Below are 57,671 nucleotides of genomic sequence, written 5' to 3'. Positions count from 1 at the left end.
CAGGGCTTTGTGTGCAACCGCTTTCTCCTGACTGGAGAGGCGAACCTCGACCAGAACGTGGCCCGTGTCGGTGAACTTGATGGCGTTGCCCACCAGGTTGACCAGAATCTGGCGCAGGCGCAACGGATCCCCGGTCAGCAGCCTCGGCACCTCGGGGGAAACATCCAGCAGCAGCTCCAATCCCTTCTGGTGAGCCTTGACCGCCAGGGTCAGACAAACCTGTTCCATGACCTCCTGCAGGGAGAATTCGACATCTTCCAGCTCCAGCCGGCCCGCCTCGATCTTGGAGAGGTCCAGAATGCTGTTGATCAGGGAGAGCAGCGCCTCCGAAGCCTGTTGCACCACCAGCAGATAATGGCGTTGTTCGGCGTCCAGTTCCGAATCGAGAACCAGATCGGTCATGCCGATGATGGCGTTCATCGGAGAGCGGATTTCATGGCTCATGGTGGCCAGAAAAGCGCTTTTGGCCCGATTGGCCGCTTCCGCGAGCTCTTTCTGGTGTTGGGAATGCGCTTCCGCGAGCTGACTGGCCAGCAGGGCCTCCATTTGCTGGCTGATCTTGCGATTGGATTCGAGCAGATCCCGGCGCATGGTTTCAAGGGCGGCTCCCAGCATGCCCAGTTCATCACCGCGCTGCAGAATGATGGGTTGTTCCATCTCCCCTTGTCCCAGGCGGCCTGCCTGCCGGGTCAGGGCCAGAATGGGCCGGATCAGACTGTTGGCGGCGGTGATGGCCAGGATCATGCCCAGACTGATCAGGCCGGCAATCAGAAAAAGGGCCACCCGCACGCTGTGTTCCTCACCTTCGTGGTGGATGGCCATCATGCGGTTGCTCAGGGTCTGCACCTGTTCGTTCAGTCGCTCCAGGGTGAAATGGATGCGCACGCCGCCGATAAGCTGCCCGCCCATGAGGATCGGCATGACGATTTCCAGGTGCTGCTCTTTCCGCACGGTCGGAGCGGACGAGGTCGCCAGAGAAGTGACGGCTTCGGGAGTCAGAATCGGCTTGCCGTAATCGGGCAGGGTGCGGTTGCCGTCATGCAGGAGTTTTCCTTCCGGATCCACCACCTGAACCAGACGGACATCGGGTTGACGCAGGGCCTCTTCCAGAAGCTGACCGATAGCCTCCATGTCGAGCCGGTAGACGGGGTTGACCAACAGGTTGGCCAGCAGCCGGGTGAAGAACTCCCCTTTTTGGCGCAACTCGCTTTCGAGAAGCGGTGCGACCACCTCCCGTCCGGCGTGGGTCTCCTGTTGGACGGCGGCGCGGAACTGGTGCAGCAGCAGGCCTCCGAGGGTGGCGGAAACCAGAACGATGGCTCCCAGTATGACCAGAATGTAGCGGTTACGCAGATTCATGGCTGCCCCTGAGGGATGGGAGTTCGCTTCAGCAGGGCCCGCGCCTTCGAGAGAAGCTCTTTCTGCTCATCCGAAATGGTTGCGAAGCCGCTGGTTTGTTGATAGGCCTCCAAAGCCAGGCGTCCCTCCGGGTCGGCGGGGGCGTTCAGGAGAATCTCCCGCAAGCGGTCCCGGAGGCGGGCATCCAGTGCGGGGGATACCAGCTCCAGGGCGCGAGGCACGGGTTGGGAGACGTGGAACATTTTCAGCCGGTCCCGCAAGACGGGGGGGACGGACTGAGGCGTTTCCCAGTCCAGATTGCTGAACGCGGCCGCGTCGGCGAGACCGCGCACCACCCAGGTCGCCTGATTGAGGGGTGTGCCGGCGAAGAGGTAGCCGGTTTTGGCAGGCGGCACGGCTTGTTCCGGCTGCTGCAGGGGAAAAAGCGCCAGACCCGCTTCGACCGCCAGTGCGCTCGGCAGATGAAAGGAGGAGGTGGAATCGGTCTCGCCGAAGGCGATACGTTTCGTCCGGAGATCGGCCAGCGAAGAGAGGGGCTCCTCGGCGCGACTGACGAAGACGGTCTTGTAGAGAGAAACGCCCTGTTTATGGCGCAGCAGGAAGGGTTCGGCCAACCCGTCGGCTTCGAGGGAGAAGGCGGCGTGGATGGTGGCATTGCACCAGTCCACTTCGCCGGCGGCCAGCTTCCGGCTGAGTTCGGTCAGGTTCCGGGCCACCACCACTTCCCCCCGGCGGATGCCGAGGTCGGCCATGCGATCAGCCACGTAAGCGACCAGGGGAGCCAGTTGGGCATGGTACTTAAGGGGGTTGTTGCCGATTTGGGCCACCACCAGCCGGGCGGAACGGGGCAGGACGGTTTCCGGAATCTCGGCTTTTGCTCCGTTGGAGTGGACCAGGAGCATGAGGAGACAACAAACGAGTCGCACGGCGTGCGGCAGGACGCGAAGTCGTCGCATTTCCCTCCCCCGTTGTGGTGCATTTCCTTGCGGCGCGACACGGCAATTATGACGATTTCACCTGAAAAGTGCCAGAAGATTAGCGGGTGCTTCCCAAAAAGTCCGTAGTGAGTACCGCTTCAGGGTACCGGATACTTCTCCGCAAGATAGCCCAACCGGGAACGGGGCATGCGGAGGGGAACATTCCCTTGCAGGGACCGGTGTATTCCTCTGACGACACGATTGCGGGCATCCGGTTCTTGACGAAACGGAACACCGATGCCACTCGAAAAATGCCGCATTATGGTATATACCAAAGCTTCAAGCCGGACACGCATGGCATGGATTTGTCCCGGGACGCGCCATGGCAGGCGGATAAGCTGTTGATCGCAGGAAGCGGGGAGGAGTTTCTTGGATACTTTACTGAAAATTCTGGAAGAATATGGTTATTGGGTGCTTTTCATCGGCACCTTTCTGGAAGGAGAGACCATTCTGTTGGTAGCGGGCTATGCCGCAAGCCTCGGTTGGCTCTCTCTGCCCCTGTGCATCCTCTCCGCGTTTGGCGGCACCTTTTCCGGAGACCAGCTCTACTTTTTCCTGGGCCGTCGTTTCGGGCGCAAGCTCATGCCCAACCGCTCGCGACAATGGCGTCGTCGTATTACCTTGGTGTTGTATCTGCTCAACAAGTACGATACCTGGTTCATCCTCTCCTTTCGCTTCGTCTACGGGGTGCGCAACGTCACACCCTTCGCCGTCGGCATGAGCCGGGTGCCCACCTATCGCTTTTTCCTGCTCAATTTTCTGGCGGCGGCGGTTTGGGCCATCAGCTTCGGCACGGCGGGATACTGGTTCGGTCGCAGCATCGAACAATTCATCGGCGAAGCCGAACATGCTCAGATGTATGTACTTGGTATCTTTGTTGGTATCGGTGTTTTGATTTGGGCTATCCAGAAGTGGCGTGGATATCGTAAAGATCGTGAGGAAGAGGAGCAGGAGAAAAAACGGCCTCGTGCGCCGTCACCGCTTTGAATTTCAAGGATACGAGGGGCCGTTTCTCCTGCGCATCGTCGCATACCGGCATCCTTGACACTCGGAAAGAACCGGAGGGGTTCTCCTCCGAAGCGGCTCGAACGGGTGAAGGACATGAATGGATCGGGTGGGTCCGATCGCTCCGGATTTCAAGGGAGCGCTCCTTCCGAGGTACAATGGATTTTTTTTGCCACCAAAGCCCCCAAGCCTTCTTCGTTGCGCCGGGCGTTGCCCATGCGTCTGGCGGGGCAGGATCCGGTGGTGGTGGTCAACACGCCGTTCAGTGTTTTGAAACATCGTCGTCTTCCGGCTTTTTCCTCCCGTGTGCAGCGCTTGGAGTCGTTTCCTGCGGCTTGGCTCTATACCCCCCTCTATTTTCCCGAACGGTTGCCGGTGGCCGGGGCTTTTGCCGGCGCGTTGAACCGGCATCTGTTGTTACGGGAGCTCAATGCCTTGCTGGGACCGGTACGGGGCAGGCGGAACGTGCTTTTCGACATGCCTGTGCAGTGTTCCCTGCTCAATCGTCTGCAGGCGACCCAGCAGGCTTATCTGGCCATTGACGACCATACGGTGACGTTGGAGGGCGATGTCATTCCGGGGGAGTTGGAGCTGGAGAGGCGTCTTCTGGCGGGGGTGGATCATGTGGTCTGCGTCAGTGAGACGTTGGCGGGGCGTTTGTTGATGCGGATGAGGCAGAGCGTTCCCATTGCGGTTCTGGGCAATGGTTATGACGAGTATCTCTTTGATCCCGATCGTGACTGGCCGGAACCGGAGGAGTTGGCGGCGATTCCCCGACCGCGGATTCTTGTGGCGGGGCATCTTTCCGGGCGGTTGGATTGGGAGGGGATTCGGGCGGCGAGTTGTCTGTTACCGGAGTGGCAGTGGGTTTTTCTGGGAGGTTTGTCGCCGGATCTGGATGGAGAGGTGAAGGCGTGGTTGCAACCGGGTTCGGGAATGCCGTGGCATGTTCTGGCGCCGGTGGCGTTGCAGCGGGTTCCGGCGTTTATGCGGCATTGTCAGGCGGGGGGGGTGCCGTATCGGCTCAATGCTTTCACCATGGCCAGTGATCCCTTGAAGGGGGTGGAGTATCTGGCCATGGGTCTGCCGGTGTTGGCGACGCGGGTGCCGTCGTTGCGGCGTTTCGAGGGGCATATCGCCTGGGTGGGGGAGGGGAGTGGGGAGGATTATGTCCGGGTGTTGGCGACGATGCGGGGGGAGGGGATGCGGTTGGCGCAGGGGCGACGGGAGGTGGTGAAGGAGGAGTCCTGGAGTGCCAAGGCGTGGCGTTTGCGGAGCCTGATGGGCTGTTGAAGATATACGGGGGTCCGGGGGGGATTATCCCCCCCGGCGGGGTTCGGGGCGGAGCCCCGAGGTGTTGCCGTGTCTGTTGCCGTGTCTGCTGCCGTGTCTGCTGCCGTGCCTGCTGCCGTGTCTGCTGCCGTGTCTGCTGCCGTGTCTGTTGCCGTGTCTGTTGCCGTTGCGGTCCGCTGCAGCCAATGGAAGCACAAAAAGCCGATTCCAAATGCGATCTTGAGAAACGCAGCGGACCGCGGGGGGGCAAGGGGGGGCCTCATCCCCCCATCCGTTGCCGTTCGCCGTTGCCGTTCGCCGTGAGGCTCGATGCGGAGGGTTGGCCCTGCTTCTCGTCGTGGGGCGGGTTCAAGGAGGGGGGGATGAGGCCCCCCCTTGCCCCCCCGCGGTCCGCTGCGATAAATCCGTTGGGTGCGGGTGGGGACTTTTGGGATTTCATTGGCTGCAGCGGACCGCAACGGCAACACCTCGGGGCTCCGCCCCGAACCCCGCCGGGGGGGATAATCCCCCCCGGACCCCCGTATGACTGAAAAGATCACCCCACCCCACCCCACCTCACCTCACCTCACCTCACCTCACCCCATCCCACCTCACCTCACCTCATTCCACAGCCCGCGCAACTCCCGCCGATGCGCCCGCCATCCCGGATCCGCCCCATCCAACCACCGTTGAAACCCGGGACCATGGTTCAAATGAACCAAATGGGCCAACTCATGCAGCAGCACCGCATCCGACAATCGTCGCGGCAACTGAATCAAACGCCAGTTGAGACTGACAGTGCCCCGAGAAGAACAACTCCCCCAACGACTGCGTTGATCCCGGACCTGCACCCGCTGCGGCTCCAAACCATGCTTCCGGGCCAGAAAAAAGAGCCGCGCCGGCAAATACCGCCGTGCCCGATCCTTCAACCAGACTTCCGTGTCAGACCCGCCTTGAGGTACCGAACGCCCCAAATAAGTCAATACCGGCGGAGATCGGGTTTCCAGCTCGGGCAGCGCAGCCAACCGCCCCAAAATCCACTCGGTCTGACTGGCCAGAAAGCCTTGCGCCCGCAACAGGGAACAACGCATCGGCAGCCGCAGTTCCACCTCTCCGGCAGCAGTCACCACAACAGCCATACGCTGCCGGCGCGGATGACGACACAAGCGGTACGAAATAACGCCTCTATCCGTTTCGAGCCGATTGTCCACAGCGGAATCCCTTGGCAAAAGATACGGGGGTCCGAAGGGGATAATCCCCCCCCGAACCCCGTATTCACCGAACAGATGATCAGCCCAAGCCGAAATAGCGCCGTACCTCCCCCGTCAACTCCTCGGCCATGGGATCCTTTTCCAACCACTTCTCCGCCGCCAGGTCATAAGAAAACCAGGCATAATCCCCCGTCGCATCCTGGGATGCACCATCCACCGTGCGACGCTTCCGGGTCAACACATTGACCACCTCCAGCCCCGGCGTGTAACCCACTCCACTCTCCCCTGCCTTGCCGGGCAGTCGCGCATAACAGGCATCCCGGCGCGAAAAGGTGCTGGACGATACCATGGCCCAGGTCAACGGATCGAAAAACTCCCGCGCCCGAATCTGCTGAAACTTCATGGCAATATGCGCACACACCCGCCGCACGTCGCCCGTGGGAAAGACGGCCCGCAACGTCTTGAAATCCTCGCAGCTACAGGTCTGAGTCACCGGATTGAGTTCGTAAATAGCACCGGGCTCACCCCCCAAACTGCGAGCCTGATAAACCTTGTCGAACTTCTCCGGCAGGGCGGGCAAGGGAAACGGCTGACACGGCGGATAACGCCAACGCTTCCCGGAAGATTCCCCATTCCCCACCAGAACCGGTTCGGACGAAACCGAATGAGGCGTCACCCGGCAAGAAGGCGCTTCCACAGCTTCGTCGACAATGGTTACCGGAGTCGGGTCCGGCGCGGGACCTTCGAAACGGGTGACTGGTAATGCCACTTCCTTCAGTGTAGAACTCTCGCGGCGGGGAGCGCTGCGGGCAGGGGAGCGGCTCTTGCCCAACTCCTGCAACAACATCCAAAACATGCCTCCGATCAGGCCGATCAAGCCCAGGATTCCCATCAAATTGGTCGCGGTCATGCTTCTCCCTCGTGCTGAAGGCATACGTCCGCCCGGCCTTTGACTGGCGGTGAGGTTCACGGGATGATTATCAGGGATCCCATTCTACTTGCAGACAGGCCAGGTTTCCATATTTGATAATCTTTATAGGTTATAAAAAAATTCGATAGAAAAAATGTAAAAATTGATTGCCATTGTCCCAGCGGAAGGAAGATGATGCGAGGTTATCCTCGAACCCGCATTTGACGGTCAGTGATGAATCCATGAGCAATCGTCTAAAAAAAGTGCAAAAGACAGCCGGATTGCTCGGTGAAAAAACCCGTGCCTGTCTGGATATTGCCGCCACGCTGTTTGTGGTATTGGATTGTCGTGGGCGCATTGCTTTTCTCAACCAGCGGTTTTGTCGTTTGCTGGGCTGGCAGCGGAAGAGGCTGTCCGGGCGGGACTGGTTCGAGACGGTTGTTCCCGTTGATCAGCGCCAGGCGGCGCGACACTTTTTCGACCAATTGAACCGTGACGGTTCCGAAGAGATCGTTCAACACGAAAACACGGTGATGACTCGCGATGGCCGGGAATGTCTGATCATCTGGCACACCTCCCTGTTGAAGGATGAAGCGGGCCGATGCCTGGGTTTCCTCCACGCGGGTGAGGATGTTACGGAGCAGAGAAGATCGCAACGGGAGTTGCTGGCCCATCGGGAGAGCATGTTGCGCGCCCAGTCCCTGGCGCGGTTCGCCAACTGGGAGATGGATCTGCAGAACGGGACCATGTTCTGGTCCGACGAGATGTTCCGCATTTTCGGCCTGGATCGTTCGGCCGGGCAGGTGGTCACCACCCGCCATTTTTTACAGGCGGTGCATACCGGGGATCGTTTTCGGGTGCTGCGGGCCTTGGTGCGGGCGCGACATCGGTGTGAACCGTTTTCCCTCAACCATCGGGTTGTCCGTCCGGACGGCCAGGAACGGGTCGTCCGTCAGTGGGGGGAGGTGGTTTGCACGGAGGAGGGGGCCAAACACCTGGTGGGTGTGGTGCATGACATCACCGAGGAGTGGGTGGCGCGGGAACAGTTGCGCATTGCCACCCGCACCTTCGAGGATGCCATGACCCTGATGGACAACCAGTGGCGGGTCATTGAAAAAATTCTTGAAAGTACGCTGGAAGGGGTGATGGTGATGAATGCCGAGGGAGAGATTCTCTCGGTGAATGCTGCTTTTACCTCTATGACGGGGATGGAAAGCTCCGAAGTTATAGGATGCAAGGCGGAGGCGTTGCGGATCAGTTCGGATCATGTCGATGCTTTTCGCCTGGGCTGGAGGGGAATGCTGCAGAGCGGAGAGTGGCGTGGAGAGTTGTGGAATCGCCGGCGCAATGGGGAGATCTATCCCGAACAATATGCCATGACGGCAGTGAACAACCCCTCCGGGGAACTTTTCCGGGTGGTGGCCATTTTCCATGATCTCTCCGAGGCCAAACGCACCGAGGAGGAGTTGCGCTATCGACTCAATTACGACCCGCTCACCGGATTGCCCAATCGCCATCTCTTCAGGGAGCGTTTGCAGCATGCCATTCATCAGGCTCATCGCAGCCGGGGTCAGGTGGCGGTGGTCATGTTCGACCTGGATTTGTTCAAAAATGTCAACGACAGCTTGGGGTTGGCCAGTGGCGATCGTCTGATCCAGGAGGTGGCCCGTCGTACTCGGGACAGTTTGAGGGAAGGGGATACGGCCTGTCGTTTGGGTGGTGATGAATTTGCTATCATCCTGGAGGGTTTGCAACAGACCCGGGATGCGATGAATGTCATTCAAAAACTTTTCCAAGTTATAGAAGAACCTTTTCATTTGGGTGACCATGACCTCTATGTGACTGTCAGCATGGGGATCACCATTTTTCCCGGAGATGGCAACGACGTGGATACCCTGATCCGCAATGTGGATCTGGCCACCAACCGGGCCAAGGATGCGGGTCGCAACAACTTTCAGTTTTACACCGAAGCCATGGATCAGAAGGCCGCCCGTCGCATGCGGCTGGAGGCGGATCTGCGCAAGGGATTGGAGCGGGAGGAGTTTGTTCTCTATTACCAGCCGAAGGTCGATGTCGAGTTGGATCGTATTACCGGCATGGAGGCGTTGATTCGCTGGCGCCAGGCGGATGGCACCATGGTCTCTCCGGGAGAGTTCATTCCGGTTGCCGAAGAGACGGGATTGATCGTGCCGATGGGATTGTGGACCATCGAGACGGCGTGTCGGCAGGTCAAGGTGTGGAATGATGCCGGCTTGGGACCGTTTGTAATGGCGGTGAATCTGTCGGTGCGTCAGTTTCGCCAGAAGGATTTGGTGGAACAGGTACAGCAGGTATTGGAAAAGACCGGGTTGGAGGCCAGGTATCTGAATCTGGAGATCACCGAAAGTCTGATGATGGAGGATTTGGATCGGGCGATGGCCATTTTGGAGCAGTTGACGGCTTTGGGTTTAACGCTTTCCATGGATGATTTCGGCACGGGATATTCGTCGTTGAGTACGTTGAAGCGGTTTCCGATCAATGCGCTCAAGATTGACCAGTCGTTTGTGAGGGATTTGAGCATCGATTCCAATGATGCCTCGATTGTGGCGGCCATTATTTCCATGGCTCACAATCTGGGTCTGAAAGTGGTTGCCGAGGGGGTGGAGACGCTGGAGCATCTGAATTATCTGCGGACCCAGCTTTGTGACGAGATTCAGGGCTATTATTACAGTCGGCCCCAGCCGGCGGAGAAGCTGGAAGCGTTGTTGCGGGATCCCCGTTCCTTGGGGGAGGGGTGAAGGTGGCCTTTTCGGACCACTTCGATCCGGTTTCCGCCCATTATGCCCGGCATCGGCCCACTTATCCGGCGGAGTTGTTCACCTGGCTGGCTTCCCTGTGCCGGGAGCATCGCCAGGCCTGGGATTGCGGCGCGGGTTCCGGACAGGCTTCCCTGGCTTTGACGGCCCATTTCGAGCGGGTATTGGCCACGGATGCCAGTGCCGGCCAGATCGGAAAGGCCATGCGGCATCCGGGCATCGTCTATCGGGTGGCTCCTGCGGAAGAGAGCGGTCTGGAAACGGCGAGCTGTGATCTGGTGATTGTGGCCCAGGCGCTGCACTGGTTCGATCCGGAGCGGTTTTACGCCGAGGTTAAACGGGTGTTGAAGCCGGGTGGGGTGATTGCCGTCTGGTGTTACGGCATTCTCCGGGTGGCGGGTGAAGAGGTGGGGCGCGAGGTGGAGCGCTTTTATCACCGGGTGGTGGGGCCTTATTGGCCGCCGGAGAGACATCATGTGGAGACGGGGTATCGGGAGCTGCCGTTTCCCTTTGATCCGATCGGGGAGGTTCCCGAGTTCTGCATGGCGCAGTCGTGGTGTTTGGCGGAATTGATGGGCTATTTGCGCAGTTGGTCGGCGACCGGGGCCTGTCTCAAGGCCACGGGACAGGATCCGGTGGTGGCGCTGGAGCAGCGGTTGGCCACGATGTGGGGGGAGGGGGAACGCAGGGTGAGCTGGCCCTTGATGGTGAAGGCGGGGCTGAATACTCGAAAGTTGCCATCTGTTCAGGTAGATGGGGGTTCGGAGGGGATTATCCCCCCCGACGGATCCAGGGCAGCACCCTGGGACTCTTCCTTTTGCCGTTGAAACGAATATGCGCTGTGCAGGATCCTGAACAGCGGTAATATTTTTAAAGGGAAAGGCAAGGAAAAACCCTGAGGGGGCAGCAGAGCTCCCCCTCAGACTCCCCCAACCCTTTTTATTAATTAAAAGGATTTATTGAAAGTCAAAGGGTAACAATTCAGATATACGGGGGTTCGGGGGGGATTATCCCCCCCGACGGGTCCAGGGCAGCGCCCTGGGACTTTTCCTTTCGCCGTTGACACAATCATGCCGCACTGTTCAGGGGTCTGAATGGTTACGCCAAAGGAAATATTATAAAGTCAACGGATTGGTGTCTCACTTCCCCGCCAACACCACCCGATTCCTCCCCCCGTTCTTCGCCTCGTACAACGCCCGATCCGCCGCATCATTCAACGCCGTCGCCGTCTGCTGCCCCGGAAACGCCGCCACCCCACAGGAAAACGTCCGCGTGAAAACCGTCTCCTCGAACTGATGCTGAATCGTCGAAAACGCCTCCCGCAACGTATCCATCACCCCCAAGGCCGTTTCACCATCCGTCTCCGGAAAAATAACCGCAAACTCCTCCCCGCCATACCGCCCTACGATATCCGTGGAACGCACCCGCTGCCGCAACAATCGGGAAAGACTCCGAATCACCCGATCCCCCGTGGGATGCCCATAGGTGTCGTTAACCGACTTGAACTTGTCGATATCGACCATGGCCATCGCCAACGGCTTGCCCAACCGTTGCGCCCGCCCGACCGCCAAAGCCAACTGCTCCTTGGTGCGCGTGTGATTATAAAGACCCGTCAAACTGTCCTTGATCATGAACCCCTGCAAAATCCGCGACCGCCTGACCCGCGTCAATACCGACCGAACCAGATGATCCGGCTGAATCGGCTTGGTCAGAAAATCATCCCCTCCCGTGGCCATGGCGCTGAGTTGCTTATCCAGGTTCTTTTCACCCGACAGAAAAACGATCGGCATGCCAACAAAAACAGGCTGCTGCCGAATGACCCGCGCCAGTTCCAATCCGGTACACTGCGGCATGTAGAGATCCATCAAAGCCAGATCCGGCCGGAATTCGTGCAGATGTTCCAACACATCCAAAGGATTGTTGACCACCTTGGTCTGCATGCCCCCCTCTTCCAGAATATTGGCCAAATGCTGGGCCAAGGCCCTGGAATCGTCCACCACCAGAATGCGATAGGGCTCCTCGTGCAGCGGATGCACCAGCTCATCCAACGTGTCCACCAAACGGGTGATGTCCACCGGTTTTTCGAAAAGCGTCACCCCCCCGGCCCGAACCACGTTCAACCGGGTCTCCAGATCGCCCTGCCGGGTGATGAAAATGACTGGGGGTAGATTTTCCCGTTCTTCCCGAAAACGCCGCCAGTAAAGCGCACCATCGCCATCCGGCATGGCCACGTTGAGAATCACCACTCCCGGCGAAACCACTTCCAGACGGCGCAGCAGAATATCGAGCGTGGTGCATGTTTCCACCCGATAGCCGTAACAGGCCAACTGCTGCCCGAGTGTTTTGCTCCAAAGCGCGTCGGGCTCTGCCAGTAATATCAGCGCTGCCTCACGAGGTGGTGTTTTCTGACTCTCCTCAGCCTCCTCGACCATGATCGGTGCGGGGCCCGTCCGCAAATCCAGGGCGATCTGCTCCACCAGATGCTGTAACGCCTGGGAAACGGCGTTCCGTCCCGTCTGATCCGGAACCTCACCGCGCAAACACCAGGTGGCGATGAGATTCTCCATCACCCGGGCCTTTTCGCCTACCCTGGGGAAACCGAAGGTGGCCCCCGATCCGGCCAGGGAATGCACCATGCGATGCAGCGTGTCGAAGCGCTCCTTTTGCCAGGAGTCCGGTTGCAGCCCGGTCCAGATCTCCTGAATCTTGCGCAATCGCGCCGGTAACTCGCCCGCCCAGTTGCGACAGGCCAGGTTGAGTTTTTCCATCAGGGCCGGTGGGAGACTTTTTTCAGACATGTGTTTCACTTGTCCTGTTTCGTGCTATCTTTATCACCAGGTCGCTACTATTCCCCATGCCCTTTCGAAAGCACATGGATTCGAGCCGCCCCAAGATTCTACTGGTGGATGACAATCCGGGCAACCTTCGCATCCTCGCGGAGACCCTGCGCCACGATTATACCATCGTGGTGGCCCGGGATGGAGAAACCGCCCTGCAACTGGCCCGGGAATCCAATCCTCCGGATGTCATTCTGCTGGATGTCATGATGCCCGGCATGGATGGTTTCGAGGTTTGTCTCCGCCTTAAGTCGGATCCGATAACCTGGAGTATTCCGGTGCTGTTTGTCACGGCGTTGGCGGAAACCGAGGCGGAAGTCAGAGGATTGACCGTCGGAGCCGTCGATTTTATCACCAAACCGATTGTGCCCCGCCTGGTCAAGGCTCGTGTCCGCAGCCAGGTGGAACTCAAACGGCACAAGGACCATCTGGAAGAACTGGTCGAGCAACGCACCCGGGAAATCGCCATCACCCAGGAAGCCACCATCCACGCCCTGGCCTCCCTGGCGGAAACCCGTGATCCCGAAACCGGAGGACACATCCGTCGTACCCAGCATTATGTTCGTATCCTCGCTTCGGTCCTGCAACGACACCCCCGCTTCCGGGACACCCTGACGGACACCATGGTGGACATGCTGTTCAAATCCGCACCCCTCCACGACATGGGCAAAGTGGGCATCCCCGACCAGATTCTGCTCAAACCCGGCAAACTGACGGCGGAAGAGTTCGAGCGCATGAAGGATCATACCCTTCTGGGCTACAAAACCCTGGAAGCCGCTCAACGCAGCCTGGGATCCACCTCCTTTCTCCATCTCGCCAGCGAAATTGCCTTCACCCATCACGAAAAATGGGACGGCGCCGGCTATCCCCGAGGCCTGGCAGGAGACGCCATTCCGATCTCCGGACGCCTCATGGCTCTGGCCGATGTCTTCGACGCCCTCATCAGTTGCCGGGTCTATAAATCGGCTTTTTCCCATCCGGAGGCCGAAAGAATCATTCGAGAAAACCGCAATACCCATTTTGACCCGGATGTGGTGGACGCTTTCAATGCCCGGGTGGAGGACTTCCGGCAGACGGCGCTGGACTTCGCCGACCCGGAGACGGATCCCTCACGCTGACCTTCTTTCACCATACCTGTTCGACCGGCAGAAGAATTGCTACAATTCGCCGCAACGGGGGAAGGCTTCTTATTTACCCCGGGAAAGAGATCCTGGAACCCGGGGGGGGGATCGGGACACAAGGGCCATGGCCCAAGTCGGTTTGACGGTACATACCTATACAATGAAACGCTTTCTGTTGCATGTCGGCCTGGGACTGCTCCTGGTTACCCTGGGTGATGCCGTATTGGTGCATCTGGAGATCGATCCGTTCGCCCATTTGTCGGACCAATGGCTGCGTCAGAAGATGGATCGCCATTGGGGTAACCTCTTTCTGCTCTCCATTCTGGTGGGATTGGGCTATCTGATCTACCTGTCGGGCCACTTCCGCCGCCTTGCCATGCGTCTGGACGAACAAAGCTCCACCCTGGAGACCCTGCACCATCGCACCGAACTGATTTTGAACGCGGCGGCGGAAGGCATTTACGGAGTCGATCAGTACGGCAACACCACCTTCGTCAATCAAGCCGCCATCCGCATGACGGGTTGGACCCGGGACGATCTGATCGGGCACCATCAGCATGAAATTCTGCACCATTCCCATCGGGACGGTTCTCCCTATCCCAAGGAGGAGTGTCAGATTTATGCCTCCATTCACACCGGAAAACCGCGTCAAACGGATCGGGATTGTTTTTGGCGGAAAGATGGCAGCAGCTTTCCGGTGGATTATACCAGCTCGCCGATCATGGAAAATGGCGTGCCGACCGGAGCGGTGGTGGTTTTTCGCGACATCTCCCGCCGACGGGAGGAGGAGCGTCGGGAGCTGCGCAGTCAGGCTTCCCGGCTGGCCATCACCGCGTTGCTGGAGACGGGTCTGGAGCCATTGACCCTCAGCCGGCAGTTGGAAGTGGCGCTGGACATCGTGCTTTCCGTCTCCTGGCTGGCGGTGGAATACAAGGGATCCATCTTTCTGGTGGACCCCCAGACCGGGGATCTGGTCATCGCCAGTCAGCGGGGTCTGCACCGCCATCTGCTCACGGCCTGCGCCCGCATTCCGCCGGGATACTGTTTGTGCGGTCGGGCGGCGGAAACCCGGGAACTGGTCTTCGCCAACGCCCTGGACCATCGCCACGATGTCACCTTTCAGGGCATCAGCGAACACGGCCACTACTGCATTCCCCTGCTTTCCAACCAGCGACTGCTGGGGGTACTCAACCTGTATGTGCCCCACAATCATCAGCAAACCTCGGAGGAGGTGGCCTTTCTCTCCACCATTGCCATCACCCTGGCGGGCATCATCGAGCGGCGTCAGATGGAACAGCGCCTGCGGGAGGCGGAGGAGAAGCTGCGTTTCATGGCCCATCACGATCCCCTGACGGGTTTGCCCAATCGGGTACTCTTCCTGGAGTTGCTGGAACGCACCCTGGCCCGCGCCCAACGGGAGCAGAAAACGCTTGCGGTGTTGTTCATGGATCTGGACCGCTTCAAACAGGTCAACGACTCTCTGGGCCACGATATCGGCGATATGCTGTTGCGGGAGGTCTCCCGGCGCATTCGCAGTTGCCTGCGCGATGCCGACACCCTGGCGCGGTTGGGTGGGGACGAGTTCGTTCTGCTGCTCTCGGTGGTGACGGACGGGGACGCGGTGGCCCTGGTGGCCCGCAAGATCATCGATGCCCTCAACGAACCCTTCGAGCTGAAAGGCAATACCTGCCGCATCGGATCTTCCGTGGGGGCGGCGCTTTTTCCCAAGAGCGGCCATACGCCGGAGGAACTGGTCAAGAAGGCCGATATGGCCATGTATGCCGTCAAAAAGCGGGGTCGCAACGACTTCCAGATGTATGAAGAGGGCATGGAAGAGCGGTTGGACAACGCCTCCTGATGTTCAGGCCCGACCCCGATGGCAGTGTTACCGTAATTCTTTGACTTTCAATATGTTATCCTTCAAGTATCAAAAAAAGGCAATGTTCTGTCCTTTGACTTTATGATTTATATCTGTTCAGATATACGTAGTGGATTACTCCCCTCAGACGGGTCCAGGGCAGCACCCTGGGACTTTTCCATACGCCGTTGACACCATCATGCGGCGCAAAGTCAAAGGATAGAACATTTCCTTTTTTTGATACTTAGAGGATAACATATTGAAAGTCGAAAGATAAATTACAGGGAAGCCTGATTCGACATCCTTGCCCGGCGGGCGTGGTAGGCTTTGAGAAAGCGCAACGTCCAGACATAGCCGACCCAGCCGCTGAACAGGGCCCAGGGCAGGGAACCCACCACCATGGGAAAGCCGAAGTGATGCCAAAGCTGGGTCATCTGGTCCAGCATCACCTGCCACCAGCTTGTTTCCGCGCCACCTTCCCGAAAGACTTCCCCGAAGAGATTGCGAAAGGCCTCGAAGTCCATGTTGGGGTTGTCCCACTCGCCCAGCATGAAGCGTCCGGTGACCAGAAACAGGTAGTAGAGGGGGGCGGCGGTGGCGGGGTTGGTGATCCAGGTCCAGGCGAAGGCCAGGGGGAAGTTGAAATCCCACTCTTTGCGCAAGGTGCGGGAGATGGCCCAGATGGCGGCCACCATGGGCAGTTGGAAGCCGATGGAGGGGGTGAAGTTGACCACCAGGCCCCAGAAGGAGGCCCGGGCTTGATATTCCGGGGGGTGGGGGGAACGAACCATGGGGCGCATGATGCGTTTCCACCATTGAATGCGTGCGTAGCGCCAAGTCCAGTGCGGTTTTTCCATGGGATCCGATCGTTTTCGAGCATTCGTGGGCCGGGGGGAGCATTATCCTCCTTGAGGGTGTTTGGGGCAACGCCTCACCTGTTGGGGGAGGTGTGGCAATGCTCCTGCAGCCAAGCGGAAATATATTTTAATCATTTGACTTTCAATATGTTATCTTTTAAGTATCAATAAAAGGAAATGTTCTATCCTTTGACTTTTTATTTTTCATTCATTTATACCGTGTCCATTTTGGAATGCGTAATTTTTCTATAACTATTCAGGATCCCGCGCAGCGCGATATGACGAAGTCAACGGCGAAAGGAAAAGTCCCAGGGCGCTGCCCTGGACCCGTTGGGGGGGGGTAATCCCCTCCAAACCCCCGTATACTTGAACAGATACAGAAAAATTATGTATTCCAAAGTAGACACGGTATACGTATCCAAAAAAGGAAATGTTCTGTCCTTTGCCCCATCCGTTTCCGTCCAGCCCCCCGACCAGATGGCCCCTCGGGGGCTGGGGAGAAATAGGAGGAGTGAATGGTCACGAAAAGTCAAAGGACAGAACATTTCCTTTTTTTGATATTTAAAAGATAACATATTGAAAGTCAAAAGATTGTGGCATAAAAAAACCCGGATCTTCGCAGATCCGGGTGGTGTCGTCTCCCTCTGGGGGAGCTGGACGGGTTCCGAAGGGGACAAATGCATTCGTCGCAGTGGGCTTCCAGAGCTCGTTCGTTTAGTGTCGATTGAGTAGATCAGTTTCTTGGAGCCTGCAACCAGAGCACCGTTCCTCGGTTTGTTTATTATGTAGCAAGTGCCGGGCCAATAATTGAATATTGATTTATCCCATTGTTATCATTACAGAAACATTTTCTGCCGCGCGGTGTGTCAACCAGCCTTCGGCAAAAAGTGCCAACAAAGCCTCAATCCGTTGACGCTCCGCCACGCAGGTAGACGCCAATTTTCTGATCTTCCCGGGCGATGTGGTTGACCAGCCAGTCGAAAAGCAGCGACTGCAGGCGGAACAGCAGATAGGCCTCCCGATGATCCGATCCGGCCATTTCGTCCCGGAGACGCTGGAAGTCGACGGTGAAGGCGCGATGTTTGGCGCGATGCAGAGCCATGGCGGGATAGCCCCATTTCTCCATCAACGTCTCTTCTTCACTGAAATGGTTGAGGGTGTAATCCATCAGGAAGTTCATGGATTCGAGCAGAACCTCCCGGGTATGACGGGAATGGAGAGCCGCTTCCACCCGAGAGGCCATTTCCATGATCTGACGGTGTTGGCTATCGATATTTTCCACCCCGATGGCCAGTTCCGGGGTCCAGAGCATGGCTCGACCGGCGGATCCCCCGTTGGGAAGACGCCCTTCCTTGAGATAGGTGGCGATGCGTTCCAGATAGATCTTGGCCACCGGATCCCGTCCGCCATGGGTTTGGCAGGTCAGGAAGAGGTCGTGGGCCGCGGTCAGTTCGCCGAGATGGAAGAGGGCCACCGCCTCCTCGAACTGGGTGCGGGTGATCTGTTTCTCGTGCCGGAGGGAGTCGACATCGGTATCGAAGACTTCGTAAACCAGCACCGGCATCTGCCGTCCCCGTGGTCGGAGATAGTCGATCAGGCGCATGGAGAAGCGTTCCGGATGCTGCAGGTGGAAACGGGTTTCGTGGGTGATCAGCAGGCGTGTTTCGTACTGATTGGTCAGGCCTTCCATGCGGGAGGCGATGTTGACCACGTCGCCGATCACGGTGTTTTCCATGCGTTCCCGACCGCCGATGGTACCCAGCATCACCCGGCCGGTATTGAGACCGATGCCCATGCGCAGGGGCAGTTTCTGGTAGTGGATGCGTTCCAGATTGTATCGGTCCACCTCCTGGCACATGGCCAGGGCCGCCTGGACCGCTTCATCGGGCGAGGCAGGGAAGAGGGCCATGATGGCGTCCCCGATGAACTTGTCGATGACGCCGCCGTGTTGTTGAATCGGCGGTTCCATGCGTTTCAGGTAGCCGTTGATGAAGAGAAAGACCTCGTGAGGGGTCATCACCTCGCAAAGGGAGGTGAAGCCGCGGATATCGGAGAAGAGGACCGTCATCGAGGCTTCGATGCTGTCGCCGAGGGCCACGCCGGTGATGTCCGGCTTGCCAAGCAGTTCGATGAAGCGGTGGGGCACGAAACGGTCGGCGGCGTTGTGCAGGGCTTGCAGACGCTCCTGGGCCTCCTTGCGGGCGGTGATGTCGATGACCACGCCGGTGAAGAGCCGACCCTGGGGCAGGGGCACCTCGCTGACCGAGAGTTCGATGGGAAAGAGGGTGCCGTCCTTGCGTTTGCCCAACAGCTCCCGGCCGTTGCCCAGGATGCGCTTCACCCCGGTTTCCCGATAGCGGTCCAGGTAGCCGTCGTGGTTTTCGGCATCGGGGGAGGGCATCAACAGGTTGACGTTTTTGCCGTAAACCTCTTGTGCGCCATAGCCGAACATCTTTTCCGCCGCCAGATTGAAGGATTCGATCAATCCGGCTTCGTTGATGACGATGATGCCGTGAACGGCGGTTTCCAGAATGGAGCGGATGCGGGCTTCGCTCTGCATCAGCTTCTGTTGTTTGGCCATCACCTTTCCGGTGTTGGATTTCATCCAGGTGATCAAGGTTTTCAGCAGGTTGACGGCGGCGGTGCCGTCAAGGCGCATCAGGGACCAGAGATCCTCCTCGGTGATTTCCAGCACCCGTGAAGGTTCCACCACGATGACGAAGGCCGAGGGGCGGGAGCGTTCCAGCAGGGAGCTTTCGCCGACGGCGCCGCCGGGTTCGATGTAGCGTTCGGGGGGCTCGCGGCGGTCGAAATGGATGGCGAGGCGTCCGGAGAGCAGAACGAACAGGCGATGATTGTCGTGGTCCGGTGAGAGAAGCACCTGGCCACCGGCAAGTTCGGTGACGCGCGAACCCCGTAATCCCTTGCGGATCACTTTGAGATTCATCCCGCGAAACAATTCAACCTGTTCCAGTTCCTTATGACTGACCATGGCAGCCCACCTCCTGGGGTAAGGTTACCCTCTTCCGCAACAATAGGCAACCTGGGCTCTGTTGCGCGGCAAAACGGGTGGGATTGGTAACGACGGGGGTCCGCCGGTCCCCCGTCGTTACAAGCGATTGCCCGGCACCGAAACCGGTATTGTATCCCGACGGCAATTGCGGCACAGTATATCGACTGGAAAATAGATAAAGTTCCACTTCCAAAGAACGACGCGGGTGGATGGCATGGAGAAACTCCATAAAATTGCGGTATCCCAAGGCATCTACTGGGTGGAGGCCCCGTTGGCCGATCTGCGCATTTTGTGCGGATGTCCCGCCGACAGCGTCAAGCATCTGATCAAGCGGGGTCTCATCCTGCAGAAGGAGAAGCAGGGGGTGCCGTGCGAAAGCGGGCCCAACGCCATTCTGCTCTCCGACACCATGTTGCAGAACGGGGATTTCGCCAATTTGAGTGAGTTTCCCGTGCTGCAGATGCTCTACAAACAGGGCATGATTCTGCCGGGGCATCCCAACAATACCGGGGCCAAGCCGCTGCTCATCGGGTTGCCGCAGCAGGTCAACGCCCAGTTGCAATACATCTATCGCGGCAATTACGGGCTGGTTTCCCTGGAGGAGCTGATGCAGGCCGGGCTCTCCCGGGAGGCGGCGCAGGAGCAAATGCGTCTCAAGCTGCGTTTTGCCTTCGGGCGCATTCGTCCCTCCCAGGAGCTGCTCGACACCTGTCTGGTGGAGCAGACGGAGGTGGAAATCCGCAACGGTCTTTTCATCCGGCGCACCGCCACCAACCACTACGTCTTCCGCTTTCAGGAGGAGGAGGTGGCGGTGGATCTCAATCTCTCCCCGCGGGAGCAGTACGAAACCCCCTATCCGCTGGTGCATCAGCGTCTGGTGCGGGACTACTTCTCTATTATTCACTCCGGGGAGGGGGATGGTTGGGATGTCAATCGTCCCGCCATGTCAAGCATTCTGGTTTTTCAAGGCCGCATCTTCCTGGTGGATGCGGGTCCCAATCTGGCGCAGAATCTCACGGCGTTGGGGGTGGGGCTTGATGAAGTGGAGGGCATTTTCCACACCCATGCCCATGATGACCACTTTGCCGGCATCACCACTCTCATGCAGGCGGGTCATCGCATCCGTTATTTCGCCACGCCGCTGGTGCGGGCCTCGACGGAGAAGAAGATTGCCGCGCTCCTTTCCATGGAGGAGGAGCGTTTTCGGGATTTCTTCGACATTTGTGATTTGACCTTCGATGTGTGGAATGACATCGAAGGGGTGGAGGTCAAGCCTATCTTCTCGCCTCATCCGGTGGAGACCTCCATCTTTCTGTTTCGCACCCTGTGGGCCAATGGTTACAAGACCTATGCCCATTTTGCCGATATCGTTCCGTTGGATTTGTTGCGGGGCATGATCACGGCGGACACTTCTGTTCCGGGGGTGAGTCGGGAGTTTTACAATCGGGTGGAGGAGGCCTATCTGACGCCCGCCGATTTGAAGAAGATCGACATTGGCGGGGGGTTGATTCACGGGCAGGCCAAGGATTTCCGGCAGGATGCCTCGGGCAAGATTTTGTTGGCGCATGTGGCGCGGCCGTTGACTTCCGAGGAGAAGGAGATCGGCTCTTCGGCGCCGTATGGCACCTCCGACATTCTCATCGTGGGCAAGTCCGATTTCACGCGCCGTGGGGCTTTCGAGCATTTGCGCATCTATTTTCCGGACATGCCGGTGCATCAGGTGCGCATTCTGCTCAACAACGATCTGGAGGAGTTCAATCCGGGCAGCATCATTTTGCGGGAGGGCACTCGGGCGGGCAATGTGTTGTTGATTCTGGGTGGGGTGGTGGAGCGCATCATCTCCCGGGACAATGTGCAGAGTCGGCTGTCGGCGGGGGCGTTGATCGGGGAGAAGTCGTGTCTGCATCATCAAATCTCGCCGGCCACCTATCGGGCGGCCAGTTATGTGCAGGTGTTGCGGATTCCCGGCAGGCTTTATCTGGAGTTGGTTCGGCTGAATGGTTTGTTGCCCAAGATCGAGGCGTTATGGGAGAAGTGGTCCTTTTTCCAGACCACGACGCTGTTTGGGGAGGGGGTTTCCTATCCGGTACTCAGTCAGATATTGGATCGGGCGCGGGTCAAGCGGTTTCGTCCGGGGGAGCGCATCACCTGTCAGGATCTGACCAGTCTCAATCTGGTGCGCAGCGGGCGGTTGCGGCGTTTGGTGGGCAGTGAGTTTCTGGATATGCTGGAACGCGGGGCCTATTTCGGGGAGGAGGGGGCGTTATTCAGTCTGCCGTGTCTGTTCCGGCTGGAGGTGGAGGAGGAGACGGAGGTTTATCAGGTGGATGGGGAGTTGCTGAAGGACATTCCCGTCATTCGCTGGAAGTTGTTCGAGTCGTATACGCGGCGCACCTTGCAGATTGTGCATGCCGGCAATGATCGGGAGGTGTTGCGTTGGCGGGAGGAGTTCAGTGTGCATGTCTTGCGCATGGACACGCAGCACAAGACCTTGGTGGAGATTGCCAACGGCATTATCGAGATGCAGCGGGCGGGGGAGATGCCGCCTTTGGAGCGGGCCTTTCAGGCGTTGATGGATTATACCCGGTATCATTTCGCGGAAGAGGAGGCGTTGATGGCGCTTTATGGATATCCGGGGTTGGCGGTGCATCGGGAGCATCATCGACGGTTGGTGGAGAGGGTGGTGGGCTATTGGGCGGTCTTGAAGGGTGGGGGAGTGGCCAAGGAGGATTTCCGCAGCTTCTTTACGGATTGGTTGGTTCATCATATTTTAGAAGAGGACCGGCAGTATGCGGCGTTCTTGAACAATAAATGTATTTATTAAGCAGTTGCCGTTCAATATGTTGCCTTTAAGTATCAAAAAAAGGAAATGTTCTGTCCTTTGACGTGGCCTTGGCCTTTGGCGGGTCGAAGCCAAAAGGAGAAGTGCCCAACTCCGCACCGTCTTCCAAACCCTGTCCCATCTTCGACCCGCCGGAGGGGGCAAGGGGAGGGCTTCATCCTCCCCATCCTTTTGGGACGTGGCCATTCCGCCGCGATTTGAGTTTGATCCGAAAGTTTTGCTTGGAACAGGCTATGGCTTATTATGGGTGGTGAGTTCAAGGAGGGGGAGGGTGAGTCCCTCCCTTTGCCCCCTCCGGCGGGTCGAAGTGTTCACCAAGGTCGTGCGGGGAATCGGGTTGCTGCGCTTTCCTTTTGGCTTCGACCCGCTCAAGGCCACGTCAACGGACAGAACATTTCCTTTTTTTGATACTTAAAGGAAACATATTGAACGGCAACGGCTCATTCCTCTTCCGGTCTGCCGGAAATCCTGGCCCAGGAGTCCTTCAAGGCCACCGTGCGATTGAACACCGGCATCTCCGGGGTTGAATCGGCATCCAGCACGAAATACCCCTCCCGCTCGAACTGATACGAAACCCCCCGCCTGGCCCCACCCAGACTCTCCTCCAAACGCGCATTCTCCAACACCTGCAACGAATCCGCATTAAGCCGGGCGGTGAAATCCTGCCCCGCCGCCAAACCCGCACCCGGATCGGCATGGGTGAACAACCGGTCATACAGGCGCACCGTCGCCGCATGGGAACGTGAGGCCGATACCCAGTGAATCACGCCCCGCACCTTGCGCCCTTCGGGATTGGCCGACAAGGTGTGCGGATCGTAGGTGCAACGCAACTCCACGATCTCCTTGGTCACCGGATCCTTGATCACCTTTTCGCAGCGAATCACATAGGCATTGCGCAGCCGAACCTCTCCACCCGGCAACAGCCGCTTGAACTGCTTGGGAGCCTCTTCGCGGAAGTCGTTGCGATCGATGTAGATCTCGCGGGTGAAGGGCAGGGTGCGCTGACCCATTTCCGGTTTTTGGGGATGAATCGGGGCCTGAATCTCTTCCACGCCTTTTTTGGGGAAGTTCTCCAGCACGATCTTCAAGGGACGCAAGACCGCCATGGCCCGAGGCGCCCGCACTTCCAGATCCTCGCGCAGGCAGCTTTCCAGCAGGGCCATCTCCACGGTTCCGGCGGATTTGGTGATGCCGATGCGTTGACAGAAGGTGCGAATGGCCTCCGGGGTGTAACCGCGACGACGCAAACCGGCGAGGGTCGGCATGCGGGGATCATCCCAGCCGCTGACGTAGCCTTCGTTGACCAGGGTGTTGAGTTTGCGTTTGGAGAGGACGGTGTATTCCATCTCCAACCGGGAGAACTCGATCTGCCGGGGGCGGCAGGGCACGGAGACGTTGGCCAGGATCCAGTCGTAGAGGGGCCGGTGGTCTTCGAACTCCAGGGTGCAGAGGGAGTGGGTGACGCCTTCGAGGGCATCGGAGATGGGGTGGGAATAGTCGTAAGTGGGATAGATGCACCAGCGATCCCCGGTCTGATGGTGGGTCAGCCGGCGAATGCGATAGAGGGCGGGATCCCGCATGTTGATGTTGGGGGAGGCCATATCGATGCGAGCGCGCAGCAGGCGGCTGCCGTCTTCGAACTCTCCGACGCGCATGCGACGGAAGAGGTCGAGGTTTTCTTCCACGGTGCGATCCCGGAAGGGGGAGGCTTGTCCCGGCTCGGTCAGGGTGCCGCGGGTGGCGCGAATCTGGTCGGCGTTGAGGTCGCAGACGTAGGCCAATCCTTTGACGATCAGCTCTTCGGCGTAGGTGTAGAGCTGTTCGAAGTAGTCGGAGGTGAAGCGCACGGGTCCGTGCCAGGCGAAGCCCAGCCAGGCGACGTCTTCCTGGATGGCGCGCACGTATTCCGGGTTTTCCTTGGCGGGGTTGGTGTCGTCGAAGCGCATGTTGCACCAGCTACCCGGGAACTCCTGGGCCACGCCGAAGTTGAGGCAGATCGATTTGGCGTGACCGATGTGGAGGTAGCCGTTGGGCTCGGGGGGGAAGCGGCTCACCACCCGGTGGTGTCGGCCTGCCAGCAGGTCGTCGCGAATGATGGAGCGGATGAAGTCGGGGGCGGTCCCAGGGGTTTTGGCGTCTTGCATGACCACGCACCTTCCATGAAAGGCAGTTCGGGTTATCCGGGTTCGACGATGTCATTGTAGCCGGATTTTCTCCGGTCTCGAAGGTTTTGCATTGCAAAGATAGCGCCGGAATGCGGATTGACGGGATCGAAGCCTGGGGGAGGGGATCCTCTGCACCTTCGTCGGGGTTTTATTATGACGAATTGACAGAAATGGCAAGTGGAATCCGTGACGATCCGGGATAAATGAACCCGTGGCCTTTCAATATTTATCTTTTAAGTATCAAAAAAAGAAAACGTTCTATCCTTTGACTTTGGAATGTATCTTTTATTAATCTTTTTAATAAATATGGATCAATCGGTCAAAATCATACTTATAATATTTTATATCGATCCTAAATAAAACCGATAGAATTCTTCAAGGGTCGTCTCCTGCTCCTGTCGATTGCCCATCGAACGATACCGTTTTCGCCACACCCGCCGGATGGTATCCGGTTGACCACTATTTATCATGCAGAACGGCTTCGGATCTCTCCCGCCTCCCGTCTTCCCAGTCCTTCGGCGATCAGGGCCACCACCAGCGTATTCAGACTGACCCCTTCCGCTTTGGCTCTGGCGGAGAGATGGGCATGCAGGGTTTTGGGAACTCTGGCCACGAATTTTCCGGAAAAGCCGCCGGACAGGGGTGCTGGTAGGGGGCGTCCCTCTTCCACAAAGAGTGTGATCAGGCCTCGCAGGGCATCCAAGCCGTTTTCAATCGCTTCCGCCGGTGTTTCGCCGTCCGAGAGGCATTCGCAGAAGTCCGGGAAGGAGATCAGGTAGCCGCCGCCTTCTTCCGGATCCAGTGGCCTGATTTCGAAGGGGTAATCTTCGGGTTTATACACGGTCAGCCCCCTTTCACGAACAGAATGAATTTTTTGATGTAGATCGGTTTGATGGGGCGCTGGGCTGGCACAGAAAGGACGGCTCCGTCTTCACGCATGAAATAACAATGGCTTGTCCCCTTGTGCCGCCAGGTGATCCCGTACTGCTGGGCCACCGTCTGCAATTGGGTGATCCTCCAGTCGGTGGGGTTGGTCTGCATGGCATCAAGGAGTTTGGCGGAGGTGTTCATGGCAGTGATGATATCGTACCTAGTACTATAAGTCAACAGAATAAAGCCGTCTCTGCGGTTTATCCCCTATCAAGCGGAGCGATGACTTAAGGTCTTTCGAGGATTTTTGTTCAGATTTCGGCTACGACCCTGAGTTTCAATCCCCTATCAAGCGGGGCGATGACTTAAGGTGTATCGGCACACTGTGGGATCCGGCCGCCTGCCCGGCAGAGTTTCAATCCCCTATCGAGCGGGGCGATGACTTAAGGCAACTGCGGAAGAATATTTCAGGCGCATGCCAAACGAAAAAAGTTTCAATCCCCTATCGAGCGGGGCGATGACTTAAGGAAGCCGAAAACGGCGTTTTGACCGGCGCGCAGGGCGCATCGTTTCAATCCCCTATCGAGCGGGGCGATGACTTAAGGATTGTAGAGTATGTTGACGAGTCAATCATTGCACTGGTTGAGTTTCAATCCCCTATCGAGCGGGGCGATGACTTAAGGAACTGGTGAAGGATTACACCTTCGCCGAGGGGGCCGGAAGTGGTTTCAATCCCCTATCGAGCGGGGCGATGACTTAAAGGCAATGGCCATGGATACAGCCAATCCGGCGGAGCGTAGGTTTCAATCCCCTATCGAGCGGGGCGATGACTTAAAGTCTGGTGCCTTCGGGCGGTCGATGGGATTGACCGTGAGGCGTTTCAATCCCCTATCGAGCGGGGCGATGACTTAAAGGCACTATGTCGAAACAACCAGCGGCGCTCGCTTTTTCTTTCTGTTTCAATCCCCTATCGAGCGGGGCGATGACTTAAAGCATCGGGTGGAGAATGTCGGGGTGGATGATGTTGGGTTGCCGTTTCAATCCCCTATCGAGCGGGGCGATGACTTAAAGATCAGGAAGTGAAGGAACTCGAAATCATCCAAGACGCTGACGTGTTTCAATCCCCTATCGAGCGGGGCGATGACTTAAAGAGTTTTGTGATAACGTAGCGAACGCTGTAAAGTTTGTGTTTTCAATCCCCTATCGAGCGGGGCGATGACTTAAAGGTGCGTCTATCGGTCCGGGATCCTGCCGGGGCATCTGGTGTTTCAATCCCCTATCAAGCGGGGTGATGACTTAAGGAGATCCGAGCCACGGTGAGTGACGCGACACCCCTCTTGACGGCTTCAATCCCCTATCAAGCGGGGCGATGACTTAAGGGATGCGCTTGTTACACCTATGAAGACACGTATGTTCGATGTGTTTCAATCCCCTATCAAGCGGGGCGATGACTTAAGGAGATGCAGCCATCACCCGGATGGACGAGGCAATCAACTGTTTCAATCCCCTATCAAGCGGGGCGATGACTTAAGGGGAAATTCGTCGCGCACTGGTCTTTATTGATGGACAACGTTTCAATCCCCTATCAAGCGGGGCGATGACTTAAGGGGAGCGTTGAGCGACCTTCTGGAAGCTTTCAAACAGTTTCAATCCCCTATCAAGCGGGGCGATGACTTAAGGCCGTTTTACACTTGGACTTCGAGACCCGCTCCGATATCGAACTGTTTCAATCCCCTATCAAGCGGGGCGATGACTTAAGGAGACCATGCTACATTTACCTGATTTTCCATCGGAAATTGACCACATTTTCGTAACCGTTTCATCTGGCATACCGTGCCCCCGGTTTTTCTGGTGAAAAGAAAGTGCGGGATTGTAAACATTCTTATTTTCCAACGGGTTGGGTCTTGTCGTAACCCCCGGTCGAAAATCGGGTTTTCGGGGTTACGACTACATCTCGATACATCGATGCTAGATATTATATATTATTTGAAAAGGATAATCAAAGGAAAAGGCCACGGACAGAACATTTTCTTTTTTTACTATTTAAAGGAAACATATTGAAGGTCAAAAGATAAAAAAATAATTTTTCTGAAAAATCCCCTGCCTGCCATTAAACCACGAATACCACCTCCTCACCAGGAGCCTCACAGGCGTTGCCCAAACGTTGCACCTTGGCCGCACAATTGGCACAAAGCGGATAAATCTGCACCGCATCGTCCGTCCCACGGATGCGCTCTTTAACCTCTTCCGCCATTCTGGCTTGAAGCTCCCCCGTCAGAACCGTTACAATCCCCTATCAAACGGAGCGATGATTAACAAACGCCTCATCCTCGTCGATATTCATCAAACCTGCGTTTCAAGTTGGTACCCACCCAACCCGAAGGTGGCATTTTTGCCCACATGCAACCACTGCCCCAGATAAAGAAACGGCCAGAAAGGTTGCAGATCACCCGTCAAAGTCCATCGACCGACGACACCGCCCAAGGCCATGGTTTGCTGCTGTCGGGCGGAACGGCGTGTCCAGTCCCGCCAGGCGAGGTTGCCATGACACGGAATCAAACCCGCCTGCCGGGACAGCTCCGAGTAATCGATCTCCGGGTCGACATCCGCATGTAGATGAGCCATCTGACCGATACGACGCATCAACCCCACCAGCAGATCCCGTGGCGTGAGGCGTCCCGGACCGAGAGGCGAACCGTCGCGCTGAATGCGGACCGGGGTGAGCAGATGCAGAGTGAGAGCCTCCTGTCCCGGCCAGGATGGCACGACAACCTGCGTGTCGTGGTCGCGCAGCAGCCCTTCCTCCCGCCGAAAAACCACCTCTTCGCCGTTCGACCTTTCCAGCACCACCTGTTGCAACTCGGCTTTGCCATCTCCCGCCCCGACACCCCGGCCAAGGGCGCGTTGCCAGGCCAATATCAGCAGGGGCAAATGGCCCAACGCCCGTCCCACCAGCACCAGATGAAACACCAACGCCTCCCCGACACCATACTCCCGCACCCCCCAGGGCGGCGGCTCGATAATGTAGGGATTGGGTGTCACCGCAAAGCCTTTTTCCCCTTCGGCCACCAGTGGGGCAGGGGTTTCGAAGATCAGGGAATAGGGGCAGGTGCGCAAAAGGCCGCAACCCGGACACTCCCTTTCCCGAGTGATACAGGCCAGCCCCCGCAGAGCCGCGCCAAACACCCCCCGCAACGCTGATCCGGCATACTCCGGCAAGCGCAACGGTGTCTCCACCCGCCACTCCAGACGGTATCGCGCCAGGGGAAGGGAATAGATCGTCATGGCCGTTTATCCCAGGCCACCAGCACCCAGCCAAAAGGTAACAGCCCCTCCCTTGCATCCTTGCCCATCTCGGAAAACAGCCAGACCGTCGAGGGCTTTTCCACCCACTGTCTATGTTGTGGCTGATGAATATGTCTTGCTCCATCGAGCGTAATGCTTTCGGACCCGCTGCCCATGCCCAGACGCAGCAAAAAAGAGTCTCCCTCTTGAAGCCTCCAGATATTTCTATCTAAAGACCTTTGAATCTTGTTGATCCATTCTTTATCTACACCCGGCAGTTTCAAACTCTCCTGCAACCGATGCAGATAATAGTCATTGCAGCGTTTCACAATCTCTTCCATGGTCGGACGCACGGCCGGTAACTTCTCGGAGCGCAGCGCACCCACATCATGCAAAATCAACTCGGCCTCTACAGCCTTTTTGGCCATTCCGGGAAGGCATTCCCTCATTTGAAAGGGCCGCTCTTTCGTATCGTCGGGCCGTTTGCTCCGATTGACGGCAAAGCAGATGAGCGGTTTGATCTTCTCGGTGGGGAATGGGGTGCTGTCGGTAATCTTTATCAGGCGCAGGGGATCGGCGTGAAAATCTCCATGAAAATTCCGTAACGTCACATCAAGCGGGGAGAGCTTTTTCCAATTGGTGCGTTGCTCCGCCAGAGCAGGCTGTTTCAACTTCTGGCCCCCATGGGCGTGATTCAGCAAGGCCGTGCGCACGGCTCCTTTCAAACTGCTGCCGGGAAGAATCGGTTGACCGGAGTGGGGGTGGTAATACCCGCGTTGGATTCCCAGAGAGTTGAGGGTCTCCTTGTTGCCGAACTCCCGCTGCGCCACTTGCCCGATACGTTCCTTGTAAGAGTCCATAATTCCTTGGGAAACGCTTACCTGATGTCTGGAAAGGGGGGCGATTTCCTTGCGCAGTTTGTGGAAAAAGGTCTGTATGCCGCGAACCACCTGGCTTCCTCCCTGTCGGGTAACCAGGTTGAGCAATTCTTGACGCCGTTCCGGCCATTGCGGCAGCGTCAAAAGGTCGCTTGGTTCGAAATAGTGCAACGTATTATTGTTGTCATCAATAACGTAGTTGGTGGGTTCGTAATCCTCCCCGCAACCGATGTGGACTGGTGAAAGGGTGGAAATCACCAGACGATGGGATTGTAAAAATCGTTCAGCCATCTTTTCCCTCCCGTCAATCCACCCGAATGCCCACTACCGGGCAGTAGCCTTGATGCACGGTATCCGCAATGACCTTCGACAGCTTGCCCTCGCCACCCAAACCCTGCCCGACGAAGCGGACATCCCGCCACACGGCGGGGGTCAGCACCGCGCCGGCACCGGCCATCAGGATCGGTTTCTTGAAGGGTTGTCCGCTCAGCGCCGGCCAATCCCCGTGACGACCGAAACGGGTGAAAAGCTCATAAAAACTGTTGGCGGCGTCGAAACCGCACCCTTGGGGGGCGCAACTTCCCAGGGTCAGCCAGGCGTTGCAGCCTTCCTGTCGGGGCAGGGGGGTGGGTTGCATGGCAGTCACCCGGTATTTGCCGAGTCCCCTCGAAGCCTCCTTGCCAAAACCCAACTGTCCGATATCGCTCAACGCGGTGTGCAGCGTCTCCTCCGGCAAGCGATCCGCATCGTGAAGCAGCCACACCTCCAGGCGGGCTCCTTCGGGAAACCAGATTTGCCGGGTGACGAACGGCGCAAACCCTTGCTCTCCCTCGCCCGTGGTTCCGCTCAGGCGATGGATGCTGTTGTGGGGCTGGGGCCGCTCGATGCGGGTTTTGTCCTTGCCCCAGATCGCCTCCTCAGTCACACAGTCCAATCCCCACTCCCGGCGGGGCAACCAGACCTGCTGACGATTTTCCTTGCTCTGAAAACCCTTCGAGGGTTTTCGGGGACGGGGAAAGTGCCCTTCGGGAAACGCATCCCCAACCACCAGAAAGGGGTCGTTGGCGGTGTATCCCCGCAGCCGCTCCACCAGCCAGGCTTCGCCCTGACGATTGCGCAACGCCCAGCAGAGTTGCCCGAAGAGGGTGTCCCCGTGCAACGGCGTGGCAAAAGCCGTCAAGGGCTCCAGGGTGATCAGCAGGGTGTTCATTTGCCGTTGTCACTCCAGGGGTTGGTCTTGTCGAGTTTCTCCTGCCACGGGGCATGCAGTTTGAATTCAACCCGGCCGTAACCGCGGGAACCCGAACCACCCAGGCTGTCCATCTCCAGCAGTTTCAAACCCTTGAAAAGGAGATCGTGCAATTCCTCCTCCTCGCCGAATCGCCGGATCACCAGGCAAAAATTGAATATCGCTCCCGCCGGAACCCGCTCCATGCTGCGGGGGTGTTCCGCCACACCGCTAACCCGGTTGATGGTGTTTTCCATCTTGGTTTCAGTCAGAGAAAGCTTTTTGTTATTAACGGATGTTACCCATTCATCCGAAAGCATGCAGTCCCGAAAGATCAAGCGGGGAAGGCCGATTTCCTGGTACACTTCATCTTTTAACTTCTCACCGGCGGAATTGCCGAACAGTTTGAGAATGGTCAGGGCATCCGGGCGGTCATCGTCCGGAAGCTGTTGAAGTTTGCCATAACTCATCGGTTTTCCGTCGAGTATCGCCTTGCCCCCAACACGCCATTCCAGCAGGCTGCGGATTTTGCCTTTCAGGCTGCTGCCCGGAATGTAGGGTCGGTTGGTGTGGGGATGTTTGATCACGGGATTGTCCGAACCGCCGATGTGCATTTCGGTGTTGCCGCTGCCGATATGCAACCCGCTGCACAGAAGGAGTTGCCCGGAGATTTCGTCGATGTGGGTCAGTTTCATGGTCTGTTCCTCAGTTGCCGGGCCGCTCGTATTTATAAAATCCCATCACCGCTTCCATGAAGAGTTTGAAATTGCCGAGGGTTTCGGCATTATTGACCTGGTTCAGGCAGTAACGGATCAATTCTACAAAGTTGGCATCAACCAGTTTGTTTCGACCAAAGGCATAGGCTGTCTTGGCGTTCAGCATATGAATGAATGGGCTTAATGTTTTGTAAGTCTCGTCCTTGCCATCGACTTTTTCCGTCCATTGACAAATCTCGTCATAAAAACGACGCAATTGAGTAGGTTTATTGGATTGCCGATTTGCAGCCAGATCCTTGGCTACCCTCTCGGCGACCCCATCAAATAAATCTTTCTGAATATTGTTCAGAATAATTCCGGTAGTATTCACTCACGCCTCCCGTCGCTGATAAAGATGGGTGAACAGGGCTATTTTGTAATCGCCGCTGCGGCAGAGGAGCCGCTTGCCGATCTTGGCGACAAACTCATCCTTGTAATATGGCTCCCGCTTTTCTTCCGGCAGGCGATCCACCACGAATCGCCAGGTGCGGTAGACGAACCAGGAGCGCCAGAGCTGATCTTCCGGGCGGGGGCTTTCCGCCCTGTCGCAAAGATCCAACAGGGAGTAGAGATAGCCGGAACTCATCTCCACCTTCTCTTCGGCCAGCAGAGCCGTCAGGGTTGTCAGCTCTTCTTCCGCCTGCATCATCTCCTCGAAAACCTGCCAGGAGACGGTGCGGTTCCAGCAGGTGATGGCGTTCTTGGTTTTGTCAGCATGGTTCTTGGCGTGTTGTAACGCCTCCTCCGCAAGGCTGTCCAAAGCGGGAACCGGCAGGTCCGGTTTGGTCATCACCAGACCGGCGGAAAGATGCACCTTAGGATTCTTCCCGCCGTATAGCCTCAAGGCTTTGCAAATCTCCCGCGCCAGATGAATCTGTTCAAGCCAGGGGCCGATGAGAAAGAAGTCATCCCCCCCGGCGAAGACCGTGTAGGTATTGGGAAACTCTTTGGAACACCACCAGGGCAGCCAGATGGCGAAAAAGGCATTGACCTGTCGGCTCAAACCCGCCATGCGGGCAAAGGTGGGATGCTCCAGCCCCTTGCGGAAAATCGCTCCCAGATTGTCCACATCGCCTTTGAGAATGCCCAGAGCGGCCACACCGCGAGGATTGCCCGATTCATCCGGCACAATGGCCGTTTTGGCAATCGTTTCGAAATCGAGGAGTTCGCCCGACTCATTCCGGGGCACATGGGCATTGATGGCCCGCCGGGCGTAGCCGTTCCACAAGGGAGTCTTCCCATCCGCTTCGGGCAGGGCGAAATCCCACACCCGCAGCCAATCCCCACCTTTCTCTTCTCTGGCGAAAGCAACCCGATAGCCGAAATAGCTGGCTTCCAGGGCGGGTAATTCTTGCGGAACGGTGTATCCGATCAACAGGAGATTCTGCTTGACCAGTTGATCACCTGCCGTGATCTGATCGTTGCACAGCCGACAGCGGTATTTGCCCTCCGCCAGGATCTCTCCGGGTTTGTGTCCATCCACGACGCAGGGCCCGTTGGGATAGTCCACCGCTTCGAAGATCGGTGCAGGAGGTGTCTCGCCGCACAGGCCAAACCGCTGCCGTTTACGGCGCTGGGCATCGACAAACAACCGATCCATCAGGGCGGCGAACCTCTCTTTATGGAAATCCTGCCGGCTGGCCTCCGTGGTCACCAGAGCGATGCCGCTTTGCCCGAAGGTTTGCTGCAAAAACCACTCGTCCAGCTCGCGACGCACCCCTTCCAGTTTTTGCTGCACCGTCTCCCGATTGGGAGCCACGATGAGAAACCGGCCCGCCGCGTTGATGATCTGGCTGGTGGACGGCAGCTCCAGGGTCTCCAGCACCTTCAACGCCGCCAGCTCCGTCAGCAGCGAAACCATGAAGGAGCGACCCCGCAACCGTTTGGCCGCCTTGGAGGTGGATTCCGCGCTGTCGAAAATGAAGGCCTGAATGCCGGAGAAGTCACCCTGAATCAGCAGAAATTCCGCTACGTCGTGTTCGTCCCAGTGGTTCCATTTGGACTTGGAAAAGACCTCCTCCACCGTGCCGTTTTCCAGGTGATAACGCCACAGCGCCACCGCCAAAGCCGCCACCGCCTTGGAGTGGTCGTAAAGCGAGACATCGGTGGGGATTTTGGTGAAACGTCCATTCTCACGACTCACCGTGGCCGAGGGGATGGCGTGGGTGAAGGTGAGGAACAGGCTGTCGAAATGGTCGAGCCACAAGGGTAGACGGTTGCGATGGGAGAGGGTTTCCAACTTGGAGATGAAAGCGTCCCACAGCTCCCGGTACTCGGCCTTGGCCTCGTCTGGAGTTCCCGGATTCCACCCTCCGGGGAAAAGGGTTTCCGGAGCCAGGGCCTTCAGGGGGAAACGTTGTTTGGGTTCCTTCAAATTCTGCTGATCCGGATAAATGGTCTCCAGCATCGGCCATTGCCGGGCGCGATGCAGTCCCACACCGTTGGGGGCATCTCCTTCCTGGAGTCGCTCGTATTCTGTGAAGTTGCTGCGCTCGAATCCCGAGGCCAGGCGGTCGGCGATGGCCACGATGCGTTGCAGGGACGTTTTGGGCTCGTGATGCCCGGCGGCAGCGGCGATCAGGGTTTCGTTCGACGTGTCGAAAGGGAACATGTCTCCCGATTGGAAGTCGGGCAGCATCCCCTTGAGAGCCTGTAGGGCCAGGGCGGAATAGGCGGCGTGGGCGTGGGTGTATTTTGAAGAACCTTTTGGACAATAATCTTTTTTCCTCTGATCTATTTCCGCCTTGGCAACGGCCATCTCGGCGCGTTCGGCGAACTTTCCCAGATCATGCACCAGAGCCGCGAAAGCCACGCGGCTCGACGCTTCCAAGAGGTTGGCATTCTGAATATTCATGGCACTCCTTCCCAATAGTGGGAGGAACGAAATCGATTGGATAATTATTCTGTTCAGCCGCCGGAACCCGCGCCGCAGGCTCCTGATAAGGCGTTGTATACCATCAAAACAGCCATTTCAATTGAAATACGGCGCCGGATGAAAGAACAGGCGGCTCTTGATCCTGCTGATAAATAATGTGACTCAAAATGATGGCATAATCTTTGACCGAAAGAGTTATCCCGCAACAAGGCGATTGATGCGGAATCAAAAATAATATATATCATAAACACCGGCAAACAACACCCTATGTCAAGGGGGATAATCCCCCCAAACCTTCGTCAAGCGGAACGGTTATCTTCCCGAAACCTCAATTCCCTTCCTGGAACCAGATGCGATAGTGGCTGCCCAGAGGGGTCTCCTCCTCGAAGCGGTCCCACAGCAGCAGATCGGTGCCGGTTTCGTCCTCCAGAAAACGTCCCCGGTAGCGGGGCATGAGGCGGGGGTCTTCCAGTTCCAGGCCCAGTACCGTCAGGCCCAGTTCGATGGACATGGCGGCGATGGTGGGCAGGCGAAAACCCCGGCCACTTTCCGAAAATAACAGCTCCCGGCAGCCCGGCAGGCTGTAAAACTCCGGCGAATGACGCAATCCGGGCCAGAGACCGGGTTGATCCAGCAGGGTGCGCCGCAATTGACGCAATCCCGCCGCCGTCGGCAGATCGCCGTGTTTGGCGATCCACTCCCGCAGGCGATGACGCTCCTTGAGACCCCGTTCGCTCTCCATCGTCAGCCGCAGGATGCCCCCCGGAGCCAGCAGCTCCACCAGACTGCGCCACAGAACGCTGGCGTCGGTTCCCGACAGGAGCTTTTCACCTCCCACGATCAGGTGAAAGTTCTCCTGCCACTCCCCCAGCCGGGAGAGATCCGCCTGGGCGAAACGCACGTTTTCCACCCCCAGAAGACGGGCGGCCCGGCGGGCGTAGGCCAATGCGGAGCAGTTGTCGTCCACGGCCAGCAGTCGGGCCGACGGCAGACGCGCCGCCAGCCGGATGGTCTCTTCGCCGCTGCCGCAACCGGCCACCAATACCTGCAGGGGATTGACGGGACGCCAATCGGCCAGGGGCACCCGGGGACAGCATTGGGCCAGCCAGGCTTCCAGACCGGGCATGGCGGAAGGCAGCAGCGGAAAACGCGGCAGCCAGCGGGGATGGGCCAGATCGTCGTAACGCTCCCGCACCGCGCAGGTGAGTCCCGGCATCTGGCTGGTGGCCAAAGGGATGTGCGGCATCTCCTGCTCTTCTTCCAATGGCTCCATCACCGTATGACGCAACAACTCCTTGAGCAACGGAACCGGATGGTCCGGCAAAGCGTCCACCAGACCCGGAATGCGGTGAAACACCCGGTAGCAGGCCAGCATCACCCAGCGTTCCGCCGGATAGGCGGGACCGTTGCGCACCAGTCGATCCTGCTCCTCGCCGATCCACTGCCGTTCCTGTTCCGTTTCGAACCAGGCGTACCCCCCATGGAAACAGTGCAGGGCCAGGGCCAGCAGCAGGGGTTGCAGCGCCGGCGGGCAACGCCAGTCGTCATCCCGATGCCGCATTTCCGCCAGCCAGAGGGCGCGCAGGTTGGTCAGGGCCCGTTCCCAGTCTCCCGCCGCCAGCAGTCCTCTCGGCAGGATGGCCCGCAGCAGGGGATGTTCCAGGGCGGCCTCTTCCCGTTCCCCCCGCAGGGCTTCCCGCCACCACGTCTCCAGGGAGTTGTCCTCCAGCACCGATGTCACGTCGCCCAGAGCCAGCAGAGCCGCCAGTTGCCGGTCCTGACGCAACAGTTCCAGCACCACCGGCATCAGAAGTTGAGCGTCTGTCAGACGCCGTTCCAGCAGAATCAGCACCTCTTTCTGCAGGGCGGCGTTCTCTTCCCGGGGTGGATCGATCCAGGGCAGCAGTTGGGCCAGCAGATTCAAAAAGCGGCCGTCGCCCAGGGCGATGCCTTCCCGCACCACGGGAAGCGCCCCGGTGAAGCGGCCTTCGGCCACCAGGGCGGTGCCCAGTCCGAACAGGGTTTCCACCCGTCCCGGAGCCAGTTGCAGGGAGGCTTTGAAGTGGCGGATCGCCTCGATGGCGTTGCCGCGTTGCAGGGTCAGTTCGCCCAGGCGGAAATGGGCGCGTTCCAGTTTGGGATTGCCGTGGATGGCGCGTCGATAGGCCTCTTCCGCGTCCGTCTCCCGGCCCAGGTCGAAAAGCACCGTGGCCAGGCTGAACTGGATTTCCGCCACTTCCGGGGCTTTGTGCGCCGCCTTTTCCAGGTAGTGCAGCGCTTCCCGCGCCTCTCCGGCCTGATGGGCCGCCACCCCGGCGTGATAGAGCAGTTCCGCCGGATGGGGGTGGAGTTGCAGCAGCTTGCGAAACTCCGCCAGAGCTTCCGCCGCCGCTCCCTGACGCAAGTGGGCCAGGGCCTTGTGCATGTCTTTCGGGTCCATGGATCCTATCTCATCGCTTGCGGGTCATTCCTCGGCAAAGCATGGTCCCATTGACCAGCCGCGTCAATGCCGCCATGATGCCCTTTTCCATTCTCCTTGCCTCTTGATCGTGTTGCGCTTGATGGACGTTACCGGTTTTTCCTTCATTCCGGCCTTTCTCCTGGGTCTGGCCAGTCTGTTCCATTGTGTCGGCATGTGCGGCGGCATTCTGGGTGCGGTCTCCATGAGCCTGCCTCCGGCGGTGCGGCAGGATCGCCGCCGGCTGCTGCTGTTCGTTCTGCTGATCAATCTGGGGCGGATCACCAGTTATACTCTGGGCGGATTTCTGGCCGGTTGGCTGGGTCAGGGTTTGACCTTGCTGCCGGAAGAGATGGCGGTGGGCCATCGGGTGTTGCAGTTTCTGGCCGGGCTGATTCTGGTGGGGGCCGGATTGCAACTGGCCGGGTGGCTTCCGGCGCTTGCCGGGCTGGAACGGTTGGGTGCAGGGTTGTGGCGCGCCTTGCAACCCCTTTGGCGGCGTTTCATGCCGGTCGATTCACCGCTTCGGGCCTGGGGTGCGGGTTTGGTGTGGGGTTGGCTGCCCTGTTTCCTGGTTTATGCCGCGCTGCTCATGGCGGCGGCGAGCGGCGCCCCCTTGCGGGGGGCGATGGCCATGGCGGCGTTCGGCTTGGGCACCTTGCCGGCCACGGTGACCACGGGTCTGCTGGCCGGGTGGTTGTTGAGCCGCGCCCAGCAGCCGCGCTGGCGGCGGTTGGTGGCGATCCTGCTGATTCTGCTCGGGCTGGCGGGTATGGCCTGGCCGGGCGGGGCGCACCACCATTCGATGGAGGATGGGGTGGTCGATCACAGCGAACATATGCAGCACTGATTATAACGGGGGTCCGGGGGGGATTATCCCCCCCGGTGGGGTTTGGGGCGAAGCCCCAAGGTGTTGACGTGGCCGTAAGCGGTCCGCTGCCCCCGATATAAGCGCAAAAGCCGTTCACCCGCACCGGCTGACTGTTTCGCAGCGGACCGCGGGGGGGCAAGGGGGGGCCTCATCCCCCCATCCGTTGCGGACTCGCCATCCGGGACGAACGGCATGATGCAAAACCAACTTCAGCCGTCAGGCCTTTTGGGGACTGTACCGGCTTTTCGCCGGGTGTCGGGTTCAAGGATGGGGGGATGAGGCCCCCCCTTGCCCCCCCGGCGGTCCGCGGGATTCCGTTTGGATCGCCTGGGGAACAGCTTGGCAGCCACGACCGATTGTCTGCGGACCGCTTACGGCCACGTCGACGGCCACACCTTGGGGCTTCGCCCCAAACCCCACCGAGGGGGCTCGCCCCCCCGGACCCCCGTTTACTCCCTCAACGCATCGATCTTCTGCCGCAACCAGTCCTCCACATTCTTCCCTTCCCGCATCACCCCCTCCACCGCCACCGCCGCCTCCCGCCAGAAACGACTGCGCACCTCGCCATCCCTGATCCGCTCCTTGACCCGTTCCCTCAACCGCCCGAACAATACCGCCACCTCACCCCACTGCGGATCCAGCCACCCCTCCAACCGCTCCTTCAACACCCGCGCCAACGCCGGACTGTTCCCGGAGGTGCCCACCCCGACACTGATCACCCCCCGCCGCACCACCGCCGGTACCAGAAAACCCGAGACCTCCGGATCATCCGCCGAATTGCACCACACCCCCTGCCGGGCACAAATACGGGCAATCTCCCGATTGGTCCCCCCCTCTCCCGTGGCGGCGAAAACCAACGCCGGCTTCTCCTTCAAATGCCCCTCCCGGAATGTGTCCACCACCCACTGCAATCGCCCCTCCCGGGCCAACGCCTCCACCTGGGGGCACGCCTGAGGCGCCACCACCTTCAATCGCGCTCCGCACGGCAACATTCCCGTCACTTTTCGGGCCGCCACCATGCCTCCCCCCGCAATCAACACCAGCCGGTCCCTCAAGACAAGTTCCACCATGTACAAAGCCATGCTACCCTCTACCTTTCCTCTTCCGCCCTACTGCCTGGCCTCGAATTGCATGTCCAATACCCACATCATCATCCGCGGCGCCCGGGAACACAATCTCCAGAATATCCATCTGGAGATTCCCCGTCACACCCTGACCGTCATCACCGGCGTTTCCGGATCCGGAAAAAGCTCCCTGGCCTTCGATACCCTCTACGCCGAGGGCCAGCGCCGCTACGTGGAATCCCTCTCCGCCTACGCCCGGCAGTTCCTCAGTCTGCAGGGCAAACCCGATGTCGATTCCATCGAAGGCCTCTCGCCCTCCATCTCCATCGAGCAGAAAAGCACCAGCCGCAATCCCCGCTCCACCGTGGGCACCGTCACCGAAATCCACGACTATCTGCGCCTGCTCTACGCCCGCGCCGGTCGACCCCACTGCCCCAGCTGTCAACGTCCCATCGAATGCCAAACCATCAGCCAGATGGTCGATGCCATCCTGGGGCTTCCGGAACGCTCCCGCCTGCTGTTGCTGGCGCCGCTGGTGCGGGGCCGCAAAGGGGAACACCGCAAGGAGCTGGCCGATCTGCAGCAACAAGGCTTCACCCGGGTGGTGGTGGACGGCGTGCAACACGAAATCGACCAGATGCCCCCCCTGGATCGCAATACCGCCCACACCATCGAGGTGGTGGTGGACCGCATCGTGGTGCGTTCCGGCCTGGAAAGCCGTCTGGCCGACTCCCTGGAGACGGCGTTGCGCCTGGGGGAGGGGTTGGCCGCCGTCTCCCTGCTCGATGAGACCCCCCCCCGGCAGCAGCTCTTTTCGGAACGCCATGCCTGCATCCACTGTAACATCTCCTACCCGGAGATCGAGCCCCGACTCTTCTCCTTCAACAATCCCGCCGGCGCCTGCCCCGCCTGCGACGGTCTGGGGGCACGCGAGTTCTTCGACCCGGAGCTGATCGTGCCCATCGCGGAGCTGACCATCCGCGACGGCGCCGTGGCCCCCTGGGCCAAGCCCACCGCCCGCGCCGGGCAGGAGATGCTCTATACCGTGGCCGAACACTTCGGCATCGACATCCATACCCCCTGGAACCAGTTGCCCGAGGAACACCGCCAGTTGATGCTCTTCGGCAGCGGGTCCGAGAAGGTGCGCTTTCATGTACGGGGTCGACGCCGTTTTCGCTCCTTCCGCCTCTGGGAGGGGGTGATCGCCCATCTGGAGAAACGCTATCTGGAAACCGATTCCGACGAGGTGCGCGAGGAGCTGCAACCCTATCGCAACACCTCGCCCTGTCCCCGCTGCGGCGGCGCCCGCCTGCGACCCGAAGCCCTGGCGGTGCGGGTGGGCGGTCTCAATATCGCCGAACTCTCCGCCCTCTCCCTGCGGGAGTCGCGAGCCATGATGGGCCAGTTGAGCCTGACCCCGCGGGAGACGGTGGTGGCGGAACGCATTCTCAAGGAGGTGCGGGAGCGACTCGATTTCCTCATCGCCGTGGGACTCGATTATCTGTCGCTGGATCGGGCCGCCGGCACCCTTTCGGGCGGGGAGGGACAACGCATCCGGCTGGCCAATCAGATCGGTTCCGGGCTGACGGGGGTACTCTACATTCTGGACGAGCCCAGCATCGGGCTGCACCAGCGGGACAACTCCCGTCTGTTGGCCACTCTGCTGCGACTGCGCGATCTGGGCAATACCGTGGTGGTGGTGGAACACGACGAAGAGGCCATGCGCACCTCCGATTTCGTGGTGGATATGGGGCCCGGACCGGGTGAACACGGGGGTCGGGTGGTGGCCACGGGAACACCTGCGGAGATCACCGCCAATCCCGACTCGCTGACAGGTCGTTATCTCAGCGGGCAGCTCACCATTGCCGCGCCCGGCGGGCGACGTTCGCCTCCGGGCGACGAACGCTGGCTGCGTTTGGACAAAGTGACCACCCACAATTTGCGCGGCGTCGATCTGGCGGTGCCCCTGGGGCTGTTCACCTGCATTACCGGTGTCTCCGGTTCGGGCAAGTCGAGTCTGATTCTCGATACCCTCTATCCGGCCCTGGCCCAGCGTCTCAATAACGCGCGACTGCCCGGCGGGCGTTTCGAATCCCTTTCCGGGCTGGAGCATCTGGACAAGATCATCCACATCGACCAGTCCCCCATCGGGCGCACGCCGCGTTCCAATCCCGCCACCTATACCGGTTTGTTCACGCCGATTCGGGATCTCTTCGCCGGGGTGCCGGAGGCGCGGGCCAGGGGATACCAGCCGGGGCGTTTCAGCTTCAACGTCAAGGGGGGGCGCTGCGAAGCCTGTGCCGGCGACGGTCTGATCAAGATCGAAATGCATTTTCTGCCCGATCTTTTCGTGCAGTGCGACCAGTGCCACGGCAGTCGTTACAATCGCGAAACCCTGGAAATCCGCTATCGGGATCGTTCCATTGCCGAGGTGCTGGATCTGACGGTGGAGGAGGGGTTGGCCTTCTTTCAGGCGGTTCCGGCGATTCGTGGCAAGCTGGCCACCCTCATGGAGGTGGGGTTGGGGTATATGCGTCTGGGTCAGGCGGCCACCACCCTTTCGGGCGGGGAGGCGCAGCGGGTCAAGATTGCCAAGGAGTTGAGCAAGCGGGCCACGGGGCGCACCTTTTACATCCTGGACGAACCGACCACCGGACTGCACTTCGATGACATCCGCAAGCTGCTGGAGGTGTTGCAGCAGTTGGTGGGGGCGGGCAATACGGTGGTGGTGATCGAACACAATCTGGATGTGGTCAAAAGCTGTGACTGGGTCATCGACCTGGGACCGGAAGGCGGCGAAGGCGGAGGGCGTATTCTGGTGGCGGGGCCGCCGGAGCAGGTGGTGGCTTGTGCGGAGTCTTGGACGGGGCGGTATTTGCAGCCCCTGCTGGTGAAGCCGTGATCCGGAGATAGAGATTAGAATCCTTTAACTTTCAATATGTTATCCTTTAAATATCAAAAAGGAAGTAACTATTCAGATATACGGGGGTTCGGGGGGGATTATCCCCCCCGACGGATCCAGGACAGCGCCCTGGGACTCTTCCTTTTGCCGTTGACGTTATGACCTCCCGGGGTCCAGGGGGTACCCCTGGGACTTATTCTTTCGCTGTTGATACGGTCATGTCCCGCTGTGCAGGATCCTGAACAGTTACCATTGCAGTTTGGTTGCGGCTATGCCGCGCTATGAGGGACTGAACATGTTGTCGGGGAGAGACTCCCCAAGCAATTCTCCCAGTTTCCGATAGGCCTCGAACTGCTCCTCACTGAACCATTGGTCGGAGGTGGGTTCCTGCGGAAACAAGGGATGGGTGGCTGCGTAGTACAGCACATCGGCAGCCTTTTTCTCGAACGGCCTCGGAAGCGAGGCCTTGAGATAGATCAGTTTCCCGTCTTTCAGGTTCTTGAACCAGGGCAGGGGACTTGTACTATAACGGATTGTTCCTTCCACAAAATTTTCGTCACTGCCCACTACGGTTCCCGAAGTGGAATTTGATGATGCGGCAGGCCGGATGGGCAGTGGATCGATGTCGATTTCGACGCCGAAATCGGTACGAATCTTGTGGATAGCGTTGCCCAAGTCGTCGAAAACGTAGTCAGGATCCGCTCCGGCATCGCTGGCCAGGATGACGGTACAACGTCGTCGCACCAGTTCGTAAATGCCGAGATTCTCGAAGTGGCCGCCGTCGCTCAGGTTGACTAGCGGTTGAGAGGCATCGGCTTGAGCCGTCATTTCCTTGTAGAGAGTTGTCAGGAGGGTGGCTTTTGGTGGAGTTTTATTCCATTCATCTTTTGCCGGATTCGTCAACCACCATCCCAGGCGTGCGCCCAGGAGGGCCAGAAGCATCGACAGACCCGGTTTGGTATGAAATCCCTCCAGAGGGCTGGCGGCGGCTCCGGAGATGGTCATGGCCAAGTCGAGCTTGAGAGGTAGAGAGGCGTCCTTGCCGTAGTCCTTTGTGGGTTTGTATGCATTGGTGACGCCTGCGCTGAAACCGCAATAGAGCGGGGAAAAGAGAAAGGCGGCTCCCTGACGATTTTGCCAAGCCAGGTCGTTTTTCCGGCCCGTCAGATTCAAGGTGGTGTTGATCAGAAAATAGGGGCGGATGCCTACCAAATCGGCCAGTTTGGGGGAGTCCCCAGGGTCGACGCCGGTTTCGGAAGGCGGGTGACGACGATTCGGATTGCTGGCGCCAAGATAGGCGTTGGTCAAGCGGTTGCGGTAGAAGCCGTGCAGCGAAAAAAGATTGGCATCTATCAGGTGCGACAATAATAGCGATATTTCAGCCAAAACCAACCCGATGGCTATGCCCCACCAGGGCGAAATTTTTTCCAGCAGTTTAAGATTTTCCTGATACATTTCACCATAGTAGGGGGAATGTTTTCCCTCGCTGACGAGGCATTTTTGTGTCTGGCAGTCGGGTTGGGCGCCGGTGTTTACCACGACCACCTGGCACGGGGTGCAGGAGGGGGGCGTGTTGGCGGAGGCTTTGGTGTCCGCGAACCTTTCAACAAAACCGTAACGCACCCCCAAGGCCATGAAACCAACCAGCAGCAGCATCAACAGATAGGGAGCGGTGGCGACAAGGCCTTCGATCAACTGATTTTTCCAGCCTTTTCCAGCCTTGGCGCCTTCTCCGCCGGTGCTGGAGCCCGCTGCCAGCCATCGGACCAGAAAGGCGTAGACGACACTGGTGCCGCCGGCGAGGGCAAAGTGTTCCGTCCAGTCGATCAGCGGTAGTACAAGCAGAAATATCAGGAAGGGCAGGCTCCAGATCAGGGAGTATTGCAGCAGCCGTCCCGCGAGGCGGCTGATCCAGAAATAGGCCTCGTCGGGCAGAAGGCGACCAATCACACCGAGGTGAACGGAGGCCGCCAGGGCGAACAGCAGGCAGGCGAGTGGCACCCCAAATCCCGCCAGTTCCCAGGAGGAGTTCCAGGATCCTTGCTGCAGGAGGACGGGGAGGAGGAAACCGGCGATGGCGAAAATGGGAAATCCGGCAAAAAGAGAGCGAAGAAACAAGTGATCCCATAGGCTCTTTCTGGACAGGAACATCCAAGAACCGATACTTACGCCGAGGAAGTAAACCGTGCCGACGGATAAACCGAAATGCAGAGGGGAGAGGGGGGTCGAATCCTTACAGAAGCCGAACGCCAGTATCGCCAAGACCATTCCGAAAGCGGTTGGTTTTGTTGAGATGGAATCGGAGTTGGTGTTGTCGTCGATCAATCGGGCCAGGGCTCTGCCAAAAAGAAAGGCTGCTACCGAGCCAAAAAACAGGAAGATAATTTGGAAGGACGAAGTCGGAAGATATTTTACGCCATTGACCAGTCCAGCCAGGATGGATAAAACGCCTGAAACGAACAGAGTCAACACCAGACTTGACAGGAAAACGTTGCGAAACTGGTAGGTGATTCCGGTCAGAGTATCCAGGGTCAACAAACCTTTGCGTGGGGTGAGGTAGTTGCTGTAGGTCCTCAGCCAAGCTACGGGTTTTGCTTCGGTTCCAGATTCGGCATTGGCTGAAGACAGCGCGGTCTGAACGGTCTCCATGCCCTTGGGCGACTGCTTGGCCCAGGTCATCAACCAGGAGCCGATATAGCCGCCGCCCGAAACGGTGGAGAGGTAAGAAAAAGAGGTGAGTACCCTCTTTTTGGCCAGTGCCTGAATCAGGCCCAGGTTGAAGGTGGCACTGCGAATGCCTCCGCCCGAAAGAGCCAGTCCTATCGGTTCACCAGAGAGGTAGCCCTCGCTACGGAGCTTTTTCTGTTCCTCTTCGATGGCATATCCCCAGGTCATATACTCCCCCTGTATTTAGAGTATGGATGATTTACTTTACCTCGCACTCATAATTAGTACTATTATTATCAAAGAAACCTTTTAGCTTCTCGCAGCGATCCGTGATGCGCTCTTTGAATTTGGCCTTCATGTCCGTCGCTGTTGTGGGGCAGGTCATGGGTATTGTCTCGGCTTTTTTTCCAGTGTTTGCATAGCAGTAGCAACTATTGTGGAAGGCGTCGAAATAGAGCTTGTCCTCCAGGATTTGAATGAGCAATCCTGCCGCTTGCTCCCGATTTGAAGAGAGCAATAGATCGGCCGGTTTCTTGCCGATCTTTATGGAGGGTTCGATCGATGCCAAGGCCACTTTGCTTAATTCCACAACGACATCGCCGTGTGGAAGAAAAAAGTAAGCTGATTTTTCATCATCCATCTTTTTGATCAGCTCAAGCGATGGTTTTATTTTGCTCACGATCTTTTCAGCAAAGAACTTTGAGTCCTCTTTCGAGAAGCCGTAATTCTCAAGCGTCCGATATCCGTGTCCAACGACAGCTGCCAAGACGGCGTAGGAACGAATAACCCGGTCATCGAAGGTTACGTTCTTCGGGTCGGCGGAGATGGGGCAAAATCTATCCAATACCTTTTCGACCTTCTCGTCCAACAAGACGCTGGCCATTTCATCCGGTAAAGGAAGAAGCGTTGCACATCCGGATACACCGAATAGCACGGTCAACAAGGATAAAAGAGTCCATATCTTCCTGTTAGTCATCTTCCACTCCGCTAAGATTTGAGATATATGAAATCTAATAAAGTAAAGTGAAGGCTGACAAACCTTCGGCTTTACCGGGGCGACAGTTTAAGTTCAATGTTTCCGATAATTGTCCGCTCTTGTTTTAATTTGTTAATTTAAATTTCTTTAGTAGTTTGAAATGAAAAAATATTAACTGTTCGGATATATGGGGGGCGGCGGGGATTATCCCTCCCCCTCGACGGGTCCAGGGCAGCGCCCTGGGACTCTTCCGTTTGCTGTTGACTTCCGACCCCATGGGATCCAGGGGGCACCCCTGGGACTTTTCCTTTCGCCGTTGACACAATCATGCTGCACCGTTCAGGGGTCTGAATAGTTACAATGGAATTACTCTTCTGACACACGATCACTCTTTGAATGACGCAAATTACCCCCTAAATTATGTTCTTTGGCCATATTGGCCCGCATTGCGGAGTATCCTGGAGCGATTAAATCCTTAGCTTTAAGACCGTATTGTTTACGATATTGATCCTGGGTTATTCCGTGTTTTGCAATGAGATGTCTCTTAAGGGTGCGGAATTTTTTGGAGCAGACCAGGCATCTCACGGTTTCCTTGTCTGCGGCATCGTCGAAGACGGGAACATTGGTGGGGGCGGAAGAGGGGATTTCATGCGTTTTCAGGATGGCGCCTGCGGGTATTTTACCGGATGTTTGCCTGCTTGTTTCGGCGGCAAAGCCGGAAAGGGTATTGTACACCTCTTCCAGCAGGGGTTTGATCTCCTTGGCGGCCATTTCGTTACGGGTGACGAAGGCGGTAACCAGTTCTGCGGTGCGTTTGATGAGCTCCAAAGACATGTTGGAGAGACTCCGGGAAAAGGGCATATGGATATGGGAATTGGACAAAGCAAATAGTTTATGAAGAGGAACCGACTCTCTTCTTGTCATGGAGCGTGACGGCTCCGTTCCGGTTGATTCTCTTTGTAGCGAAGGATGATGTAATCGGCAAGTGGTGATGTGGTCTTTTTTGAATTTATTTAGGCTGTTTGGAAGGTGCTGGCGGGACCGGTGAATAATGATGTATAATTATTATATATAATTGTTTGACAGGGAAATATATTATAGCTTGCTAATTTATTGTGCTTATAGATGCAAAACTAATGATATAAATAATTCCTATCTGCAAATGAGACGGTTGCGCTCTCTGAAGCCATGTTATTGACCCGAAGGCAAGCGAAACGATTCGGGAACACGGGGTTCAGAGGGGATGTTTTCCCCCCGAACCCCGTGTTTTTGCAGGACAAGCTTGAAAGAAGAGCGGCTGAAGACGGAAGAGGGGGTCCCAGGGTGCTGCCGGAACCGTCGGAGCCCCCGAATCCCCGTAGGGGGGAAAGAGAGTCGCACAGGAAAGCGGAGAGGGGGATACGACGAAAAACGGTCCACCGGAGGGCCTGAGCCCTCCGGTTCCCCACCACGGACCTTGAATCAGAAACCCATGCCCATCTGAATGTACCCGCAGGGACAGGCCTGCTGACAGACGTGACACCCGTTGCAGCGGGTGTAGTCGGTAAACATGATACGGCCCTTGGGACGCTTGAGATCGCGATGAATCGCCTCCCGCGGGCAGTAAATCCGGCACTGGTCACAAACGAAACACAAGCCGCAGCTCATGCACCGTTTGGCTTCGGCCAACGCCTGAGAGGTGGACAGGGTCTTGAAAATCTCCGAAAAGTCCTTGGACGCCACCTCCAGGTCGATATGCTCCTCCTCGTTACGCGCCAACGGCTTGTAATAGGAGGGCCGCATCTCCTCGATGCGAACCGGCTTGCCCCGATAAGGCAACTGATAGTTCTCGCCGGTCAAATAGGCATTGATGGCTCGGGCCGCGATGCGTCCGTGACCCACGGAACGGGTGGAAATACCCAGCCCCAGCACGTCGCCGCCGGCGAAAATACCGGCAACCTTGGTGCAATGGGTGGCGTTGGCATCAACCCAACCCCATTTATTGGCCAGCTCCTCCATGCCCTCGACCAACTCGGGCTGCTGCCCGATACCCACGATGACGGTATCCACCGGCAGGGTGAACTCGGAACCGGCAATGGGAACCGGGGAACGACGCCCGGACTTGTCTTTGGGACCAAGTTCCATGCGAATGCACTTGATGGCGGTGGCGCGCCCCCCCTCGGTGACGAAACCCACCGGAGCGGCCAGGAATTCGAAGCGAATGCCTTCGTGTTCGGCCTCCACCACGTCCTTGGTGATGGCCGGCATCTCTTCCCGGGTGCGCCGGTAGAGAATGGTCACCTCGGAGTAGCGGGAGCTGCGCTTGGAAGCCCGAGCGGCGTCGAACATGGTCTTGTCGGCCACGGTATCGACTCCCTCGGCTTCCTGCTCGATGGCATGCTGCGCATCGGCGATGGCGTCGGGATCATGCTTGGCCTCGGCGGCTTCCAGGGCGTTGTTCAGACGCAGGGAAACACGGGCGGCGTCCACGGCGCTGTCACCACCACCGATGACCACCACACGGCGTCCGATCTCCACTTTGGCGCCGGTATTGACCCGGTTGAGGAAGCTGGCGCCGGTGAAGACATTGGCGGAATTCTCCCCCTCGACACCCAGAGCCACACCCTTGTGAGCCCCGGCGGCGATATAGACGGCGTCATATTCCTTGCGCAGTTGCTCGAAGGAGATGTCCCGACCGACCCGGGTGTTGCAGCGCAGCTCCACCCCCAGATCGAGAATGGCCTGAATCTCGCCATCCAGCACATCCTCCGGCAAACGGTAGGAGGGGATGCCGTAACGCAGCATGCCGCCCGCCTTTTCGAAAGCCTCGAAAATGGTCACGGGATAACCGCGACGCGCCAGTTGATAGGCGCAGGAGAGACCGCTGGGACCGGAACCGATCACGGCGATCTTTTTGCTCTGAACCTTGTCGGTGATCTTCTTGAACTTCAGTTTGCGACGCAGGCCATGATCGCCGACGAAGCGCTCCATGTTGTTGATGGCCACGGAGCCGTCCGGCAGATGCTGACGGTTGCAGCCGGTCTCGCAGGGATGGGGGCAAATACGCCCGTGAACTGCGGGCAGGGGATTCTTGTCGGTGAGAATCTCCCAGGCCTGATCCAGCACCTCTTCCGACGACTTGCGCAGCATGTCGGCCTGGGCGATGGTGGTCAGATAGCCGCGAATGTCTTCGCTGCTGGGGCAACTGTCCCGGCACGGAGGCATGCGCTGCACATAGGTCGGGCACTTCCAACTGCTGCCGTTGCGAACCACGATCTCTTCGGGAACGAAGTTCTTCAGGTGGGACTCAACCTCTTCACGGGTTTGCGTACTTAAAATGGACGGGGCAACCATGCACAACCCTCCTAGAACAATTGCATACGCCGACCGCTGACGCGCCGGACGTGACGATTCCGGGGAAAATCCCCGAGCCCCGGCATCGATGCGGAAGGGTTCCGCACCGTGCCTCGGGCCGGGGGATTTGACAGCGCCGCGAAGAGAACTCCTCGCGGCGCTTGATCCGAAGTTGGCCAGGGATGTCGATATCCCCGGCCAACCCGGGGATACACCCGCTACAAACGAACGTGGGTGGAGCGGTTGAAGGTGGTGAAGGCTTCCGGGCTGTCATCAATGTGATACTTGGTGAAGGGGAAGCCGGTCATCTCGAAGAAACGCTGCCAGCCGATGCGCTCGACCCATTCGCCGACCCGTTCCCAGGGTTTGGCGGAGGACTTGTAGGCCTCGATGATGGTGCGCACCGCAGTGCCCACTTCGGGCCAGCGGGGGGGTCTGTTGGGCAGACCCCAGACCGCGAGCTTCATGAAGGTGGGGCCGCCGCGGGTGTTGGCCGTCTTGCCGCCGATCCAGATGGAGAGGGAGTCGGTTTCGGCGTCGCGGATTTCCATGCTGGGGCACTGGCCGTGGCAGGCGCCGCAGTACATGCACTTCTCATCCACCACTTCCACCGACTCCTTGCCGTTGACCACGGCCGGACGAATGGCCGCCGCCGGGCAGATGGCCACCACTTTCGGCAGTTCGCAGATCTGCATGTTGTTGTGGTTGATGCGAGGCGGATGGTGATGCTGGACGATCACGGAGATGTCCGCATGGCTGGCGCAGTTGATCTGGCAGCAGGAGGTGGAGAGGCGCACGCGGTTGGGCAGGCGCTCGTGGGTGAACTCGTCGATCAGTTCGTCCATCATGGCCTTGACCGCGCCGGCGGCGTCGGTGCCGGGCAGGTTGCAGTGCAGCCAACCCTGGGTGTGGGCGATGTTGGAGATCGAAGGACCGGTGCCGCCGATGGGGAAGCCCAGGGTCTTTTCCACGTCCGCGATCAGGGCGGGGATATCCGACTCCTTGCCCAGGAGGAATTCCACGTTGGTGCGGGTGGTGAAACGCAGGAAACCGTCACAGTACTTGTCGGCGATGTCGCAGATTTTGTGGACCGTGGCGGCGCTCATGGTACGGGGGGAACCGGCCCGCACCGTGAAGAGCTTGTCGCCGTTCTCGGCGACATGGACCAGCACGCCGGGCCGGAGCCGCTCGTGGTAGGACCACTTGCCGTAGTTCTTGGTCATCAGGGGATGCAGGTGCTGCGTATAGTCGGGAGCCCCCTGGTTGCGGGGACCCATTTTCTGTTCACTCATGTCGCGCTTCCTTTGGAGAAACGTAGAGGTCGAATTCCATCCATCCCGAAGATCGGGATGGCGTCATGGTCCGTGTCAGGAGGCCGCTTCGGTGAATTCCGGTTCGCGATTCCAGACCGGCGTGATGCGTCCCTTCTCCTCGCCGTCCAAACGACGCGGAGCCAGCTCCTCGAACTTGATGTAGGGGCTGGTGCGGGGACGGGTCACCATGCGGGCGTCCGGCTTCTCCCCGATGCCTTCCAGGAAGGTGCCCAGACCGACGCGATAGATGAACTCGCCGATACGCTCGTGATCCATGCCGTTGTCGTTCCAGAACTCCCAGCAACGATCCACGAAATCGACCAGCTTCTCGTAATCCTCTTCCGTCTCCAGCTTCATGAAGGGCACGATCATGGTGCTCATGGTGTCGCCGATCTTCAGGGTGCGCTTGCCGCCCACGAGGATGGTGACGCCACGATCCTTGCCCGGCTTCAGCGCCTTGTGCATCACGTTGATGCAGTGCATGCAGCGCACGCAGTTCTCGTGCTCGATGACCATTTCGCCGTTGCGCAGGGACATGCAGCGGGTCGGGCAGCGGGTCAGCACGTTGTCGATGACGTACTCCACGCCCTTCTTTTCGATGAAGGCTTTGACTTCCGCCTGATCGACCTGCATCGGGCCGCGCCAGGTGCCGATGATGGGCATGTCGCAGCGCATCATGGCGTTGGCGCAGTCGTTCGGGCATCCGGAGAGCTTGAACTTGAACTTGTAGACGAATTCCGGACGATGCAGGAAATCGATGTAGTGATCCGTCAGGAACTTGGTGGTGCGCATGGTGTCGTAGCAGGCCATTTCGCAACGGGCCTGACCCACGCAGCACTGCAGGGTGCGCAGGGCGCCGCCGGAGCCGCCCAGATCCCAGCCGTCGCTCATCAGGGCTTCCGCGGCCTTGTAGGTGTTCTCGTTGTCGAAGCCCAGCAACAGCACGTCGCCGGTCATGCCGTGCAACTGCAGGATGCCCGCGCCGTACTTGGAGCTGGTATCCGCCAGATTGCGCAGGGACTTGGTATTGTATACCCAGCCCGGCGGCTCGATGATGCGGATGGTATGGAACTGGGCGATATCGGGATACTTGTCCGCCTTCTCGGAGAGACGGGCGATGACCCCGCCGCCGTAACCGGGAACGTTCAGCACGGTTCCGGTCCAGTAGTTCCAGCGATTCTCGTAGGATTCGTTCAACTGGTTCAGCAGTTGGGCCACCTGGGGCTTGACTTTCGACCACGCCTTCAAATCCGTCACAAAACTGGGCCAATCGCCGGATTCCAATTGATCCAGCAACGGCGTTTTCAACTCCGTGACCTGCCCGCTCATTGTTTCATTCCTTTCCTCGTTGGCATTCAGTGATTCAGGTCAAAAACGGACCAAAGGGGCGAACAAACCCTTCAGTTTCTTCTGCATCGCCCGCAGTGCCCGGCGTGTCGCCGAGCCTTTTCTTGTTGTTTGCGATTCGGGGATTTTTTGCAACGCAACATAATAGAATATTCTAAGATTCTCATATTCTCTCGAATTTCCCTTCCCGGTCAAGGAAAAGATCACGGTTTCCTCGCATGCCTCTCTCGATTTCCCCAGGGGGGATCGTGAAAAAAGGGGAGCGTCCGCGTTGCAACCAGGGTACAATGCTCCTGTCGTCCACCCTAGCCGCCACGATCGATCCGAGTCTCATGGAAACCACCATCCCGGACCACAAGTTCAATCAGCTCAGCCAGTTTATCTATCAGCAGTGCGGTATTCAAATGCCGCCTGCCAAAAAAACCATGCTGACGGCGCGTATTCAGAAGCGGTTGCGCACTCTGGGCATGGACTCCTTTTCGGAATACATCGACTGGGTGCTGACGCCGGGTGCGGCCGGGGACGAGCTGATTCACTTCATCGACATCGTCACCACCAACAAGACCGATTTTTTCCGGGAATCGGCCCATTTCGACTACCTGGTGCGGGAGGCCCTGCCCGATCTGATCGCTCGGGAAGGGGCCGGGGTACGGCGTCGTCTCAATGTCTGGAGCGCGGCCTGTTCCTCGGGGGAGGAGCCCTACACCCTGGCCATGGTGCTGGCGGAGTTCGGCGAAAGCCAGGGCTCCTTTCAGGCCTCCATCCTGGCCACGGACATCTCCACCCGGGTCTTGAAAAAGGCCAAGGATGCCATCTACGAACTGGAAAAGGTGGCGCCCATCCCCATGACCCTGAAGAAGAAATACCTGCTCAAAAGCCGGGAGCGTCCCCTGGCCCGCATCGGGCCGGAGTTGCGGCAGATGGTGCGCTTCCAGCGCCTCAATTTCATGGATGCCGATTACGGCTTGAGAGAGCGCATGGATGTGGTCTTCTGTCGCAACGTCATCATCTATTTCGACCGCATCACCACCGAGCAGATTGTCAACAAGATATGTCGTCATCTGATTCCAGGAGGTTATCTTTTCATCGGTCATTCCGAATCTCTGAACAATCTCAACGTGCCGGTCAAACAGGTCGCCCCCACCATCTATCAGTTGCCAAAGTAGTCTGAAAAAGGACTGTTGCCCACATGAGGGACCGACTTACCCAGCACCACTTGGCCATGGCGGTCAATCTCAAACAGGGGGAGTTCTTCATCGGCCAGAATCACGGGGTGGTCACCACCATTCTGGGTTCCTGCGTGGCCTTGACCATCTATCACGCCCCAACCCGTACCGGCATGATGTGTCACGGCATGCTGCCCACCTGCCGGGCGGAGCATCTGGTGGAGCAGGATCATTGCCGGGGGTGGGATGCCAACTGCTTCCGTTACGTGGATTGCGTCGTGGCCCACATGTTGACGGAATGCGCCGACCGCGGTCTGCCCTACCGGGAGTTGCAGCTCAAACTCTTCGGGGGTTCCGACATGCTGATTCATGGCAGGTCGTTCCACAAATCCCGTTTCAGTGTCGGAAAAGCCAACGTCGAATCGGCTCTGAAGATTCTCAGCACCGTCGAACTCCAGCCCATGCGGGTGGACACCGGAGGACATCGGGGACGCAAAATCGTCTTCTTCCTCGAATCCGGCGAGGTGTGGCGACAGTGGTTGCTGAGTAAACGGGAAGTCTGTCTCCTGGGCGATCCGTTCGCTCCAAAACCCTCCTCCGTTTGAGTCCCTCCCAGCCGCACCGGCCCCTTGCGACCCCTTCCGGCCGGCGAAACCCCACCGACTTTATTTTGCACACGGATCACAAAATAAATTGCCGGATTTGTCCAGCCTCTTTATAGTGCTATGGATGATATTCGCAGATCCTATTTACACATTTTTCTTGATAAAAGAGGGGGAGGCGCACGGACATGGAAGCCGGCATCATCCACCTGGGCATCGAGGCCATCGACAGCGAGCATGCGGCCTTGACTGCCCTATTCGATTCCTTGCATTCCCTGAACCATGAGGATCAGGATCCCGCCGCTTTTTCGGAAGCCTGCGGCTTCCTGGAAAACCGGTTGCGGCGTCACTTCACCACCGAAGAACAATTGATGCTGGCCAACGGCTATCGGGATTACGGCATCCACCTGATCCAGCACCAATCCTTCCTGCAGTTTCTCGAAAAAGCCCGTCAGGAGCTGGAGAGTTCTCCGAGCCGTTTTCGGGAGCGCTTTCCCATGGCGCTGCTCTATCTGCGTTTCACCAACCACATTGCCGAGCATGATCGTCGTTTGAGCCAGTTCCTGCGGGCGTTGTTCAAGGTGACCTCCCTCGCCGCGCCCCTCTCCACTCTGGCGGACAACCGGGACTATCGCGCCAATACCCGTCTTTATCTGCGGATTCCCGCCGAATTGCATCTGCCCAACGGCACGCTGTTCCGGGGACAGACCCGGGATATCAGCTTTGCCGGTATCGATTTTCATTGTCCGGTGTTGGCGGGGGTCATTCCGGAGAACGTGGTTTGCCAACTGCGTCTGTTCCTGTTCAATGCCACTTCGGAAGAGACGGTGGCTTTCCCCTGTCGCATGGTGGGACCGCGACAGAACGGTGCGGGCTTGCAGTTCATCAGCATCGATACGGACGATTACCGGATTTTCGAACAGTTCATGTTGCACCACTATGCCAACACGGAACGGCTGATGCGGGAGCTGGGGCGGTTGCGAGAGCCTCGGGAGTCCGGCGTGGCCTGGCTGCAGCAGGCCTGAAGGATGCCTGGGGGGACTAAATTCTTTGACTTTCAATATGTTATCTTTTAAGTATCAAAAAAAGGAAATGTTCTGTTCTTTGACGTTTCATTTAGATCATCCTGACGGCTTGCTTCGCAAGTTTTGCAAAGGGCTCTTCCGGGAGCATATTGCGATGGGCTCCTTTCTGAAAAAGTCAAAGGACAGAACATTTCCTTTTTTTGATACTTAAAAGATAACATATTGAAAGGCAAAGGATGATGATTTGCCTGTTTGATCAGACCGACCGGGGGGGGAGAGATCCCCCCCTTTTTTTGGTCGTTCTTATTGGGAATAAGACTTCTGTTGCCAGTAGTCACGATTTTCCTGTTTCTGCTCCTGCTTCTGATTCTGCCATTCCCCGCTCTGCTGCTGCCGGTGATCCTGCATCTCCTGTTTCTGCCCCTGAATATACTCCTGCCGCTCTTTTTGACGCTGCTGATGGTATTCCTGCTGGGCTTTGCGCCGTTCCTCCGGGGTCATGTTGCTGTTTTGCATCTGCTGGCGAAAGGCGCGGTCCTGCTCGAACTGCTTTTTGCGAAACTCCTGATTCTCTTCCCGTTGGGTTTCGCGGAAGTTCTGGTTTTCCTGCCGTTGCTGGCGGCGCACGCCCTGGTTTTCCTGCCGTTGCTGGTTCCGGAAGGAGTTGGGCTCTCCCGGGGGGTTGCCCTGAAAACCGCTACCCGGACCACCCTGAGGCCCCGGCGGATTGCGCATGCCCGTTCCGGGTCCGCCTTGAGGCCCCGGGGGATTGCGCATGCCCGTTCCGGGTCCGCCTTGAGGCCCCGGCGGATTGCGCATGCCCGTTCCGGGTCCGCCTTGAGGTCCGGGCGGATTGCGCATGCCCATTCCGGGTCCGCCTTGAGGTCCGGGCGGATTGCGCATGCCAGGCCCGCCTTGCATGCCGGGGGCACCCCGGAAGCCGGGACGACCCCGGTCGCCGGAAGCATTCTGCTCCTCGGCGTGGGCCACGATACCTGCTCCTCCGACCAGCAGAGCCAAACCCAAAACCCAAAGCCCACGCATGCCCATGCCTGATATCTCCTGATGAACGTCGTCAGATTATCCCCGCCAAAAACGCCATGTCAGCGTAAAGTGACGATTCTGTCAAGCATTCGCCCCCGAGAGATTGCATAATGGGATTGGAGAGCTTATCTGGAGGGTACGAGTCACCTTGAGAGGAGTTGCACCATGCGCCAGGACAAGTTGACCATCAAGGCCCAGGAAGCCTTGCAGGAGGCGGTTGGATTGGCCGCCGGTCTTTCCCATCAGCAACTGGAACCGCACCATCTGTTGGCGGCCTTTCTGGCCCAACCGGAAGGGGTGCTGATCCGGCTTCTGGAGAAGTTACGCCTCTCCCCCGTCCCGTTGCGGGAGAGAATCGGCCTGTTGCTGGAAAAGTTGCCACGGGTCGAGGGAGCGGGAGCCAACCAGGTGATGCCTTCCCGGCGTCTGCAGGCCTTGTGGCAGGCGGCGGATCAGGTGGCTGCGGGCATGAAGGACGACTATACCGGCGTGGAGCATTTTCTCCTGGCCATGTTGCGGGAGCGGGAGGAGGGGCCCGGCTCGGTGCTGCGGGAGGCGGGGGTGGATGAGGCCAAACTCCTGGCTGCCCTGAAAACGGTGCGCGGTGGACAGCGCATCACCTCTCCGGATCCGGAGGGCACCTATCAGGCCCTGGAGCGATATGCCCGGGATCTGACCGAACTGGCCCGGCAGGGTCGTCTCGATCCGGTCATCGGGCGGGACGAGGAGATTCGTCGCACCATTCAGGTCCTTTCGCGGCGCACCAAGAACAATCCGGTGCTGATCGGCGAGCCGGGGGTGGGCAAGACGGCCATTGTGGAGGGTCTGGCCCTGCGCATCGTGCATCAGGACGTGCCCGAATCCCTGCGGGACAAGCGACTGGTGGCTTTGGATCTGGGGTCGCTGGTGGCGGGGGCCAAATTTCGCGGCGAGTTCGAGGAGCGGCTCAAGGCGGTGCTCAAGGAGGTGCAGCAGGCCGATGGCGGCATCATCCTTTTTATCGACGAGATGCACACCCTGGTGGGTGCGGGACGGGCGGACGGGGCCATGGACGCCTCCAATCTGCTGAAACCCGCCTTGGCACGGGGGGAGCTGCATTGCGTGGGGGCCACCACTCTGGACGAATACCGCAAGCATGTGGAGAAGGATGCTGCTTTGGAACGGCGTTTCCAGCCGGTGCTGGTGGGCGAACCCTCGGTGGAGGAGACCATCTCCATTTTGCGGGGTCTCAAGGAGAAGTACGAACTGCACCACGGGGTGCGCATCACCGATGCGGCCCTGATCACGGCGGCCACCTTGTCGGATCGTTATATCGCCGATCGTTTCCTGCCGGACAAGGCCATCGATCTGATGGACGAAGCGGCGGCGGCCATTCGCATGACCATGACATCCAAGCCCCAGGCCATCGACGAGATGGACCGGCGCATTCTGCAATTGCAGATCGAGGCTTCGGCTCTGGTTCGGGAGCGCAACGCGGCGGATCGTCTGGAGGCGGTGCGCAAGGAGCTGGCGGTGTTGCAGGCCGAATCGGCCCGGTTGACCGGCTTGTGGCAGCTTGAGAAAGAGGGTATCGCCTCGCAGCAGCGCCTCAAGGAGGAGTTGGAGGGGCGTCGCCGGGAGTTGGAAGAGGCCTCGCGTCGCGGGGATCTGGCTCGGGCGGGGGAGCTGCGTTACGGCATACTGCCGGAGCTGGAGAAGCGCTTGGCGGATGTTTCCGCCCGGGGTGACGCCGGGGATCATCTGTTGCGGGAGGAGGTGGACAGCGAGGATATCGCTGCCGTGGTCTCCCGCTGGAGCGGTGTTCCGGTGACGCGCATGCTGGAGGGGGAGCGGGTCAAGCTGCTGGAGATGGAGTCGCGGCTGGCGCGGCGGGTGGTGGGTCAGGAGCGGGCCCTGCAGGCGGTTTCCCGTGCAGTGCGTCGGGCGCGGGCGGGATTGCGGGATCCGGGGCGGCCCATGGGCGCCTTTCTCTTTCTCGGTCCCACCGGGGTGGGCAAAACGGAGTTGTCCAAGGCCCTGGCGGCCTTTCTCTTCGACGACGAGCAGGCCATGGTACGGCTCGACATGTCGGAGTATATGGAAAAGCATGCGGTTTCCCGGCTGCTGGGCGCGCCTCCCGGCTATGTGGGCTACGACGAGGGGGGGCAGCTCACCGAAGCGGTGCGGCGTCGGCCTTACAGCGTCATTTTGCTTGACGAGATCGAAAAGGCCCATCCGGAGGTATTCAATATCTTGTTGCAGGTGCTGGATGACGGGCGGCTCACCGATGGCCAGGGGCGCACCGTCTCTTTTGCCAACACGCTGGTGATCATGACCTCGAATGCGGGTTCGGCCCGGTTGCAGACATTGGGGGAGGAGGATTACGAGACGTTGCATCGGGAGGCCATGGTGGAATTGCAGGTTTACTTCCGGCCCGAGTTTCTAAACCGGCTGGATGAGGTGGTGGTGTTTCAGCGACTGGCGCCGGAGCATCTGGCGGCTATCGTGGAGATACAGCTGGATGTTCTGCGGCAGCGGCTGGCGGCACGAGGCATGACCTTGCAGGCCACGGAGGAGGCGCGGCAGCGGTTGTCGGAGTGGGGTTACGATCCGGTCTACGGGGCGCGTCCGTTGCGGCGGCTGATCGAGCGGCTGGTACAGGATCCGTTGGCGGAAGGGATACTGGCGGGGCGGTTCGGGGAGGGGGCCAAACTGCTCTTGGAGGTTGAGGGCGATCGGCTGAAGCTCGGGTAAACCATAACGGGGGTCCGGGGGGGATTATCCCCCCCGGCGGGGTTCGGGGCAGCGCCC

The 57,671-nt window shown here is 58.5% G+C and carries 40 protein-coding genes and 1 CRISPR repeat array (1 of these 41 running past the window's edge); of the genes, 14 read left to right on the top strand and 26 right to left on the bottom strand.

From position 1 onward, the window contains the following. Both HQL56_00615 and HQL56_00610 read right to left on the bottom strand, forming a co-directional pair. Window positions 1-1,359 carry the beginning of a response regulator gene (locus HQL56_00615; protein MBF0308016.1) on the bottom strand. 1,446 nt of this gene lie to the left of the window's left edge, so the window shows 1,359 of its 2,805 coding nt (coding positions 1-1,359); its start codon is at window positions 1,357-1,359; its stop codon lies off the left edge, out of view. After that, on the bottom strand, window positions 1,356-2,315 hold the full coding sequence (locus HQL56_00610) for a phosphate/phosphite/phosphonate ABC transporter substrate-binding protein (protein ID MBF0308015.1): 960 nt from the start codon (window positions 2,313-2,315) through the stop codon (window positions 1,356-1,358). The genes HQL56_00615 and HQL56_00610 overlap by 4 nt, the downstream gene beginning before the upstream one ends. 390 nt (window positions 2,316-2,705) lie before the next feature. Here HQL56_00610 and HQL56_00605 point away from each other — a divergent pair, with 390 nt between their 5' ends. Both HQL56_00605 and HQL56_00600 read left to right on the top strand, forming a co-directional pair. Further along, window positions 2,706-3,323, top strand: a complete 618-nt coding sequence (locus tag HQL56_00605) for a DedA family protein (protein MBF0308014.1) — start codon at window positions 2,706-2,708, stop codon at window positions 3,321-3,323. Window positions 3,324-3,437: 114 nt separating this feature from the next. Continuing rightward, window positions 3,438-4,634 carry a hypothetical protein gene (locus HQL56_00600; GenBank protein MBF0308013.1) on the top strand — a complete coding sequence of 399 codons (1,197 nt, stop codon included), beginning with the start codon at window positions 3,438-3,440 and terminating at the stop codon, window positions 4,632-4,634. 590 nt (window positions 4,635-5,224) lie between these two features. Here the strand turns inward: HQL56_00600 and HQL56_00595 are convergent. Together HQL56_00595 and HQL56_00590 are read right to left on the bottom strand one after the other, a co-directional pair. Continuing rightward, entirely contained in the window at window positions 5,225-5,752 is a 528-nt protein-coding gene (locus HQL56_00595) for a M48 family metallopeptidase (protein ID MBF0308012.1), read from the bottom strand. A gap of 151 nt (window positions 5,753-5,903) precedes the next feature. Next, window positions 5,904-6,734, bottom strand: a complete 831-nt coding sequence (locus HQL56_00590) for a hypothetical protein (GenBank protein MBF0308011.1) — start codon at window positions 6,732-6,734, stop codon at window positions 5,904-5,906. 242 nt (window positions 6,735-6,976) lie between these two features. On the opposite strand from HQL56_00590, the gene HQL56_00585 reads away from it, so the two are divergent. Together HQL56_00585 and HQL56_00580 are read left to right on the top strand one after the other, a co-directional pair. Continuing rightward, window positions 6,977-9,511 carry an EAL domain-containing protein gene (locus HQL56_00585; protein ID MBF0308010.1) on the top strand — a complete coding sequence of 845 codons (2,535 nt, stop codon included), beginning with the start codon at window positions 6,977-6,979 and terminating at the stop codon, window positions 9,509-9,511. Beyond that, window positions 9,508-10,356, top strand: a complete 849-nt coding sequence (locus HQL56_00580; protein MBF0308009.1) for a class I SAM-dependent methyltransferase — start codon at window positions 9,508-9,510, stop codon at window positions 10,354-10,356. Before HQL56_00585 ends, HQL56_00580 begins: the two co-directional genes overlap by 4 nt. A gap of 312 nt (window positions 10,357-10,668) precedes the next feature. Here the strand turns inward: HQL56_00580 and HQL56_00575 are convergent, their stop codons facing one another. After that, window positions 10,669-12,327 carry a diguanylate cyclase gene (locus HQL56_00575; protein ID MBF0308008.1) on the bottom strand — a complete coding sequence of 553 codons (1,659 nt, stop codon included), beginning with the start codon at window positions 12,325-12,327 and terminating at the stop codon, window positions 10,669-10,671. Window positions 12,328-12,401: 74 nt separating this feature from the next. On the opposite strand from HQL56_00575, the gene HQL56_00570 reads away from it, so the two are divergent. Both HQL56_00570 and HQL56_00565 read left to right on the top strand, forming a co-directional pair. Continuing rightward, a complete protein-coding gene (locus HQL56_00570) occupies window positions 12,402-13,484 on the top strand; it encodes a two-component system response regulator (GenBank protein MBF0308007.1) in 1,083 nt (360 codons plus the stop codon). A 127-nt stretch (window positions 13,485-13,611) separates the two neighbouring features. Further along, a complete protein-coding gene (locus tag HQL56_00565; GenBank protein MBF0308006.1) occupies window positions 13,612-15,345 on the top strand; it encodes a diguanylate cyclase in 1,734 nt (577 codons plus the stop codon). A gap of 278 nt (window positions 15,346-15,623) precedes the next feature. On the opposite strand, the gene HQL56_00560 is transcribed toward HQL56_00565, so the two are convergent. Next, window positions 15,624-16,202, bottom strand: a complete 579-nt coding sequence (locus HQL56_00560) for a DUF2062 domain-containing protein (GenBank protein MBF0308005.1) — start codon at window positions 16,200-16,202, stop codon at window positions 15,624-15,626. A gap of 901 nt (window positions 16,203-17,103) precedes the next feature. Next, window positions 17,104-19,194 (bottom strand): bacteriohemerythrin, encoded by a 2,091-nt coding sequence (locus HQL56_00555; protein ID MBF0308004.1) that lies wholly within the window; start codon window positions 19,192-19,194, stop codon window positions 17,104-17,106. A 235-nt stretch (window positions 19,195-19,429) separates the two neighbouring features. Between HQL56_00555 and HQL56_00550 the strand changes: the two genes are divergently transcribed. Further along, a complete protein-coding gene (locus HQL56_00550) occupies window positions 19,430-22,039 on the top strand; it encodes a bacteriohemerythrin (GenBank protein ID MBF0308003.1) in 2,610 nt (869 codons plus the stop codon). Window positions 22,040-22,497: 458 nt separating this feature from the next. Here the strand turns inward: HQL56_00550 and HQL56_00545 are convergent, their stop codons facing one another. The 10 genes from HQL56_00545 to cas10 all read right to left on the bottom strand — a co-directional run bounded on the left by HQL56_00545 (window position 22,498) and on the right by cas10 (window position 34,092). After that, complete coding sequence (locus HQL56_00545) at window positions 22,498-24,201, bottom strand: glutamine--tRNA ligase/YqeY domain fusion protein (protein ID MBF0308002.1); 1,704 nt, start codon at window positions 24,199-24,201, stop codon at window positions 22,498-22,500. Between the two features lie 487 nt (window positions 24,202-24,688). Beyond that, a complete protein-coding gene (locus HQL56_00540) occupies window positions 24,689-25,063 on the bottom strand; it encodes a type II toxin-antitoxin system HicB family antitoxin (GenBank protein MBF0308001.1) in 375 nt (124 codons plus the stop codon). A 2-nt stretch (window positions 25,064-25,065) separates the two neighbouring features. Further along, entirely contained in the window at window positions 25,066-25,293 is a 228-nt protein-coding gene (locus HQL56_00535; protein ID MBF0308000.1) for a hypothetical protein, read from the bottom strand. 55 nt (window positions 25,294-25,348) lie between these two features. After that, window positions 25,349-26,852: direct repeats of the CRISPR family, unit length 35 nt; unit sequence GTTTCAATCCCCTATCGAGCGGGGCGATGACTTAA. A gap of 350 nt (window positions 26,853-27,202) precedes the next feature. Beyond that, window positions 27,203-27,346, bottom strand: a complete 144-nt coding sequence (locus HQL56_00530; protein MBF0307999.1) for a CRISPR-associated endonuclease Cas2 — start codon at window positions 27,344-27,346, stop codon at window positions 27,203-27,205. A gap of 89 nt (window positions 27,347-27,435) precedes the next feature. After that, window positions 27,436-28,377: a CRISPR system precrRNA processing endoribonuclease RAMP protein Cas6 gene (gene cas6, locus HQL56_00525; GenBank protein ID MBF0307998.1), complete on the bottom strand. Its 942-nt coding sequence runs from the start codon at window positions 28,375-28,377 to the stop codon at window positions 27,436-27,438. Beyond that, entirely contained in the window at window positions 28,374-29,546 is a 1,173-nt protein-coding gene (gene csm5, locus HQL56_00520) for a type III-A CRISPR-associated RAMP protein Csm5 (protein ID MBF0307997.1), read from the bottom strand. The genes cas6 and csm5 overlap by 4 nt, the downstream gene beginning before the upstream one ends. A 13-nt stretch (window positions 29,547-29,559) precedes the next feature. After that, window positions 29,560-30,465: a CRISPR-associated protein Csm7 gene (locus HQL56_00515; GenBank protein MBF0307996.1), complete on the bottom strand. Its 906-nt coding sequence runs from the start codon at window positions 30,463-30,465 to the stop codon at window positions 29,560-29,562. Then, window positions 30,462-31,178: a type III-A CRISPR-associated RAMP protein Csm3 gene (gene csm3, locus HQL56_00510; GenBank protein MBF0307995.1), complete on the bottom strand. Its 717-nt coding sequence runs from the start codon at window positions 31,176-31,178 to the stop codon at window positions 30,462-30,464. Before csm3 ends, HQL56_00515 begins: the two co-directional genes overlap by 4 nt. A gap of 10 nt (window positions 31,179-31,188) precedes the next feature. After that, window positions 31,189-31,569, bottom strand: coding sequence for a type III-A CRISPR-associated protein Csm2 (gene csm2 / locus HQL56_00505; GenBank protein MBF0307994.1), 381 nt, complete (start codon window positions 31,567-31,569; stop codon window positions 31,189-31,191). Continuing rightward, entirely contained in the window at window positions 31,570-34,092 is a 2,523-nt protein-coding gene (gene cas10, locus HQL56_00500; GenBank protein MBF0307993.1) for a type III-A CRISPR-associated protein Cas10/Csm1, read from the bottom strand. 36 nt (window positions 34,093-34,128) lie between these two features. On the opposite strand from cas10, the gene HQL56_00495 reads away from it, so the two are divergent. Further along, window positions 34,129-34,269 carry a hypothetical protein gene (locus HQL56_00495; protein ID MBF0307992.1) on the top strand — a complete coding sequence of 47 codons (141 nt, stop codon included), beginning with the start codon at window positions 34,129-34,131 and terminating at the stop codon, window positions 34,267-34,269. A gap of 172 nt (window positions 34,270-34,441) precedes the next feature. Here the strand turns inward: HQL56_00495 and HQL56_00490 are convergent, their stop codons facing one another. Then, window positions 34,442-36,553 carry a tetratricopeptide repeat protein gene (locus HQL56_00490; GenBank protein MBF0307991.1) on the bottom strand — a complete coding sequence of 704 codons (2,112 nt, stop codon included), beginning with the start codon at window positions 36,551-36,553 and terminating at the stop codon, window positions 34,442-34,444. A gap of 121 nt (window positions 36,554-36,674) precedes the next feature. Between HQL56_00490 and HQL56_00485 the strand changes: the two genes are divergently transcribed. Next, window positions 36,675-37,421: a sulfite exporter TauE/SafE family protein gene (locus HQL56_00485; protein MBF0307990.1), complete on the top strand. Its 747-nt coding sequence runs from the start codon at window positions 36,675-36,677 to the stop codon at window positions 37,419-37,421. A gap of 470 nt (window positions 37,422-37,891) precedes the next feature. Here the strand turns inward: HQL56_00485 and HQL56_00480 are convergent, their stop codons facing one another. Continuing rightward, window positions 37,892-38,524 (bottom strand): bifunctional precorrin-2 dehydrogenase/sirohydrochlorin ferrochelatase, encoded by a 633-nt coding sequence (locus HQL56_00480; protein MBF0307989.1) that lies wholly within the window; start codon window positions 38,522-38,524, stop codon window positions 37,892-37,894. A gap of 49 nt (window positions 38,525-38,573) precedes the next feature. Here HQL56_00480 and uvrA point away from each other — a divergent pair, with 49 nt between their 5' ends. Next, on the top strand, window positions 38,574-41,408 hold the full coding sequence (uvrA, locus tag HQL56_00475; protein MBF0307988.1) for an excinuclease ABC subunit UvrA: 2,835 nt from the start codon (window positions 38,574-38,576) through the stop codon (window positions 41,406-41,408). Window positions 41,409-41,687: 279 nt separating this feature from the next. Here uvrA and HQL56_00470 read toward each other — a convergent pair whose 3' ends face one another. The 6 genes from HQL56_00470 to dsrA form a co-directional block, all read right to left on the bottom strand. After that, a complete protein-coding gene (locus HQL56_00470) occupies window positions 41,688-44,303 on the bottom strand; it encodes a hypothetical protein (protein ID MBF0307987.1) in 2,616 nt (871 codons plus the stop codon). A 31-nt stretch (window positions 44,304-44,334) separates the two neighbouring features. Beyond that, entirely contained in the window at window positions 44,335-45,051 is a 717-nt protein-coding gene (locus tag HQL56_00465) for a hypothetical protein (protein ID MBF0307986.1), read from the bottom strand. Between the two features lie 366 nt (window positions 45,052-45,417). Next, window positions 45,418-45,885, bottom strand: coding sequence for a MucR family transcriptional regulator (locus tag HQL56_00460; protein ID MBF0307985.1), 468 nt, complete (start codon window positions 45,883-45,885; stop codon window positions 45,418-45,420). A gap of 627 nt (window positions 45,886-46,512) precedes the next feature. After that, window positions 46,513-48,384, bottom strand: coding sequence for an FAD-dependent oxidoreductase (locus HQL56_00455; protein ID MBF0307984.1), 1,872 nt, complete (start codon window positions 48,382-48,384; stop codon window positions 46,513-46,515). 218 nt (window positions 48,385-48,602) lie between these two features. Continuing rightward, window positions 48,603-49,676: a dissimilatory-type sulfite reductase subunit beta gene (dsrB, locus tag HQL56_00450; GenBank protein ID MBF0307983.1), complete on the bottom strand. Its 1,074-nt coding sequence runs from the start codon at window positions 49,674-49,676 to the stop codon at window positions 48,603-48,605. 75 nt (window positions 49,677-49,751) lie between these two features. Then, window positions 49,752-51,026 carry a dissimilatory-type sulfite reductase subunit alpha gene (dsrA, locus tag HQL56_00445; protein MBF0307982.1) on the bottom strand — a complete coding sequence of 425 codons (1,275 nt, stop codon included), beginning with the start codon at window positions 51,024-51,026 and terminating at the stop codon, window positions 49,752-49,754. Window positions 51,027-51,376: 350 nt separating this feature from the next. On the opposite strand from dsrA, the gene HQL56_00440 reads away from it, so the two are divergent. From HQL56_00440 to HQL56_00430, 3 genes are all read left to right on the top strand, one after another. Further along, the gene (locus HQL56_00440; GenBank protein MBF0307981.1) at window positions 51,377-52,210 is read left to right on the top strand and encodes a protein-glutamate O-methyltransferase; all 834 of its coding nucleotides are present in this window, start codon (window positions 51,377-51,379) and stop codon (window positions 52,208-52,210) included. A gap of 23 nt (window positions 52,211-52,233) precedes the next feature. Further along, window positions 52,234-52,815, top strand: a complete 582-nt coding sequence (locus HQL56_00435) for a chemotaxis protein CheD (GenBank protein ID MBF0307980.1) — start codon at window positions 52,234-52,236, stop codon at window positions 52,813-52,815. A 185-nt stretch (window positions 52,816-53,000) separates the two neighbouring features. Further along, complete coding sequence (locus HQL56_00430; GenBank protein ID MBF0307979.1) at window positions 53,001-53,837, top strand: hemerythrin domain-containing protein; 837 nt, start codon at window positions 53,001-53,003, stop codon at window positions 53,835-53,837. Between the two features lie 303 nt (window positions 53,838-54,140). Here HQL56_00430 and HQL56_00425 read toward each other — a convergent pair whose 3' ends face one another. Beyond that, window positions 54,141-54,887 (bottom strand): hypothetical protein, encoded by a 747-nt coding sequence (locus tag HQL56_00425; GenBank protein ID MBF0307978.1) that lies wholly within the window; start codon window positions 54,885-54,887, stop codon window positions 54,141-54,143. Window positions 54,888-55,046: 159 nt separating this feature from the next. Between HQL56_00425 and clpB the strand changes: the two genes are divergently transcribed. Beyond that, window positions 55,047-57,614 (top strand): ATP-dependent chaperone ClpB, encoded by a 2,568-nt coding sequence (gene clpB, locus HQL56_00420; GenBank protein ID MBF0307977.1) that lies wholly within the window; start codon window positions 55,047-55,049, stop codon window positions 57,612-57,614. Window positions 57,615-57,671 lie beyond the last annotated feature (57 nt).

The organism is Magnetococcales bacterium, assembly GCA_015231925.1.
Classification (GTDB): Bacteria; Pseudomonadota; Magnetococcia; order Magnetococcales; family JADGAQ01; genus JADGAQ01.
This window is presented reverse-complemented; position numbering and strand designations above follow the sequence as displayed.

Excerpts from the sequence above, each read along its gene's own strand:
- dsrB (MBF0307983.1), bottom strand. The coding sequence starts at position 49,676 with ATGAGTGAACAGAAAATGGGTCCCCGCAACCAGGGGGCTCCCGACTAT.
- clpB (MBF0307977.1), top strand. The coding sequence starts at position 55,047 with ATGCGCCAGGACAAGTTGACCATCAAGGCCCAGGAAGCCTTGCAGGAG.
- HQL56_00590 (MBF0308011.1), bottom strand. The coding sequence starts at position 6,734 with ATGACCGCGACCAATTTGATGGGAATCCTGGGCTTGATCGGCCTGATC.
- HQL56_00550 (MBF0308003.1), top strand. The coding sequence starts at position 19,430 with ATGGAGAAACTCCATAAAATTGCGGTATCCCAAGGCATCTACTGGGTG.
- HQL56_00545 (MBF0308002.1), bottom strand. The coding sequence starts at position 24,201 with ATGCAAGACGCCAAAACCCCTGGGACCGCCCCCGACTTCATCCGCTCC.
- HQL56_00465 (MBF0307986.1), bottom strand. The coding sequence starts at position 45,051 with ATGACTAACAGGAAGATATGGACTCTTTTATCCTTGTTGACCGTGCTA.
- HQL56_00560 (MBF0308005.1), bottom strand. The coding sequence starts at position 16,202 with ATGGAAAAACCGCACTGGACTTGGCGCTACGCACGCATTCAATGGTGG.
- HQL56_00555 (MBF0308004.1), bottom strand. The coding sequence starts at position 19,194 with ATGGTCAGTCATAAGGAACTGGAACAGGTTGAATTGTTTCGCGGGATG.
- HQL56_00440 (MBF0307981.1), top strand. The coding sequence starts at position 51,377 with ATGGAAACCACCATCCCGGACCACAAGTTCAATCAGCTCAGCCAGTTT.
- csm3 (MBF0307995.1), bottom strand. The coding sequence starts at position 31,178 with ATGAAACTGACCCACATCGACGAAATCTCCGGGCAACTCCTTCTGTGC.
- HQL56_00430 (MBF0307979.1), top strand. The coding sequence starts at position 53,001 with ATGGAAGCCGGCATCATCCACCTGGGCATCGAGGCCATCGACAGCGAG.
- HQL56_00585 (MBF0308010.1), top strand. The coding sequence starts at position 6,977 with ATGAGCAATCGTCTAAAAAAAGTGCAAAAGACAGCCGGATTGCTCGGT.
- HQL56_00570 (MBF0308007.1), top strand. The coding sequence starts at position 12,402 with ATGGATTCGAGCCGCCCCAAGATTCTACTGGTGGATGACAATCCGGGC.
- HQL56_00485 (MBF0307990.1), top strand. The coding sequence starts at position 36,675 with ATGGACGTTACCGGTTTTTCCTTCATTCCGGCCTTTCTCCTGGGTCTG.
- HQL56_00610 (MBF0308015.1), bottom strand. The coding sequence starts at position 2,315 with ATGCGACGACTTCGCGTCCTGCCGCACGCCGTGCGACTCGTTTGTTGT.
- csm5 (MBF0307997.1), bottom strand. The coding sequence starts at position 29,546 with ATGGCTGAACGATTTTTACAATCCCATCGTCTGGTGATTTCCACCCTT.
- HQL56_00530 (MBF0307999.1), bottom strand. The coding sequence starts at position 27,346 with ATGGCGGAAGAGGTTAAAGAGCGCATCCGTGGGACGGACGATGCGGTG.
- uvrA (MBF0307988.1), top strand. The coding sequence starts at position 38,574 with ATGTCCAATACCCACATCATCATCCGCGGCGCCCGGGAACACAATCTC.
- HQL56_00600 (MBF0308013.1), top strand. The coding sequence starts at position 3,438 with ATGAATGGATCGGGTGGGTCCGATCGCTCCGGATTTCAAGGGAGCGCT.
- cas6 (MBF0307998.1), bottom strand. The coding sequence starts at position 28,377 with ATGACGATCTATTCCCTTCCCCTGGCGCGATACCGTCTGGAGTGGCGG.
- HQL56_00435 (MBF0307980.1), top strand. The coding sequence starts at position 52,234 with ATGAGGGACCGACTTACCCAGCACCACTTGGCCATGGCGGTCAATCTC.
- HQL56_00460 (MBF0307985.1), bottom strand. The coding sequence starts at position 45,885 with ATGTCTTTGGAGCTCATCAAACGCACCGCAGAACTGGTTACCGCCTTC.
- cas10 (MBF0307993.1), bottom strand. The coding sequence starts at position 34,092 with ATGAATATTCAGAATGCCAACCTCTTGGAAGCGTCGAGCCGCGTGGCT.
- HQL56_00515 (MBF0307996.1), bottom strand. The coding sequence starts at position 30,465 with ATGAACACCCTGCTGATCACCCTGGAGCCCTTGACGGCTTTTGCCACG.
- HQL56_00595 (MBF0308012.1), bottom strand. The coding sequence starts at position 5,752 with ATGGCTGTTGTGGTGACTGCTGCCGGAGAGGTGGAACTGCGGCTGCCG.
- HQL56_00575 (MBF0308008.1), bottom strand. The coding sequence starts at position 12,327 with ATGTCTGAAAAAAGTCTCCCACCGGCCCTGATGGAAAAACTCAACCTG.
- HQL56_00455 (MBF0307984.1), bottom strand. The coding sequence starts at position 48,384 with ATGGTTGCCCCGTCCATTTTAAGTACGCAAACCCGTGAAGAGGTTGAG.
- HQL56_00565 (MBF0308006.1), top strand. The coding sequence starts at position 13,612 with ATGGCCCAAGTCGGTTTGACGGTACATACCTATACAATGAAACGCTTT.
- dsrA (MBF0307982.1), bottom strand. The coding sequence starts at position 51,026 with ATGAGCGGGCAGGTCACGGAGTTGAAAACGCCGTTGCTGGATCAATTG.
- HQL56_00470 (MBF0307987.1), bottom strand. The coding sequence starts at position 44,303 with ATGACCTGGGGATATGCCATCGAAGAGGAACAGAAAAAGCTCCGTAGC.
- HQL56_00490 (MBF0307991.1), bottom strand. The coding sequence starts at position 36,553 with ATGGACCCGAAAGACATGCACAAGGCCCTGGCCCACTTGCGTCAGGGA.
- HQL56_00535 (MBF0308000.1), bottom strand. The coding sequence starts at position 25,293 with ATGAACACCTCCGCCAAACTCCTTGATGCCATGCAGACCAACCCCACC.
- HQL56_00425 (MBF0307978.1), bottom strand. The coding sequence starts at position 54,887 with ATGGGCATGCGTGGGCTTTGGGTTTTGGGTTTGGCTCTGCTGGTCGGA.
- HQL56_00480 (MBF0307989.1), bottom strand. The coding sequence starts at position 38,524 with ATGGCTTTGTACATGGTGGAACTTGTCTTGAGGGACCGGCTGGTGTTG.